Here is a 57671-nt window from a genome sequence, read left to right as displayed (position 1 = left end):
GCATCTGCATACTGCTGGGCCTTTTCTTTACCCAAATGCTTTATGAGCTTACTGTAAATTAAACTGTGCTGAGAGGTTATTTTAGCAGTGGTGTGTCCTGTAGTCCCTTGGACAATCTTATCGGCTTCAATTACTGCAACTGTTAGATTTTCCTGTTTTAGAAGATACGCAGCAGTAATTCCAACAATTCCGCCCCCAACCACTGCAACATCTACCTTAATATCCTTATCTAAAACAGGATAGTCTGTGGTCTTCCACTGGGCCATCCAATATGGCTGTGGTGGATTTTCAAAACTAATACCTTCAAATCCTGTTATTTTGTCCATTAGAGTCTCCTTAATAATATTTTTTTCATTAGATTTATAATCTGCTACTTTTATTATTTTATTCAAGCTTATACCATTGTCATTCGGGGCGTAGTATTGGGACAGATTGATGGAAAAAGTATTTGGACCTTTTTGGGAAAAGAAACACTAATTGGTTTTGCCATAGGAGCCTTATCCGGTTCAGCGGCAGCATTAATTGCTTACTTCTGGCAGCGAGAACCCCTGATTAGCCTTGTAGTTTTTCTGAGCATGACTCTCACCTGCACTTTGGCTTCTACCATTGGTTATCTCATTCCAATGTTGAGCCACAAATACGGCTTTGACCCGGCGGCCTCTTCAAATCCGTTGATAACTACGATAAAAGATATATCCGGCCTACTAATTTATTTTTCTCTGGCCAATTTTTCCTTACAACAATTATTATAATTTATTTACCTTCACGTTCTGCCGCCACCCAAATAGCCTGGCCTGGAAAAAATAAGAAGATTCTTCCTTTCTATGAAATGCACAGCAAAAAGACTCTTCTACGAAACGTAAAAGAGTCTTAAATATTTTAGTAATTTACTTACATTATGATACTGTTATCTGTGGATCAAGATATACATCCTGAATAGCATTTAAGAGTTCCACTCCATGACCCATTGGCCGTTGAAAAGCTTTACGGCCAGAAATCAAACCCATGCCCCCGGCCCTTTTATTAATAACCGCAGTACGGACAACCTCAGACAGATCATTTTGTCCAGAAGCCCCACCGGAGTTAATCAGCCCTGCACGGCCCATGTAACAACCGGCTACCTGGTAACGGGCCAAATCAATAGGATGATCACTGGTCAGTTCTCCGTATACTCTTTTATTGGTTTTACCGAACTCTTTGCCTGCAGCCTGGCTTACGGCCATGTATCCGGAATTTGTTTCCGGCAGCTTCTGCTTAATGATATCCGCTTCAATGGTAACACCCAGGTGATTGGCCTGAGAGGTAAGATCTGCAGAGCTGTGATAGTCTTTACCATCTATCTTAAAAGCAGAATTGCGCAGATAGCACCAAAGTACCGTAAACAGACCCAGCTGATGGGCCATACTAAAAGCTTCCGATACCTCCTGGATTTGCCTCCTTGATTTCTCGGAACCGAAATAAATGGTGGCCCCCACACCTAATGCTCCTAGATTCCATGCCTGCTTCACTTTGGCAAACATCACCTGGTCATATGTATTGGGAAATGACAGAATTTCGTTGTGATTTAACTTTACAATAAAAGGAATTTTGTGCGCATATTTTCTACTTACCGCTCCTAAAACTCCCAGGGTTGACGCTACAGCATTACAGCCGCCTTCCACAGCCAGTTTTACAATATTTTCTGGATCGAAATATATAGGATTAGGGGCAAATGAAGCTCCGGCCGAATGTTCAATCCCCTGGTCCACCGGTAATATAGAAACAAACCCTGTACCTGCCAGCCTGCCATAATTAAATATCTGCTCCATTGCCCTTAACACCGGAATAGGACGATCGGTACCCGCAACCACTCTGTCGACAAAATCCGGCCCAGGCAGATGAAGCATTGAAGCCGGTATGGTCTCACATTTATGCTCTAATAAATACTCCGCGTCAGTGCCCAAAAGATCAGCAATATTTATCATCATTTAACGCCTCCCTCAATTTTAAACATATGCTCTTTTCAATTACTATTATACTAGATTTTAGGAAAATATCAATTTCCCTCCCGGAAAAAAATTTAATGGGCTGTTTTGTAAACCCATTGTCCAGTTTAGTGGATCGAAAGGTAGTAAGCATATTCTATCGGCCTTCGATAGATTAGCTGTTCATACTTAAAGTTATTAATGTCCTTGTATATGCTTTTTTGAGTTTCAATATTCTTTTTCTTTTCTTCCTCTTAGGTACCAAAATACTATTAATGGGCAATCAACCACTATTACTCCATCCTTGTTTTTCAATTTCTTTAATTATATTATGCTAGATTAGAGATATTGTCATCGTAGCTGCTTTTGCTTTTTATCATCACACCTTTCATGTGTTTTGAATATCATAAAAATAAATCTAGTAGTAAGGATGTGATAATATGGGAAAATGTATTTGCCCTCCAGGACCTCCTGGACCAGAAGGACCACAGGGTCCTCAAGGGGAACAGGGTGAGACCGGGCCACAGGGTCCTCAAGGGGAACAGGGTGAGACTGGGCCACAGGGTCCTCAAGGGGAACAAGGGCCAGCAGGAGGATTGTTAAGTTACGCAGATTTTTTTGCGTTGATGCCTCCTGATAATGCTGCAACAGTTGCTCCCGGTACAGATGTAGACTTTCCCCAAGATGGGCCTACCAGCGGGACTACTATTTTCCGTACTGGTCCCAGCACATTTAACTTGTCTGATATTGGCACTTATCAGGTCTTGTTTCAGGTGAGTGTGGACGAAGCAGGTCAACTGATTCTAACTCTTAATGGCGCTGACCTTGCCTATACAGTAGTCGGCCGAGCGACAGGCACAACTCAGATAGTAGGAATAGCTCTTGTGACTACGACGTCCATCAATTCAATACTCACTGTGCGTAATCCAGCCGGCAATCCAGCGGCACTAACCATCACTCCTCTAGCCGGAGGAACAAGGCCTGTTTCAGCACACCTTGTTATTACACAAATCGCATAGAGAGAAGTATCATAAGTGTTGCCGGGGAGGGTTCTCCCGCAGATGATAAAACACTGTAGCCCTGTTGCATCACAATATAAAAAACATGGCTTTCCTACAATCGCTTTGCACCATTATTTTGACGCAAAGCGACAAACGCTGGAAAGCCCTTTATTACTGAACTTCTTTATTGCTTTCAGAAATTCCTAAAAAGGAGAACCCATAATTACCTCAATATAGTGTGTTTTTTTATCATTTAAAAGCTTTATAATACTATCCTCCAGGTTTTCTCCATCTACAGATATACTGGATACCCCTTGATTGAGGTTTTTGGGATTTCTAACAATGATTTCATAGGTTGTCTCTTCGTATCGATACATCACAGAATACTCTGTCCAGTTCTTAGGTATACATGGTTTTATGATTAGTTGGTCACCATTTTTGCTGAATCCGAGGATATCTTCTAATCCAGCCTGATACACCCAACCTGCGGATCCAGTATACCAAGTCCATCCTCCTCGTCCTATGTGGGGATGCTCACCATATACATCAGCAGCCATTACATAGGGCTCTACTTTGTAGGTGGCATACTCTCTATCAGTACGGGTATGGTTAATGGGATTCAACATCCCAAAAAGTTCCCACGCTTTATCTCCATCACCCAGCATGGCAAATGCTGTAACAACCCAGGCAGCCGCATGGGTGTACTGACCACCATTCTCTCTTACCCCGGGAGGATAACCTTTAATATATCCAGGTTCCATCTCACCCTCATCAAAAGGAGGGGTCAGCAGTTTTATCAAACCGTCATCCCTCATTACCAGGTAATCTTCAAGGGAATCCATCGCTCTTGCAGCCCTTTCATCATTCCCCGCACCTGAAATCACCGCCCAGGCTTGAGCTATGGAGTCAATTTTGCACTCCCTATTGTTTATCGAACCCAGAGGTGCCCCATTGTCAAAAAAGGCCCGTTTGTACCAATTGCCATCCCATGCATTTTCTTCAATGGCATTAACGATTCTTCCACTTAACGCAAGATAACGATCTGACCTGTCAACTTCTCCCATTTCTTGGCAGATTGGAATAAACATTTCTAGTGTTGTGTGTAAAAACCATCCCAGCCATACACTCTCACCCTTTCCTTCAATCCCTACCGTGTTCATCCCATCGTTCCAGTCTCCCCCGCCCATCAATGGCAGTCCCCGTTCGCCAAATTTCAAACCGTTTTCTAATGCCCGAATACAATGATCATAAAGGGAAGAAATCTCTTTAGAAATTTTGGGCTGACAGTATCTCTCATCCTCATGATCTTTTAAAATATCCTCTTCCAAAAATGAAATCTTATTATGCAAAATATCAAAATCTCCTGTAATCCTGACATACTCTGCCGTAACATAGGGTAACCACAAATAGTCATCAGAAATCCGGGTTCTGGTACCCTTTCCGGCGGGTTCATGCCACCAATGCAAAACATCGCCTTCCACAAACTGATGCCGGGCATGCTTTAAAATCTGTTTCTTAGCAATTTGCGGCCAGATTGCAGCAATAGCTAAACAATCCTGCAGCTGATCTCGGAATCCCAAGGCACCGCCAGCTTGATAAAAACCAGATCTTGCCCACATTCTGCAGGAAATCGTTTGATATATAAGCCACCCGTTCAGCATAATATTCATGGCTGTATCAGGCGTTTTTACTTGGATAACCTGTAGTTTATCTTGCCAAAACTTCTTAACATCAGTTAAAGATTTCTTTGCCCCATGTACACTATTAAACTTTTCTACTAATTCATGGACTTTTTTCAAATTCCCAGCCATTCCAAATACGAAAACAATTTCCTTTGTTTCATAGGCCTTCATTCCAATATCTACCTGCATAGCAGCGCAGGGGTCATAGCCCGCTCCGACTGTCCCAGACAAATACTTTCGTTTTAAGGATTCTGGCGATTCTATTTTGCCTTTTCCAAAGAACTCTTTTCGGTCTCCCGTTATAGAACGTTCTTCAATAGATGTATCCATAAAGCAGACCCGATCTGCAAATTCTCTATTATAGGGATTCTCAATGATTAAGGTTCCTCGATTAGTTTTGGCGCTTACCAGATGCCTGGCAGTTTCTTGCGTATTTACTCCCAGAACAGGACTAACATAATAGGTTATGTTTAAATCTCTGGCCGTGGGACTGTTATTGCGCAAACTTATAATACTGATCTTAACCGTACCTTCTACGGGCACAAACTGCACCAAACTTTGTGATATCCCATGGCTCACATGTTCAAATTCAGAATACCCAAATCCATGTTTGATGGTGTAAGCCTCCTCTTCCCGTATGGGAAGGGGCGTAATGGACCATGGTTTCCCCGATTTATCGCTTAAATAAAATATTTCTCCGGGATTGTCAATGACTGGATTATTTGACCATGGGGAGAGTTTGTTTTCTCTGCTGTTTTCGCACCAGGTAAATCCCCCGCCAGACTCCGTAACCATAAACCCAAATTCCGGATTGGCAATCACATTGGCCCAAGGCGCTGGAGTTGTTTGACCCTGTTCAAGCCTTATGACATACTCTTTGCCCTCCCTGTCAAAACCCCCTAAACCATTGAAATAGGATAGTTCCTTTTCATCGGCTGTAGGCTCTGGGAAAAGCCGTTGTTCTAGTGGCTCATCCTTAGATTCTGTAAACAGATCATCATTTGAATCCTTTTCAACAGTGTCTCTTAAGGGCGGAAGCTCTATACTAGATACGTTTTTGATCTGTTCTTCCATGGTGCCATCTTGGCCATTAAATGTCATCCTGGCTGTGGCAGAAAAAAGATTAATCTCCTGAGTTAACATATTATTTGTATTCAGAATAAACACGTCCCCGCAAGAACTTAAAACATCATGGGTTTGACTGGAATATACAACCTCTTTGATCAGCGAAAACAACGGATTGGTGTAACTATTCTCCTCCTTGCAAAGAATTACCAAATCCACCCTCAAATCTTTCAACCGCCAGTATTCATGAGCTTTTAGCACCTCATAGAGGATTTCTACTTCCTCTATGTTATTGAGAATCAAAAGAATGATGGGTCTATCTCCAGAGATTGCATATGGCCACAAAGATGACTGCCCTATACGGTTTTCTTTGATGAGCTGTTGGTGCCGCACCCTGAGGGGACTGATAAACAGGATATGAGAGATCATTTCTTGATACAATTCCATCTGTGACTCCTTAATATTTAGATACTTGGTCTCGACCTGACTTCTGGTAATCGCCAGCCAAAATGCAGCATCACATGTCTCTACCTTTGAATATTTTTCTACCAGTTCCATAAGGGACTTTTTATTATCGGCCATTGTGGTTACAAAGGAAATTCGGGCTGCCTTTCCTGGTTCAATCTTGACTCTTGCCCTAAGGCTAAATATTGGATCTAACACTGCCCCCACTGTGTTAGATAGAGGTTTATCCCGCTCAATGATTGTCGGATTATTGAGCGTATGGCCTCTGCCAATAAAATTCATTCTGTCGGTTTCATACTGTATATCCCCTACCATTTCCCCATCAATCACTGGTATTTCTGCAATCCACATTCCTTTTTCTGCTGGGCTCCTTGGCCGCCGATTGGCCAACAGCGCTTTATACTCAGAATTAAATTCTGTTCTCACAAAAAGATTACTAAAGGCAGGATGGGCCAGATCACACTCCTGGGGAGCCAAAACAGGTTCAAAATAGCTGGTCACCTCTATAACACAGGGAGTGGTTCCATTGTTTTTGAGCCGGACTCTTCGAATTTCCGCAATTTCCCCCGAGGCAACTGCAACTTCCGTAAAGGTTTCTATGTCTCCGTCTGTCCGTCTATAGGTGGCTTTATCCGGCGAAAAAACCACCTCATAATTGTCTGGGAGAACCTGCAGGGGAGCATAGGCAGCAGACCACTTTTGATTTTTATCAATATTTTTGATATAGAAGAACATTCCATAGTTATCAAGAATAGGGTCTTGTCTCCACCTTGATATGTCAACGGTTTTGCTCCTGCTGTAACCTGTTCCTTTGTCCGTTAGCATAACAGAGTAAAGGCCATTGGATAAAATATGGGCCTTGGGAAGACCAAGGCTCGGCGCTCTAAATCTTCTATGTGCGGCCTTATCCTCATAGACCATTCCTTGACGGGGAATTACTTTTTCCTTGTTCTCCTTGGTAAAGACCACATTCAAAGGAACTTTTTCCTGTAGAAGAAGCCTTGCTGCCTTCACATAGGGATCCCTGGAGAACCGCTTCTGCATGGTATATTTATTTAAATAGTTATTCAGAGCCAATAAGCTCATACCCTGATGATGTGCCATGAAACTTCTGATTACTACTCTTTCAGACTGGGAACCAAGGCGTTCCGGCGTATAATCTGCTGCTTCGTAATAACCATAGGGCCCATCTAAACCCTCCGCTTTTAAATATTGAATGTTTTTATACGCATCCCCGGGGTTTACCATCAGTGCTAAGAAGGTGGCATAGGGTGCAGTTACCGCATCTTCAATCAAACCTCTTTTTAGTCCCAGCCAGGGAACTCCAATGGCTTTGTACTGATAATCAAGGTTTATATCCATTAAATTAAAAGAAGACTCTGAACTCCCCCAGGGCATTCCTCTTTGCTTACCATACTTTTTCTGACTTTTTATTACAAAGGAGTAAGTTTCATCTAACAGGGTGTTTCTATAGCTCCTCATGATAACCAGCGGCATGAGATACTCAAACATGGTTCCACTCCAGGAAATGAGACCCTTATAATGATCAACCACCGTAAGAGCTCTCCCCAGCATAAACCAATGCTTGGGGGGAACCTCTCCTCTTGCTATGGCTATATAACTGGTCTGTCTGGCTTCTGATGCCAATAAATCATAATATGAATTTGTCAGCTTTTTGTCATTGATACTGTAACCAATGGAAAAAAGCTGCCTTCTCTGGTCATACAAAAACGTGAACTTAGTATCTTGTGACAAAACATCTATTCGCTCAATTAATTGATAATACTTTTCTAAAAATTCTAGAGTATAGTCGTTAGATTCTATTACAGCATTTCTTAATTCATGAAGCCAGGCCAGCCCTTCCTGAAAAGATACCCCCTCCATTTTCTCTGTTTCTTCTAATAACTGGTCAATTCTTGTTAGCACAAGACTGTTAAAATCAGCTAAATCTTTTAAACATACGTTTGTTTTTAGGATGTCCAATAATTTATGTGTCTCCACCAACAAACCCTCTGACAGCATGTCTTCGGGCATAGTTTCTGTCATATAAACCCAGGGGGCAAATATCTCCAGTTCCTTTTTAAAAATTTCAGCCATTCGCTCCACTTTGGTTTTCCATGCTGGCTTCTTAATATGGGTAACCACAGTGCCCTCAATAAACTCATCCAATGCCTGATTCCATGCCATTGGGTTGATATCGCTCTCATTTTTCACAAAATCAAAACAGGAAAAACCGGGAAGCTCTTCTGCCTCCTGGAGGCCATTTCGAAGAGTATCATTAATTCCTTTGACAAAGACAGCATCCACCAGAGGTCTGGAATAATACTCCTTCAAACCTTGAGCCAGGGTAATCAAGTAGCAAACAAAATTCCCGCTATCCACCGTAGATACGTAAAGGGGTTTTAGTGGTTCAAGAGTTCTGGTATCATACCAGTTATATAAATGTCCATTCCACTTCTCCATTTTTTCGATAGTAGTTACCGTTTTCGAAATTGCTTCAAAGGTTTCCAGTATCCCTGTATACCCCATATCTCTTCCCGAAAGAGAGGCCAAAAGCCCTAATCCGATATTGGTTGGAGATGTTCTATAGGCAATTCCTCTTGGAGGATCTTCCTGAAAATTATCTGGAGCAAGGAAATTGTTTTTGGCGTTTGCAAACTCTTCAAAATACCGCCACGTTTTTCTTGTTATTTTACCCAACTCTAACAAAGCTTCCTGACCTAACTTTTCCTGCTCAATATTAATGTCTTTACTGATAACGTAGGCAATAAAGGGAGAAACCCCCCATATAACCAAAAATACTAAACTTAAATGTAAACTTTCCGGCTTAAAAAAGTAGGCCAAAACAGCAAGGGCGAAACCCTGAATAACACTTATTGACATGGCAGATAAATAACTTTTTAAAGAACTGCTTTGATACTTATCAGCATCGGCGGAGGTTACCCATTCCAGCATGTTTTTCTTGGTGATAAGGACACGGACTAGTGTGACCACAATAGCATCTAAGGCCCTTTTTGCCTGATATGGTAGAAAAATGATCGCTAGCAAGAATTGGTAGAATGCAGCCTTTAGTCCAAAGAAGCCTGGAATATGCCTCTTAATTTTGTCTGATTTCAGCCCGCCAGCAAACATCTGCTCCCATAAACTTATGCCAAAAGTGACTAAAAGTGCAGCAATACCAAAGCCTGTCCAAAAACAGCTGCTTCCTGGAAGAACACTAAAGCCTAGAAAAATCAAAACCATTATAGAAGGCGCCAAGAGACTTCTTCTTAAGTTGTCCCCAATCTTCCAGATGGAAATAAATGACAGTGGGTTTTTTATGAGCCTATTATTTCTATCATTAACATTACTCCGTAACCATGGTATTAACTGCCAATCTCCTCTTATCCATCTATAAAGTCTTGTCATATAAGAATTATATTTAGATGGATAAGAATCCACCAGTTCCAGGTCTGTGACCAGTGCAGCTCTTACATAAGAGCCTTCCAATAAATCATGGCTGAGGATGGCATTATCAGGTACTGCCTCTTTTAATATACTTTGAAAAACTCTTAAATCATAAATGCCCTTACCTGTAAAAATCCCTTCTCCAAAAAGATCCTGATACACATCGGATATTGCACTGGCATAGGGGTCTATTCCCTCCTGCCCTGTATAAATCCTTGAGAAGATGGACCTGTTGGAGCTGTCCATATCAAAAGAAATTCTAGGCTGCATGAGTCCATGCCCTTCGGTAACAATACCTTTCCTATGATCAATGACAGGCATATTGAGAGGATGGGCCATGGTGCCAATCATTTTTTTGGCCATCCCCAGAGGCAAAACCGTATCCGCATCTAAGGTTATAATATATTTGATATGGGTGGGAATGGATGTGTTGGAATAAAAGGAGAAACTAGTCTCGTCTGAACCAAGTAGCATGTCATTAAGTTCTATTAATGCACCTCTTTTTCTTTCCCATCCTGTCCAGAGGTCATCACCTGCATTGTATTTCCTGCATCTGTTATAAAAAAAGAAAATGTCCTGTTCTTCTTTTGCATACTTTTTATTCAAAGCCTTTATTCCCTCAAAGGCTTCCAGCAAAACACTCTCATCTTCATCTTTGCTTGATTCAGCTGCATCTTGAAATGCTCCAATTAAGGCGAAGTATAAGTTATCTTCGGTATTTGCCAGGTAATGATTTTCCATATTTCCCAATAGTTCTGTTACCCGTTTCGCATCTGGAAGCAGGGCTGGGATTACAACCATGGTGCTCATGGCATCTAAAACCCCATCCTTTAGTTCAAGCCGTGGGAAAACTACTGGTTTTGTTACTTTACAGACCAACCAATTCACAATAGAAATAACCATCTCTGAAGCAGGGATAAGAACAGCTAACCCTGCAATAACTGCATAAAACAGATAATTTGCATCTAGAAATTTCAGGGCATAGTTTATGGGAAATATTAGGACAAGCATGGTGAGGGCGCTTATGGAACCCATGTAAATTAGAGCGGGGTTATTTTTTACTGAATGTATTATCTTTCTGAAAAATGTTCTCTTTTCAAGTTGTCCGCTTTCAAGTTTTCTGACCCCTTTCCCTACTAGATAATATCCCACGTGGGCTCTTCTGCTATATTTGTTCTCGTCATCTTTTCTATTTATGTTTTCTACGTAAGCTTCCTGAGCAAGGCCTATGGCTTCTCTTGCTATCTGAAGTTCTGAAACGCCATACGCCTTTGCAAGCTTTGCAATTTGCCTCCTGTAATAATTACGGGAGTTGGTATCCATAAGCGTATATGTTCCATCGGGATCCTGCCTGAGGATCTTTTCCAAAAAGCTGGTTGACTCAAACACATCAACCCAATTAAGGTTTGAAACATATTTAAGACTTACGATGCAGTTTCCCATAGAGACAGTGCTAACAGCCTGCTTATTATGTTCTTTTTGAGCAATAATTTCTGCTGTGGTATTAAATTTATCAAGGTTTTCGTCAATATATCTTAGAACATCTGAGTACCGGCGGCCTGATCTTCTTAATCTGTAGAATAAGTGTTCCACGAAGGATGGATTGGCTTCATCAATGGCTGCTTTATTGTTTTCAAATAGCTTTACAATATTTTCTAATTCAACAGAATCTTCGGACAACCATTCTTCAACGATTTTATCCGCTAAATTCCACTGCTTTTGTGTTTCCTCTATTTTTTCACTCAGTATTCTTATCTTCTCTATGAGAGCCAGTCTAATCACTGTGGGAATGATACATATCTCCCTCTCAAAAAGAATATTGTGAGATTGGTAGGCCTTGAGATATTTGAGCAGCGTACTTTCACCAATTTGACCATCAATCTGGGCTACCAGTTCCAGTGCTATGGCAAAGATTCTTGTATAACCCTTATACGGTCCATTTTTTAATACCGGCAAACCAAAGTATTCCTTCTTTGATAGGTCTTGTCGGATGCTTTTTACCTGTTCTTCAATAATATAAAAATTATCAAGGAGCCATTCTGCAGCAGGCGGAACTGTTCGCTTCGCCATCACATCATCGTTTAATCCTTTGTAGACACGAAGAATATAGCTATAATTATCATTCATCCGGGTCAAAGGCCAATTCAGTATGTTTGTTTTGGAAGTAACAGCATGTTCTAACCCCATATTCCTGGCGTGATCCTCAAGTTCTTCCACTGTCAAAGAGGCGACCCGGATATGAATATTCCTGGTTTTTCGAATCTTAAGCAAAACAGCCCATAATAATATAGCCAAAAGAAGTGCGAAACCAATTTCAAAAGTATAATTAAAGTATGGAAAACTCATTTTTTGCATCTCCTCAAATCTTATAATGAAAAACTCAAGTTAAAAAAAAACACCTTTGACAGCTGTTCTGTGTGTAACCAGAAATTAATTGTAGACGAGCCTTTGGGGAATATCCCAAAAAATTACACATCCCCGTCCTGATTTCTATTATACCACACACAGAGCTCAATTCTGTTAAAGGCTGATCTTAAATGTGTATACAATAATAATATTTTTGTTACGAAAAGTTAATAAACAATTTGAATCGGGGCATCAAGATGCCGGCGGCGGAATTCGGATATGCTCCAGTAGTCCATGATGTAATATCTATACAATGTAAAACAAATCCAATCAATGTAACATTATTAATAACTGATTCTTCGTTAGAGAGTTATTTTTAAAAATCGGTATGCCGTCCAGCACAACACCGTAACCATTCTTCTGATCAATCTTCCCCAGTTGTTCTCTATTAAAGCTTATCTCTCCCAGGTGAACAGAACCTTGAAAAAATATTCCCTTTTCATCTCTATCACTATGCGGGATTTTTTCTAACATGCGCTCTATAATTTGGCTGTTATTATTAGACAACACAACATATTCACCATCAATTGTAACAGCAAATGAAAATGACTGACCTTTGTAAATGTGTTAAAATATAATTACATATGGGAAAAGGTCTCTTAGATCGCACGTGCGGAGTAAGAAAGGAGGGCTATTAAATGTTAGAAGAGGCAAAAGATAATTTATTAAAAATAACTGAATCTTTAAAAGAAAATACTGACACTAAACTTGCTGCAAAATTAAAGCTTGATTTACTTGAGAGATTCATAAAGCGTATTATAGAATTTTCTGATGACTGCATTGACTGTGGAAACTTTATTATGCAAACAGAGAGAATCCTCAAAGAACTTGACGCTAACCCAAATTCTATAGACCAGGCGGCGCTGGAAGTTCATCATTTGAATTTAAAAAAAATAATAGCTCATCTTCAAAGTGAGCACAAATTGGTGAAAGATGGGCACTATTTCGAAACTTATTTATCAATGGGGGTTGCCTTTGGATTTATTTTAGGATTATTGATTAACAACTTAGCATTGGGATTCTCGTTTGGGTTAGTTATTGGAACTGCCATTGGTTCAATCCAGGACGCAAATGCAAAAAATAAAGGCCTGCTGATCTAACAACATATTTCCTTATGCATTTTCACTTTTCGAATGTAAAAACTTACTTATTACTTCTGCTAGTTCTTCAATTTTATAGGGCTTGGATACAACACCACTGAAACCATATTCACTATAATAGGACATGACAGGGTCACTGGAATAACCACTGGAAACAATGGCTTTTATTGTAGGGTCGATTTTTAAAAGCCTTTTGATAGTTTCCCTTCCGCCCATTCCACCTGGTATAGTCAGGTCCATAACAACCAAGTCAAAGGGTTTACCTTCCTCCAGGGCTTGAATGTATTTCTCTATGGCTTCTGCCCCATCCCTGGCAAAATCCGATTCATAACCCAGCAGGGAAAGCATTTCACAGGCTACCTCCCGAATTTTCCTTTCATCATCCATGACCAGCACTTTCCCCTGGCCGCTGTAATAAACTTTCCCAGTTCCACTCCTCCAATTTCATCCATTAGAATAATTTTTTTGCCTTGGGCTTCTGCCCTTCTTAATGCATTAGTAACCGTTTTGATAAAGACCTCTCCCCTTACCTTCCACCGGCTTCCGCTGCGGTAAAAAAAGGGTTCCACCTCAGATAGGTTTTGAACATGTTTTTCCAACACATAGGTTTCCATATTCCCAAGACTATTTACAGTAAAACCCTGGTAACTTTCTCCCACATAAATTCGCTGGACAAAAAATCCCCCCGACAGGTCCCCGTAGGGGAGAAGGGATTGCCGAATTATTTGAGATTTCCCCAGCCTGATATCTCCCTCTAACATCAGATGTATTTTCATTTTCTGTCTCCTTTTGAAAGCAGCCTTGTGATGATAATATATAAACTGTAGAGGTTAACCAAATCCTTTACGGAAACAGACCTGTTTATCTCTTTTCTGCAGCCCACTGTTAACTCTTTTCTGCAGCCCACTGGTAATACACAAGACTGCCTCCAGAACTCCCCCGGCAACTGCCCTGGCTTTATCCGATATGGTGAAACAATATTTTCTTCTGGCCCTAGGGTCAATATCTCCTACCTTCATGTTTTTAAACAAAAAAAATAAACTCGCACAGTACGAGCTTATTCTACAAATTTTTCATTTTATCTTCTCGTTTTATTCTTTATCAATGCACCATCAAATAGGACTAAAATAGTTTTACATAAGCCTTTTTTACTGGGGACGACATTGTTCAAAGAGGCCAATTAATACAATACCGTCCAGATTTGGTTCTACCACCGGGAACCCCGTCTCTGCTGTTACAATGATGTCCTGGAAGGGGGCTATTTGTTCACCTTCTCCAAATAAAAAGGCTCCCACCCAAACACCGGGCTCTATTATAACAGGCCCTGTCTGGAGCAATTGAAAGGGAATTGGGGGAAGGCCGGGGCGTCTAATCCAAGCGACATAGATTTCCCCACCAAAAGTTTCTGGGGGTGGCAGTCCAATAGTAGAGACCAATACGTTTCCTCCCTCAGGAGTTTGGAAAACCCGAGCAACACCGCCGGCTTCTGCTTCCGGCAGTACTGGAACGTTTGCGGTCCTAAACAACAGCATACAGCATTCAATAGTTGGAATTCTGGTTGGTACGCAAATTTGCTGTCCTGGAAAAATAATATTAGAATTTGGAATTTGAGGATTAACAGCAATTAAGTTATCTAGGGATACATTAAACCTTTGCGCAATTAAAAAAAGGGTATCTCCTCTCTGCACAGTATATATAAACCCTGTGCAAACTTTTGGGGGAGGAGGGATATTACCACTCATAGTTTTTCCTCCTTGTCTAAATTAATCTACTTTATCCGATGACTAACAGTTTTACCCCCAACTTAGATAAGTGCTGATAATAACTGTACAGTCACTAGGTTTGTTCCACTAACTATCAAAAGGAGATGAAGAAACCCCACTGATAGAAGTTTCACTCTATTATATGTAGAAACGGTAAAGATGTTACGATATTCAACCTGAATCATCCTTCAAAGTCGGCTACTACGTTATCCCGCCGATAGTGTGCCCCTGCAGTAAAGTGATGTATACTCACCGATTCCCCTTTGGATATGATGCAAAAGTGTTCATCGTATGGACCTGTCAGGAGCTTTTTTAAAAACCAAATATCTCCCTTTTCTAAGACCAGCTGCAAGTTGGTTTTTTGAGCAAACTCTTCAGCACCGGGCAAAGCGTCTTCAACTTTATAAGCTCCGGTATCAATTAACATCAGATAATCATAGTGCTTAAGCATCAGGTCAAACACTCTTTTTGCCTTTTTGGGCCCGAACTTTTTTAAAACATGGCTGTATTCATTCAGTATGCTTTTTTTACTTTCCATCCAGCCTTTCGTGAGAAAATAAGTATTTGTTTTTCGTGTAAAGTTTTCAGTTGGAAGACTCATCAACATAGATATACAGTCATCCGTCTTTGGAATAATAAGGTTAGCTGTAGAAGCTTTTAACCCAACCAGGCCATTACCACAGCACCCGAAGGCAAAAAGTACATTATCAACATCTTTTAGCTGGTCTATTTCACTTTGCAGCTTGCCCCTTAGTTTATCGGGATCCATATGGTAATCTGAATCCACCCAGTTTATGGGGTAATTTTTTTTGGTTAGTTTTATAACCATATCCAGTTCATCCTGGAGCACTCTGCAGGCAATAATAATATTGTTCATACGTATCAGCCCCATTTTTTAAATAATTAATTGCAGTGATTCATACAATTTTAAAGTGTAAATTATTATAAGATAATTACCTCAAAATAACCAAAGGCTCAAGCATAGAACTTTCTTAAGATTAGATATTTTCACCGGCTCGTTCTTCAAACAAATAATAGCTATCAGTGGGTTTGAATAACACCCGGTTCATTTCCTGCCATGATTCTCTTGCTGTTTTATAAGCTTCCATTCCCTTCATAGTCAAAGCATATATTTTCCTCTTTCTTCCCGATACTTTTTTTATAGTACAATTCACGTAGCCACCCTTTAAAAATTCATTCAGTACAGGATATAAAGCACCTTCACTGGGGGAGCAGCGTCCACTGGTCATCATATTAATCCGTTTAGCAATTGCGTAACAGTGCATAGGGCTGCTCTTTAATATACTCAGTATAAAAAAACGAGATAAGCCCATTTTTAATAGTCCACTCCAGTAATTCTTGTCTAGATAGTTATTCATTCCTGTCATCCTTTCTATCTCCCTCTCAATAACAGCTGCCGTTATAAAATTACACTGATAATATTCTCTCTTTCAGGCAATCATTATTATCAGTTATTCGTGCCTTGAACTAGAAGCTTGAAATTTTCTAATACCGTTATCTATAATACAGCCTACGGCTTTATTATTTTCCTGTTACCGCTATTTCTACTACGCCTTATAATATACATGTATATACAAATTATATTATGGTTCCATTCTCTTTGTCAACACCGGAAAATATAAATATATAAATTTAGTAACTAGCCCCCGCAGAACAAATATCTTAAGCTGTTCACCAACAAAAAAACAGTGAGCTATCAAGACTTCCCCTGTTACACCTTCCTTATTAATATCCAATTTAGAATATCAGGAATATTACAGGCTTTCTCCCCAAAGCTTAATATAGTCGCCCCTGAAATATGTAATACCAACCCCCAGAGGCTTATTTTCTTGATCGGTAAACTTCTGCTCAACCACCAGCAAAGGGACATCATTATATATATTTAAATAACGTTTTTTTTCTTCATCGGCAGCTTCAACAGAAATTAATATCTCTTTTTTCATTGAAAATAATGGTGTTTTCTTTGAAACCATCTCCGGGAAAGTTGCATACTGAATCTCCTTTTCCACAATAGGCATACCGCGGTAGTAAACCAGGAATTTTATATCGTATGCTACAGGCTCCCCCTCGGTATAAAAAATTCTTCGTATCATAATAACATTTTTATTTTTTGATATCCGAAGCTTATCTGCCAGCTTATCATCGGGTTTTACTATATTTACTTCTAATAATTTGGTACGGTCCACACTGTTTATGCTGTTCTTCATCTCATCATATTGAACAACATACTTAGAAAACTCAGGTTTCTTCACATAGTTTCCTTTTCCTGGTATTGAATAAATATAACCCTCATTAATAAGAATTGCCAGGCTTTTTCTTACGGTCATCCGGCTGACATTAAACTCCCGGCAAATTTCATTTTCTGAGTCGATGGCATCCCCGGTTTCTAACTGCCCTGTATTTATTTTATTTTTAATTTTTTCTGCAATTTGCACATAAACAGGTGTTTTTCTCATTTACTTTCCTTCCCTTTCCCCTCTCCAATCCAGCTGGAACAAATCTTAACCCCATTCAAGGCATCCCTGGCAAATCCGTCAGCCCCGGTATATAGACAGGTATCTTCGGTAAGAAAACTACCGCCAATAATTATCTTCAGCTGATCCCGTAAGCCGGCCTCCTTCATTTTTTCAACCACTTCCCTCATGGCATCAGTGGTATACGTTAAGACCCCGCTTAGCCCCAGGATCTCCGGCTTATATTCTTTAACTTTTTCTAAAAATAACTCACCCGGTACATCTACTCCTAAATCAATCACTTCAAAAGACTTGGTTTCTACCATGCCGCGAAAGATATCTTTGCCGATATCATGCACATCGCCTTTGACTGTGCCCAGAACTATTTTCCCGATCTTTTTACTGCTGTCACTCTGAAAGCTTTTCAGCATCTGATCTATTTTCAGTACCTCTTTAAATATAATACCCGCCATAATTAAATCAGCAATAAAATACGTTTTATTCTCATACAGTTCTCCAACTCTCTGCATCCCTTCGTTGATTGTTTCCAGCAGGGTAAACGGCTCCATGCCATAACGAAGTGCCTGTTCTGAAAATTCCAGAACCTTTTCCTCGTCAAGTTTTTCCACCGCATCTATAATTAAGCTCCTTAAACTTTCCAGGGTTTCCATTTCATCCTCCTTGCTCAACAAATGTTTTTAACTCAAGATCATTATTCACTTAGATAAGCAGGACAATAACCCCTGTCCAAAACCAATCTACAGCTGAACTCTATTTAAATAAATCTACTATTATATACATAAGTATACAAGTCTAGATAATATAATAGTTTAAGAATTGTTTTTTGTCAAAGGCAATGTGACTTCCTTTAAAAACCTCACTGCCCGAATGTCAGAGTACCCGGGCAGTGAGGATAATTCATTTCTGTATATGATGGGAGAACCTTTCGTTAACTTTTTGCTGATTTACATTAACATGAGCAATCTTAACATATGCAAAAAACCTTCTCTGGCAGTATCATCATCGGGTAAGAATTCCAATTCCTCTTTTATCTCCGCAAACAATTCCTCAATGGTCAGCTCCTTTGACATAATACTAAACCCCCTTAATTAATATTTTCCATATTCATGAACAAACTCATTAACCGCTTTTAAATTCTCCGGATTAGCATCCCCACTGGAGAGCAAAACTAGATTCGTGGTAAAAATGTAACCGCCGCCGGGAGCACACTGATCTACTAGTTTTTTAGCGTAGTCTATGCACTCCTGCTTCGTTCCCAGTTTTAGTTTATCAAGGGGCATACCACCTGATAGGGTAATAGTATTTCCAATTGCTTTTTTGGCTTTGAAAATATCATCTCTTTCTAATGTCGCAATCATGAGGCCTTTTGGCAGTTCTTGTAAATATTCATAATAGTTATCCCACAGCCCTTCCAGGGCAGCAAAGACCTTACCCCCTCGCTCATGAACGGCCAAAAGGAACTTTTTATAGGAGGGCCAGTAGAATTTACCGAATTTTTCAGGCCCCAAATATGTTGGAATATGCAGCGGTGTCATTACCCAGGGGAACGGATCCATTTTATCTGCTCCACCTGTAGCAAGCCCGATAGAGTAGTCAACCAATATTTCCGCGGCCTCTTTAATTTTCTCAGGCACTCTTCTGATATCCAGTGTTGTTCCGACAAAACCTCTGTAAAAGTCGAAAATTATATCTAATGGGGCTAATGACAGTTTTCCCGCTATTAGAGGAATGCCCATATCTTGTAAGTATTTAACATTATCAGATATTTTTTTGCCAAGATGTGCTGCTTCATAAGCTGCTTTTTTTAATGCTTCTTTATTTTCCGGGTAGGGTTTGTTTAAGTTGGGATACTTCCTCTTGAAAAATACATTGTCAGTAAATTTTTTGTAGTCAGCAATGAACTCATCGTAATCTTCGGGGAGCATGGGACAGTTTTCCCGGTGTTGAAGAGTAACTCCATCTTCCGAGATAAAATAGGCACTGCTTCCCAGGGCATCATAAACTTTCATGGCACGAGAAAATCCAAATTCCATGGCTCCATCAAAATAAATGTCCTTATAAATTTTTCCGTATATCTCACGCTCTTTTTCGGGATTTTCCAAACATTCTTCTACGGTTGAATTAGCGTAAGCTATGGCATATGTGTCAACTAAGGATAACACCGGGACCCGGTCTGGTTCCTGAAGGTCAGCGGTTGTCATGAATCTGTTTACTCTCTCCTGAAACAGCTTTTCTTTGTCAGTCATCTAACTCACCCACCCCTGGCTTATTTTAACCCCTTCAGCAGCATTGATGGTAAATGCATCGGCTCCAACCATCCTGCACACTTCTTCTGTTACAGGGTTTCCGCCTATAATAATCTTAATATCGTCTCTAATGCCGGCTTCTTTAAAAGCATCCACCGTTTTTTTCATCGAATCAATGGCCAGGGTTAATACCCCGCTCATTCCCACTATTTGAGGTTTTACTTCTTTTATTTTATCAATGAAAACCTCCGGTGAAACATCAATTCCCAGGTCATAAATCTCAAATCCTGCAGCGTCGGCCATGCTTTTAAAAATATTTTTCCCAATGTCGTGCAAATCACCCTCTACAGTGCCCAATACCATGGTGCCGATTTTTGCAGAGGCTCCACTTCCCAGGGCGGGTTTCAGTTTTTCAATGGCCGATGTAAGGAGATCCCCGGCAAAGATCAGGTCTCCTACGAAGTATTCCTCTTTTTCAAACAATTCCCCTACCTCAGCCATTCCCTGCTGACAGGCTGTAACTACCTGCTGCGTCTCTTCCTCTGTGGGGTTTGACGCCACAAAGTTATCCAGCAAACTGAGTACTGTTTCTTCGTCCAACTCTCCTACAGCCTTTTTAATCGCTTGTAAGTCTGCCATACTTCTTCCCCCTTGCATTTATTTTGTAAAGCAAAAACCTTTTTATTAACCTTTCCTTGAACCGATTAAATTTTTCCGATAAGCATTGGCAAATGCTCTGCAGTAAGGGTCTTTCCCTAACAGAGCATTGTTGGCAAAAATTACCGCCAGCATGTCCCTGTCACAGGGGTCCAGGATGGCTGAATCCATGCCGGCAAAGGTTGCCATAGTTAAAAATGTTTTGTTAATTATTTTTCGAAGAGGCATACCGAAGGATATGTTGCTGAGGCCGGAGATAACTTTTATACCTGGATAGAGTTCTTTTACTTTTTTTGTGGTTTCTACAAATTTTAATACCGAGTGGCTGTCTGTGGATATAGCAATTACCAATGGGTCTATATAAATTCGCTCCGGAGCAATTTCATACTTTTGTGCCTTTTCAACCAATGCTTTCGTTAGGTCTATTCGTGTCTGCACATCCGATGGTATTCCATTGTTGTCACAGGTCAGGGCAATTACTTCCCACTCCGTACCCTGCATTACAGGATAGATCACTTCGCATTTATCTCCTTCCAGAGAAACCGAGTTGATTAAACCCGGACGGTCTGCAGACTCCAGCACCTTTTCGATGGTTCTCACGTTAGGGCTGTCAATACATAATGGTTTATCGCTGACCTCCTGCACAATATCTATCAACCATTTTAAAGTTTCTGCCTCCACATCGGGAGCGGTACCGGCACATACATCAATATAATCAGCGCCGGCCTTGTCCTGTTCGACGGCAAGATTCCGTATGTATTCATGATTTTTTTCAACTATGGCTTTTTTGACTGCTGGAATGGTGCCGTTTATTTTCTCGCCTACAATTATCACAAAAATTTCCCCCCTCTCCTGTTGTTTTCCGGTAATAACATGTATATACATGTTATTACATAATCATCTTACCATGCCCGTTTCAAAAAGGCAAGCACTTTTTATTATTTTTTAGTTACCTAATTTTGTAGTTACTGTAGCTATTCTGTGATAATGTCATGTTGAATTTATTCTGATAGCAATACTCTCATTACTTCAGCGGCGGGAATGACAGGTTGGTAATAAATCTTTTCTGGAACGCGGCATCATTGGCCAGCTCAATAAATTCAGCCTTTTCTAATACCTGGAAACAGCGATTTAAATGAGACTCCGACATGAGGGCTTTGGCGGATCCTTCCCCGGCAGCATTTCCAACCGATCTTATCATGTTCTTGTTTGCTGAAGGCAGAAGCCCCAGAATCAGGGCGCTGTCAATATTAATGTAATTCCCAAAAGCCCCGGCAATTAATATTTGTTCAATATCTTCTACTCCTATGCCAAAGTTTTCCGCCAGGATTTGAACCCCTGTATATATTGATGATTTAACCAGCTGGATTTCCCTTATGTCCTTCTGGGAAATTATAATTTCCTCACCGTTTTCCCCTTCTTCCGCAAAGGCAAGGACAAACTCTCTTTTACCGTCAATGTCCCTAAGGCGTTCTTTAATAAGGTGGGGATACTTCACAGACTCCGGGTCGTCAACCAGCCTGCCCCTACTGGAAATCAATCCCACCTGATAGAGCTCTGCCAAAGCCATGACAATTCCTGAACCGCAGATGCCTCTTGGTTTACCACCGTTGATGGTATCAAAAGTAAGTTCACCATTGTTTACTCTTACCATGTCAATAGCACCTTCCACCGCCCGCATTCCATAACTCAACTGAGCCCCTTCAAAGGCCGGGCCGGCAGCGGTAGAGCTGACCAACAGCCTGTCTTTATTGCCCAGGGCAATCTCGCCATTGGTACCTAAATCAATGAGAAGGGTTAATCTATTTGATAAATCTTGATCCACGGCAACAATGCCTGCTACGGTGTCTGCCCCCACAAAACTGGCAATATTGGGAAGCAGCTGAACCCTGCCGCCAGGATTTATTTCCAGGCCTAATTCCTGTCCTTTCAGGGGTGGCAGACGGCGAAATGTTGTAACATAGGGGCTGGCAGCCAGGGAATGAGGGGATACTCCCAACAAAAGATGCTCCATGGTTGAGTTTCCGGCAGCAGTCACCAGGTATATTGACTGTGGGGTAATATTAACTGCTTCACACAGTTCTAGAATAATATTGTTTAAAGTCTGCCTGATGACTGCAGACAACGTATTTAAACCCTCCGGGTCCCTGGCAAAGCTGATACGGGAGATTACATCTGCTCCGAAGGGCGTTTGAGGGTTTGTAGCGGAGGCAGCCGCTATCACTTTTCCTTCGGCCAGATTTACCAGCATGCCGGCTACGGTAGTTGTCCCAACATCAAAGGCAGCTCCATATAAATTGCCGCCGGTATCCCCTGCTTCTATGGAGGTTATCTCGTCATTAACCAGTACCAGGGTAAGCTCCTGCTTTTTTTGTGACGCCATATCTGCAAGTTTCCTGAGAACCTGAGGTTCCACAGGTTCCACCCCGGATAAAGCCCTGCTTATCATTTCCTGCAGAGAACAGCTGTTTTTCAAAGTGGGATATACCGGACTGACGGGCACTTTTTTTACAATCTGCTTCAGTTCATTTTCAGCAACATTGATTGTACTCACTTTCCCCTTTGAACTGATCCCCATCCCCTTAATTTTACCTATAACCAGATCACTGGCGGGATACACCTGGCATGCCAGAAAAGTACCGTCGGCTTTGGGTTTGGCCGGGGTACCCGAATGATCAACCACCTCTCCCTCCAGTATGTTAACCCTGCACTGGCCGCAGGTTCCATTTCCTGCACAGGGAGCATCCAGCATAACTCCCTCAGAAGCCAGGGACATATACAAGTTTTCACTGGTGGAAACCGTCAATTCCCGAATTCCTTCAATTGTTACTTTGACTCTGTTTTCATTTAGTTTTATGTTCATAACATCATCCCCTCCTGCTTATTATCACTTCCGCTGTATATGCTTTTAGTTCTTGATTATATTGAGTCCTTTCAATCACCGGTTCTCCATTAGATAACTAGTTTTTCTGAAAACGCTGAAACACTTTACGTTTGGCCATTTTGTCAAAGCAAAACAGCTGTTACATCAGGAACATTAAGTTCCCATTTCTGCACTGTCTTCATGCTTTATTCTCTTGATCCAATATGTATATACAAGTATATATATTTTATACTATATGGGTTAAAATCTCAATATTTTTTCTGCGGCTTCCATTTATAAAAGGGTTATAAAATGGATAAATACATGTTGAAATTAAAATAAAAACAAGGCCATAAGATTCAGCAGGGCCTTGTGCATTTAAGACAGGTACCTTTACATATTTTTTCAAAAACAGTTTTCAAATGCTCCTCCCAGGAGGCTGCCCGGAAGTTTCTCTTATATATATTTTAACATTATAAGCAAGAAGTCTCCCGCCTCTAAGCCTGATTCAGGCTCTATCAACCTAAAAATAACTTTAGTAATTGGAGAATAGTAAAAAAAGAGTACTGGCCCGAGGAGTATTTATAAAGCAATTTTTCTTCCTGAATTGTTAAGTCGATCGCTCTTTTAATACACCTTTTCTTATTAATTTCTGTCTAATGCTGTACACCAGACTGGCCAGGGCCCTTCTGCTTCTACCTTCGGCTTTTAAAATGTCCACCATTTCCTCTTCTGTCAGTGACCTTCCTTCGGATAAAATTCTTTCTATTTTATCCATTGTTTCCTGACTCCACTCGTTCTTTATACGTACTTTACTCTTTTCAGGTTCCTTTTCTTTCTTTTTCCACCACATTATCATATCATCTCCTTTTTACTGAAAGTTAAAATATTTCGCCCGTTGGTTTCCCAGTAGATCATGGAAGTCAACCACGCAAAAAATTTGGATTGGGCTAATAAAACGCTATCAGGGAGAAGTAAAAGTTTTAGATTTTACACCCGGTAAGAATAATAATTTGCATCAAGTTATGTATATGATTATGATTATATCGTATATGTTAAACAAATCAAGATGAAATAAGTAAATATTTCAAGCCTGACCGATGCTGAAAGCCAACAGCCCCACCGCCAGAATCAGCACTATCTCCTTATGATTCAAGAAAATTGAGAAGCCTGCTGTTCCAACTAGTTATCAAGTTCTGCATTTAATCTAACCCCGCGCGAGGGCATAACGAAATAATATTCATCCCCGTCATAAGCAATATAGACTTGCTTTTCTGCTAGCATATTATCTTTACTATCTAGAATAGTGATTGTAACTTGAGTAGTCTCCTCTTCCGAGACCTCCCCGTTATCCGCCAGTGGAGTCCAGTACACTTGTTTTCCCGGAGACATTTGAACTGAGGGCCCTTTCCGGGTTATATTTCCTGAGGCATCCCAAGTTAGCCATATTCCGTTTGTAGCGTTGTAACGAACAGTAACATCTTTCTCAATATAATCTGCTAAAAATTGAATCCCCGGCGTATAGGACAAAACCAGTGTATATGCCTCCGGTGCTGCATAGACAGTAAATAACAGATCAAAAAGAAAGTCTTGAAATTGCTCCAAGCTCTGGGCATGGGTGCGTAAGTCTTCAAGATATTTGTTTTGTATACTACTGCGGGTAAAATTGTATGTTTGACTTTGCAAACCACTCACTTCAAACGTTAACTGGTCTACATTATCAATGAGAGTAAAGAGGATTACAGCGTTATTGTAAAAGACATCATCCATATTTGAGTTACCAAGGTCTGTGATTTCATACTTAACAGTAATGCCGTATGGTTGTTCATTGGTTTTAAGAGACACTTCCCGGCGAAATTCGGCAAAAGGCAATTGACTGAGCAGGTTTACCACCTTGCTGTTATCACCCACATAAAGCGTTCTATGCTTGTAAATATCTGCTGCCATGTCACTTAATGTTGCTGAAGATGGATCATTATTTGATGTTAAACCGCTTGTTAACAGGATGCTTCCCAGTAAAAACAAGCATAGCAGGCCTATTACAAGGACACGCAAACGTTTGCCATGAAAGTAACTTACCATTTTTATCATTAATATTCTCCTCGTATAATTAGTTTAGAAGCTCCACATTAGTTAATTTCCAGCCAGTTAGCCTGATAATAGTAATTAGACTAAGCCCTCCTCATGAAACATAGCAAATTTTTTATCTTACTTCAAATTCCACAGACAGTTCATCCTGGATATCGGTTCCCTCACCGCTTACCTGTTTAACTATTCGGTAACGGCCTTCTTTAAAATGTTCTTGAAAATCCTTGAGGCCCAGGGTCTGCTCTAAAAATTCCCCGGGTTTCAGCATGATCAATTCCATGGTGAACATCAGCTCCAGGGGTAATTCCACCCATTTTCCATTTTTTTCGGCTTCAACGGCGAAGGGCCTGCCAAAATGCAGCACCGTAGGGCCGTGGTTTATCACCTGAAATTTTACCGTATCTTTTGAGTCATAGACTTTCCTCTCAACCACCAGATCAGCGGAGAGCCCTTGAAGGGGAACATAGATTTTAGACAGCAGGGTATCCAGCACTTCTCCTTTTTCTCCGATTATTTCCGCTGTCAGCAGGTAGTATTCTCCCTGGTTTTCAGGAAGTTTCACTGTAAGAACATCATATGTCTTTACATTTTCCACCAAAACCGTATTTTTCTTCAACTCTTCTAATAAAGCCCAGTTCTCGTCCCTGTGGGTCAGTTTAGCCCTTATTTCCAAGACATCAACATTCATTTTTTTATCAGGAGTCACATAAATACTTACTTCGGATCCTGGCGGCACCGGCCCGGTGCTGATACCATATCCCAGGGGACCGGGATTGAACCATTTTTCGGTAGGTTTATCAAACTCTACGCCGGCCCAAAACTCATCTTCGTTATCAATATCATAAATATTTTCGTTCACGTCGGCCTCCTTAATGGTGAAATTAACGGGATTGCTTCTTCCGTTTTTATTAAGAATTGATATCTGAACTTCGCCTCTGGGCATGGAGATTGCAATGTCAGGCATAGCCTCATGTTGGGATGGGGCACCGGCAGCCAGATATTCCGGCAGTGTAAACGTTATGCTCTTTCCATCCGGTGATGAAACGTTTTGATGATATGCAGTGTTGTCCTGGTTAAAAGTTAAATTTTCATGAACAAATTCTACATCATTTTCCAACATGGTGAATCCAGAACCGTGGATGGTAATCACCGTCCCAACAAAACCCTGCCCTGGTTCAATTGTGTTGATAATTACAGGTTCTGAAGACTGACAGGCGGCAAGCAGTAATAAAGCCAGGCAGACAAAACATAAAACAAATATCTCTTTTATTTTCATTTTGAAACCCCCCGAAGAAAGATTTTTTTAGTTATATATAAAGACGGATTAAGGCCACGCTTAGTTTTAATTACTCCGGGCATTTAATTATTTAATTTACAAAGCTCCTTAAGAGCATTATAAGAAACTGCCTCAAATGCTGCACTGTAATGTCTTCAGCATTCAATGGCAGTTCATTTTGCTCAAGAAAAGATAGAAATAACTCCAGATCAATCGTTACAGCCTCGATGACATATTTGCCTGCTTTGACCGGTCATATTGTACTGACTGTGCTCCGTATCAGACTAAACATGATCAGAACCTCTTTTACACTATACGTAAACAAACCCATCTTTCTTAAAGGCTAGCTATAAGTAATGGCAGTTTATGCTTTATATTCTATTTCAGTAACACATTCCGTTTTGATTTTTCCTACTAGAAACTGAAGAGCATCTACAACATGAGGCCTAATATCGCCACCAATTAGTACATAAATTATATCCGCGCACAAATCTTTGCACCCCTGGTATATTATAACATGTTTTTAGGCATGCATGCAGACATATGTTTTTGCATGTTGTTTCTGTTGACTCTAAATCATTGTTAATGTATTATCATTGTATATACATTTGTGTAAGGAGGTTATTATTAGTGATTTTACAAATTAAAAAATGGGGAAACAGTCTAGCCCTAAGGATTCCAAAATCTTTTGCAAAAGAAATTAATCTGGATACCGGTACAAAAATAAACTTAACAATAGAAAATGGAAAATTAATTATTGAACCATTAAAACAAAATAAATATAAACTAAATGATTTGTTGTCAGAGGTAAATGAAAATAACATTCACAGCGAGTACTCCACCGGGAAACCAAGGGGGAAAGAAATATGGTGAAATTAAAAAAATATTTCCCACAAAGAGGAGATATTGTATGGTTAAATTTTTCACCACAAACAGGACATGAACAGGCGGGCAAAAGGCCCGCTGTGTGTATTTCTCCCAAAGAGTACAATAAAAAAGTAGGGCTTGCAATTTTTTGCCCCATCACTTCTCAGGTTAAAGGCTATCCATTTGAAGTTATCCTACCAAAAGATTGTCCGGTTAAAGGTGTCATACTATCTGACCAGGTGAAAAATCTTGATTGGTCAGATAGAAACGTTGAATTCATATGCACGCTGCCAGAAGATAAGCTGGTAGAGGTTTTATATAAATTAGAGGCACTAATTCGTCGGGGTTGATAATTTCATAACCATTTGAATCTTTTCCAAAGGTACAGTACATTTGCTTAAAAATATTGATCACATGCAGTGGGAAATTGAATTATGCTTTGTATTATAGAATAAGTATTGGGAACTGTTCCTGCCAGGCCTGCCAGAATGTTTCCTTTCAATGCTTCTAAAGCTGCCATCTGTCCCATAACCGGGGCACACATGATTCCTCCTTTTTATTTTAAGCTTATGGTAATTACTTATTTATACGTAGACATGTATCGCTAAGAACCGGAAATCAGATGCTTTGGCGGAAATGATGTTATTTGTGCAAAAATAATTTTCCCTGCCACAACGGCTGCATTTCAGCATCTGCGATGAGTTTACATACAGAGCCGATAAAGAAAACGGTCTCTTTTTCCTGCTCAAGATAATATTTCCATGCTGCATTTAAATTTCCTTCTTACGGGAAAATGTTTGTTATCATCAACATACTGCTTCCGGCTTTGTTTCTCATCAATTATAATGTCCAACAGCACCCATTGGACTAACCCGCCTAAACCGGCTGCGGCAAAGTAATAATTATTAAAGAAAAATACTATTCGACAAAAGATAGCAAATTATCCCAAGGAATATTATGGGTGAACATCGAAGTGTTATAGTAATTACATTTGATGATTTATTCAACATTTTAAAATGATGACTAAAACAATACTTATTAGTATCAGGAGGTAAGTTATGTGTCAAGAAAGTGACAGTGGAAAGATAACTGAAGCAAATTTTATGGCCTTTGATATCGCTAAATGTAGGCAGGCAGAAATGAACCTCTATATCAAAGAACAGGCTATAAATTCTTCTATCATTGCCATTGCATTAGCCGACCTGGATGGAATTCTGACATATGTGAATCCTGCGTTTTTGCGCCTGTGGGGTTATGAGCATGAAAATGAAGTTGTGGGCCGCCCGGTAATGGATTTTTGGAAGGGAAGCGAAAAGGCTGCAGCAATTCTTAAAAATTTAATGGAAAAGGGCAGTTACGAGATCCAGCTGGATGCCAAGATACAAGATAATGAAATTAAATTTCTTCACATTACGGCAGCTATGGTTTACACGCAGGGTGGAAAACCAATTCAAATAATGGCTTCCTTTAAGGACATGACCAAACACAAAAAGGCAGAGCAGCGGATAAAAGAGAGGCACCAGGGGCTGCTGACGGTACTGGACAATACTGCAGCCTTAATTTACGTGGCAGATATGGAGACATATGAAATATTATTTATTAATGAATACGGCAAAAAGAATCTCGGTAATGTTGTCGGAAAGAAATGCTGGAAGGTAATCCAGGCAGGCCAAACAGGGCCCTGCGAATTTTGTACCAATGATAAGCTGCTGGATGCAAACGGCCAGCCCACTGGGACTTACATACATGAACATAAAAACAATAGAAACAACCGGTGGTATGAGTGCCGTGACATAGCTTTACGCTGGGTAGATGGCCGCATGGTGAGAATGGAAATGGCTGCTGACATCACCCAGCGGAAGCAGGCACAGGAAGAAGAGTTAAAGGTTTACGAGCAGATCGTATCTTCTTCCAATGATTTCATGTCCCTGGTGGACAGGGAATACAGATACAGATTCGTAAACAAATCTTATACAAAAAAGGGTGGTTTTAAAAAAGAGGATATTATTGGCAGGCATGTTTCAGAGTTCCTGGGTGAACAGGCCTTTCATGATACCGTAAAACCTGCCATTGACCGCTGTTTTTCCGGAGAAACCGTCAACTATGCCGCATGGTTTGATCTCCCGGGTTTGGGCTGCAGATATGTGGATGTCACCTACTCCCCGTGTTTTTCAAGTGAAGATTCAAAAGTCGTTGGAGCCGCAGTTGTAAGCCGAGATATTACCGAGCGCAAACAGGCAGAGGATGCCCTGAATGAGAGCAGAAAAAAGCTCCAGGCTTCAGAAGCAAAATACCGTCTGCTGGTGGATAATACGCCAGACCATATTTACAGCTATAACCCGGAAATGCGGTATATCGCTGTCAACCAGAGCCTTTGCAAAACTTTCCAGCTTGAATCTCACGAGATTATTGGCAAAAATAATTATGAGCTTAACATTCCCAAAGACCTGGCTCAAGAATTTGAAAAACAGATTTTAAAGGTTCTTGAAACAGAAAAATCTGTAGAAGCTGAGACCACAATCATTATACCTGACGGCACTAAACATACATACAATACCGTCTTGATGCCGGTGTTTGATGAAAAAGGGATGATCACCAGCATAACCGGGACAAACAGAGACATTACAGAACATAAAAAACTGGAGCAGGAAATCTTTAAAATAGACAAGCTTGAGTCAATCAGTACCCTTGCCGGTGGAATTGCCCATGACTTCAATAACTATTTAGCTGCACTGTTAGGCAATACATCTCTGGCCAAGTTTTATATAGAAGATCCACAAAAAGTGTTGGAGAAGCTGGAAAATATAGAGCAGGCAATCCTTCGGGTGAAAGACCTATCCAATCAGTTATTTACCTTTGCTAACGGCGCTGCCCCGGTTAAAAAAACAGTATCCATTAAACAGTCTTTAGTTAGTAACGTGAAGTTTACCTTAAGCGGTTCCAATGTCTGCTGTAAATTTTACATCGACGAAAACCTTTACATGGTAGAAATTGATGAAGGACAATTTAGCCAGGTATTAAACAATATTGTCATCAATTCCCTGCAGGCAATGCCCGACGGGGGAGAGTTGTACATAACTGCAGAAAACACAGAAGTAAAAGCTAACTTTCATGCCTCACTGTTACCTGAGGGGAACTATGTGAAAATTACCATTCGAGATGAAGGGGTCGGCATACCGAAGGAATATATAAATAAAATATTTGACCCATTTTTTACCACGAAACAACAGGGAAGCGGCCTGGGCCTGGCAACGTGTTACTCCATTATTAAGAATCACGGCGGCTATATCTCCGCAGAATCCGAAACCGAAGTAGGAACCAGCTTTTTTATTTATTTGCCTGCCTCCAACAGAGACAGGGCACAAGTTCCTGCAGTAGAGAATATTTCTTACGGAACCGGAAAAATCCTGATCATGGATGACCAGGAGGATTTACTGAAGGTAGCAGAAGAAATATTAACTACCATCGGTTATAATGTTTCTCATGCAAAAAACGGGCAGGAAACCATAGAAAAGTATATGGATGCGCAGAAAAACGGCTGCCCCTTTGACCTGGTAATTTTGGACCTGACTATCCCCGGCGGCATGGGCGGTAAGGACACGTTGAAAGAGCTATTAAAGAAAGACCCTGAAGTAAAAGCAATCGTCTCCAGCGGCTACTCTGAGGATTCATCAATAGCCAATTACAAAGGTTACGGCTTTAAAGGAGCCATAAAAAAACCATTTTCCATAGAGAAATTGTCCAACGTAGTTCACAATACCCTGACTTATTAATATAGTAAGGTAATCTCTTCGACCCCGGCCAAATTCCTCATTATGTACCTGTCAATGCCCAACCTTGATTAACTTGAAAAGCAATTACTTAATCTTCCCTACTCCATGAAAGCTTTTCCTTAACTTGATATTTTTATAAAAACACCTCCACATAAATAGGCATCACATGTTTGCGTGAAAAACAATATCTTTCCTGGTTTAAATAATACATTTCTTGTCAATTATGGGAAAATTATCAAGGATGAAAACAACGTCAAATGAAGGAATTTTTACTCGTATTTAGATAATAACTCATCTAAATTAATAAACTTTATTAGAAATAAAAATACTATTATAACCAATATTGGAATTAAGGTTAGGATTCCAGGATTAGCAAAAAAGGCATCTACCCCTGCACCAAAGCCAGTAAATAAGACACAAGGAACTAGTAATCCTACAGCGGTAAATATAATAAACCTGGAAAGTGATATGCTGCTCATTGCTGCTACGATATTGGGTATAGCTATAGGTATTGCTGGTATATTATGAACGATCACTATAAAACCTATCACAAATTTATCACTTAATTTAGGCAGAACTTTATATCGAGACAATAATTTACTGGTAAACCGGTCTAGCTTAAAAAACCTAAAAACATTTAAAGCAATAAATGAACCTGCTACGACACTTCCCCATGCTAGCAGCATACCTTGTTGAAAATTATAAAGATAACCGCACACACCAGCAACAACAGCAAAAGGAATCATTGGTACATGACACTGCATTATAATTGCAGCACTAATTATTAACATAGCGGCATAGCCAAACTCTCTTATAATCTGACTATAATGAACGATCTGATCTAATAATTCCATTTAGATTCCTTTCTTTTCCTATCATCAATTTCCAATCATGTGATGGCCCTACTGATTTCTACTTGTTGTGTACTAATGGGATTACAATCAATGCCCGGAGATTCCGGAACTTGACTTACAGCAATTAACCCTGTTACCAATATATGGGCCTATCCCTTGCCCAGTTACCGATCATTCAGTGAAGATCTTTATATCTTTTTCTCGCTTCCTCTTATCATAACATGATAAATATTGGTTTCACTCAGTTTCCTGTTTTTCTTGGCATAATAACCTCATTACTTTATCTTGTAAGGTAAATCGTACCATGTAAATCAAAGTGAGTCAAGGAATTGTCCCCTGACTCACCCTGACTCATTAAATTTAAATTAAAACAATGCTATAATGAGAGTGAACCTCCCCACCTATACTTACAGTTTAGAGGTAGGAGCTTCTTATCATCACCGGAGTAACCCTTACGAACTTGAGGTCAAAAATATGAAAGAGCAGAATTGCAATGCATGTCCGTATTGTTTCCAAGGAGTGATAATATGAGCTATTCTATTGGCTTTTTAAGTAAAAAATTCAATCTTTCTAGAAGCACCCTTTTATACTATGATTCCGTCGGCCTTCTAAAAGCATCCGGAAGAACAGATAAAAATTATAGAAAGTATTCAGACGAAGATATCAACAGGTTAGAGCAGATATGTATGTACCGACAGACAGGTCTTTCCATAAAGGAAATCAAGGAAATCCTGGATTGTGATGGTAATGCTACCAGGGAAGTTCTTGATTCCAGGTTGATGGAATTAAACGAATATATACTAAAAATTCGCAGTCAACAGAGGATGATTATTGATATTCTTAAAAATGAGAAGCTGCTGGAGAGTCTCACGTTCATTGATAAAGATTTATTAATAAACCTGCTGAGTAATGCTGGTTTTGATGAACTGGATATGTGTAAATTACACGGGGAATTAGAAAAGTTATCACCACAAAGTCATCAAGAGTTTCTCCGGGCGCTGGGCTTTAACCAGGAAGAAATTAAAGAAATAAGAACTGAAGCTCAAACTATTATTATGAAGCGGTAATTATAACAGGAGATTTTAAAAAGCTGTGGATAAATTTCCACAGCTTTTTAAATTAACCGGTTGACCTGACTATAACTTTATAGTTTAAGATGAATACATTAAAAAATGAAAGGATGATTACTAATTGAAACCCTTTAAGGAAAAAAGAACAATTTGGAGTTATAGTCTTTCCTTTAATGCTGCCCCTGATGTGGTGTTTCCCCTGTTGTGCCCCGTGAGGGAACTTGAATGGATACCGGGTTGGGAATATGAAATGATTTATTCTAATTCCGGGTTAATTGAAGAAGGATGTATTTTTACAACAGATGAGTATGTGGAGGGTACTGTATGGTATGTTGCTGAGTATGATCAGGCAAACCATAAAATTTTATTCATTCAGTACGCCAATGATCTTATGATTGTAAGGTTTGCAGTAGCTTTAAATAAAGATGAAGACGGAAACACAAAGGCCAGGGTGGATTATACCTTTACTGCTTTAACTGAAAAAGGCAGCGAATACATTGATAGTATTTCTGAGGATGAATTTACTTTTGAAGTGGAATCCATGGAGGAGCTGTTAAACCACTATATAAAAACGGGCCGTATGATGAAAGTCTAGGGTTGGCTTAAAAGCAAGAAAAGAGTTAGCGTCAGCTGACTCTTTTTCTAGCTTATGAATATCACTTTTCAATCAATATCTTTTACATTAAAGTATATATCTGAAATTGTACCCTTCCAATATTCATACTCTCCCTCAGGAAGATGCCAGATAGCTTTAACTTTTGTAGGAAATTTTAGGCCTTCTTTTTCTGTGTAGTCGTCGACTAAAGCAGTGAATTTTATTTTTTTATAATCTCCTTTTGGATCGTTATAATATCTATCATCTGTTTCAAAACGGATATATTCTCCTTTATCATTAAAGAAAAAAGTGCCTCCTACATCTAATCCCTTATGAAGAATCCTTGCGTTAGCAGTATTTTTATCAATCTCTTCCCATGTAATATAGTCTGCAAGGGCATAGCCAGGTACCAAAGGAACTTCAGCTAAGATAGTGATTAATGCAGATTGTGATGTTTCTTTATCTTGAGAGTTAAACACAGTGAAGATTCCTGCAATTTTCCCCAGCATATTTCCCCTGCCATCACGATAAATATCTCTTCCTTCAAAAGGGATTACCCCCAGTATAGCGGCTTTCATGTAAGCAATTCTCATTGGTTCTGGAACAGAATTGAATTGCTGTGTTTTTAATTTCATCCATTTTCTTTCAGGGGCTAATTTGATGTAACTATCACTCCAAATTACTTCAGCATTAATTATTTCCTCGTGTTCAATGAACCCACAATACTTAAGGTAATTCTGAACAGGTTCAGGTAAATGTTCAATATCTTTCTCCGATATTATGGATTCTCTTTCCAGGCCCGAATATTGATTAAGCTCTTCATTTTTTTCTTTTCTGTAAAGGTTTTTTAAAGATGCAGCATTCCCTACAACTATAAGTATCATTAAAATTATAGCGAAAATTAAAAGCAAGACATAGTATTTCATATTTCCCCCTACTTCCAGAAATTTAAAATTTCAAAATTAGTTCTGATAAACGCAGTTAATTGAAAATCTCCCTCTTAAGTTTTCGGAGAAACAAAAGCAGCTCTCCTAATTTTTGCAAACTGTTCTTTGCCTACCCGGGGAAGGCTATTCTCGGCTATTGAAAAATCCTCTTGGAAATTATATTTTGAACAAATGCCTTTTCTCATTTATATTTTTTTCTTTAAACTCAAATAAGATTTTTCAGCATCAAACCTCTCCGCCCACATTTCTTCGAGAACCAGTAAATCATCTTTAAACTCTTTCAACGTCTGAGTATCTTTCATTTCAATTTCTTCCAAAATCTCGAAAGTAAACGCCTGGCTTCCATACTGATCCCAATCCTTTTTTAACCTTAACAGGACACATGAATTAGTCTTTTTTGAAAACTCAAAACGGTTTTTTTGTCCCTGTATATTTAAGTCCGCTTTTAACCAATACCAGCCATTGGCAGTATTGGTTATCTTATATACCCCACCTGAGATTTTTCGTGACTTGTATTCAAGGATAAGTTCTTTTTTTCTCTCACTTTTATTGCTCATCTTTAGTAACCCATATCTTTTAATATTTTTGAAAGTGTCCTTAAACGTTCCCCAATTAACTCATCATCATTACTAAGGGCCTGCTGAAACAGCTTAATATCTCCTTCAATCATTGGATTATCTGTACAAACAGATACAGTCATGGCATCTCCCTGCATTCCAACTCTGTCAATAACAGGTTTTTCAGAATCGAACAGCTTTTCATAACGGTATGCCTCTCTAAAATGAAGCATGGACCTGCAGATAAGGATAGACAGATCTATTACCCGGTGCAGGGGCAGTTCTTCCGACTGCCTGGACCATTTTTCCCCAGTATAACGCCATACCTTAGCAGAAATGTCCAGTTTACCCCGTTCATTCCACTGGGCAAGCCCAAGGGATAATCCCTTTGCATCTGAATTATACGCATTCCTTCCATCCACATTTTCATAGTTTTCCGAGACAATAACCGGTTTATGTTTCAGCGTTGTGGGTATTTTCATTTATTCATAACATCCTATCTGACCTTTTAAGGTTTAGTATTTTTGTAATTTAGTAATTTTTTTATTTAGTAATTTACTAAGTTACGTGTTTAGTATACTTCAGCAGTTCACTTTTTGTCAAGGGAAATGATCTCTTTTGTGCTGCGAACCTTTGAATACCCATCATGTTTAGGTCAATACCTGCTGCTGCCAGCTTATAGGTAAGTTACATTAGTAGAATACCAAAGGGCTTTTGACTCAACTTTTGATTGACTACTGTTTATAATAAAAGATAATTGTAATATAGATGAATTTAAGCAAAATCCCATGGTATATGGCAGTTCAGAGAGTTTTTGACTTGAGTATTATAAGAACTTTTTCCAGCAGATATCCGGTTGTATTCTAACTCTGTAGAAAGACTTCTTCGGTATGCCCGAAAAGCTTATTACCGTTTGGAATACTTCTCCGGGTTATGTTTTAAAAGAAGCAGGTCTTTCACATTCTCCAGTGCCCTGCTGTTTTTTACGGGAACCATCAGCCAGAAGGTCCCGTTAAACGGCTGAGCAGATGTAATCACATCAACCACTTCTTTTTCAAAGTCAGGGTACATGGCTTCCACCACCGGGAGAGAATCCTGTAAAATGACAATCAACGCTACAAAGCCGTCCTTTTCCGGGTAAAGGGTACAGAGGGACTTCCCGGATTTTTTATATTTCCTGTTCCAACCGGGCTTACCGGAGCATTTACTGTACGCCATCTTGGGAGAAGTCTTATATTTCTCCTGGATAAAGTCATTAATGCCCTCCCAGAGTTTTCTGCCCGGATTATCCATATAATCCAGTAACTCCTCCTCCAAAGGCTCACGGCTCCCGTCAAAAATTAAATCAATCTTTTCCATAAAATATTCACCTCTTACAATTTTTATTAATTTTAATTATTCCTCATTAATTGGGTACAATCCTCCTTTTAAAATACTATGAAAAGCGTTTCCAGTTTCATTATGATAGATACAAAATCAGAAGAAGTTGAGCAGAGATGAAAAACATGAAATATCTAATTTTTGGCGCAGGCGTTTTGGGCAGCCTATATGCCGCCGGGGTAACTGGAGGGAACAATAAGCCAGCGCCTGCAGTAAATCGCCGGGCCTTCAAAGCAGCTGGGCTTGAGGTGGAGCTGCCACTACTCCCTCTTCAAACCTCACACAGGTTAAGTGGAAGTAATTCAGTGTTGACAGCTAAACGAATTTGTTGTAAACTTAACCTAACTAATATTAGTTAGGGAGTGAAGTAATCCCAAAATGAACAGTTCAACTAAAGATATAATTAAAGAAAAAGCTCTCTCATTATTTGCCCAACGGGGCTATGACGGCACAACAATGAAAGATATTGCTGAATTGGTGGGTATCAAAACACCATCACTTTATGCGCATTTTACCAGTAAGGAAGAGTTGTTTTTTTCAGTTTATGAAGACCTGGCCAACGAGTATGTTTACTTAATGGAAAAAATTATGGGCACTGCTGAAAATATGGACATGGAAGATAAACTTTTCTTTATTTTCCAGCAATATATGATTTACTACATGAAAAATCCTGAGATACAAGCTTTCTGGAATCAGATTACCCTTTTTACACCTCCTGTAATAAAGGAAAAGTTCTTTGCCCACGTTGCAAACTGTGACGGACGCATACAAAAAAAGATGGAAAAGATCTTTGAAGAAGGAATCGAAAAAGGGTTTTTCAGGAAAGATTGCCCTATTAGAATGTCCTTGTCTTTTCGGTTCTTTAGGGAAGGGATTATAAATTGGATGATGGTTATGCCGGAATTGAAGAAAGAAAAATATATTAAAAACTTTTGGAGAGACCTGTGGTTAGGACTAAAAAAACAATAATTCTTAAACTGTGTTACGATGTCAAAAAGTTAGCTGGAATTTATAAATAATTTTAAAGAGGTGGTTGTTATGAAACAGGAAAAAAGTTTTAAAGTCATCGAGTGCAGCGGCACTCCCTATGAAATTGGTCAGCAGTACGGAGAGGCATGTAGAGACAACATAAAAAAATCCCTGGAAATGAATCTATACGGTTTATCAGCCTTTTACAATGCTTCCAGGCAGGATGTAACCGCAAATACATCAAAATTTCTTCCCCGGGTGCGGGATTTTGACCCGTATTTAATTGAGATGCTGAAGGGCCAGGCAAAAGGAGCTGGGTTAAATTTTGAAGAGGTTTTTTCCCTGCGGTGTATGTCGGAACTGTTGATTTACTACAACCAGATATCAGCTTTATGCACATCTTTTGCTGCTTCCGGAAAAGCTGTGGAAGACGGGAAAACAATGCTTGGACAGACTATAGACTGGACCCCGGATACTCCCCTGGACCTTTTAAGAATACGCCATGCAGATGGGCTTGTGCAGTTATCCCTGGTTATAGGGAGTTTTGTAGAGTACACCATCAGCTCAACCGGTTTTGGAATGTGTGCCAATGCCACCTTTGGGATGGATTATTCCTTTAACATACCCCTGGGATGCTACCTGCCTAAAGCAATGAGACAGAAAAATATAAATGAGGCTTTAGAAGTTTTAAAGGAGGCTGCCAGAGGTCTTGGTTATTACCACCTGGCCAGTGCTGAAGGTGAAATGGTGGGGATAGAAAGTGTCCACAACGATTTTGAAATATTAACACCTGAACAGGATATGATGGTTCACTCAAACCATTATCTAACTGAAAGATTCAAAGAAAGGGACATGGCCAGCCAGGCAATCCCGGACAGTTTTTTTAGAATTGAAAGGATTGAAAAATTAATGAATGAAAGCCTTTGTAAATTAACTCCTCAGGTAATGATGGAGATTATGAGGGACCATGAAAACCACCCCAACTCTATCTGCAAACATGTTGATATATCCCGGGCACCTGTAGTATCGGAAACCCTGGCTGCCTTTGTAATGGTCCCGGTAGATCAAAAGATGTATATAGCTTACGGAAACCCATGCAATTATGAGTTCGTTGAATACAAGCTGTAAGTTATTAGCGGAAATCTTATCATATCTTGAAGCAGGCCCGGATGGCATCATGGCATACACTGCGACGAATCATTACAGGATGAAAGAAACACTACAGTATTATGAGAGCATATGGGCAGAAAAGGGGTTCATACGTGTCAACAAATCTCAAATGGTAAATCTGCTGCACGTAAAATAAATCATCCCCTGGTTCAACTCGCGATACGTACTGAGAATGTATAACAACGTGGAACTGGAAGTGTTTGGATCTTTAAGAAAATCCTCTTCAACTACTTTGCTAACCGCTGAGATGTCGGCAAAGTGCTTAAGAAAGGTTACGATGGCCACAGGCGCTATAAACATGCTGAAACGGGTATCCCCGTAAGGACTGGGACAAGAATAGTAGCCCCATAATCAGATCTTTTCAGTCAAAACGAAAAAAAGAAAGTAGCTACTTGTTCAGGATAAAGTTCGTGTGCTCTCTGCAAGACAGCGACAGAAACTTTATAACCGGGCCGGAGGCTTAAATGGTTGTGAGCGGCCAGCTTAAGGTTATTATAATCATTATATTTATGGACTTTTATATAAGAAAGCACCGATTCATTATCGAAAAGGTGCTTTCTCATTATGATAATCTTGATTAACAATTTTATTTGTCTATCTAATTTATCTTTTGGATTTGTATAGAAGCATTGGAATTGGTTTGAATACCACCTGCCAGAGTTTGCAAAGTAATTGCAGCTGAACTGGTATGGTTTCTTAAAGTTAACACATCACCAACAGCAGCTGTAATAGTCACAAAACCAGGATTCGCCTGAGTACCTGCACCAGAGCCATAAGTGGCTCCTGGAACAGGCGTACCATTTTGGAAAAGTGTAAACTGATTTGTTTCCACACCTGTAACGTTAAATATAATTGAATAATCGCCTGCAGTACCAAGGGTAATTGTAGCTGTTCCTGGTGTATGCGTGATGGCACCAACAATGACACCATTATGGCTAAAGGTTATATCCGCCTCTAATGCCACTACTTGAGGATCCAAATTGTAGATATAAGCATAATCTGATAGCCCTTCGATTCCAGTTGCGCCCGTGGCTCCCGTGGCTCCGGTTACTCCCATTGCTCCGGTTACTCCCGTGGCTCCGGTGGCGCCAGTAGCTCCAGTAGCTCCGGTTACTCCCATGGCTCCGGTTACTCCCATGGCTCCGGTTACTCCCATGGCTCCGGTTACTCCCATGGCTCCGGTGGCGCCAGTAGCTCCAGTAGCTCCGGTTACTCCTGTGGCTCCGGTTACTCCCGTGGCTCCGGTTACTCCCATGGCTCCGGTGGCGCCAGTAGCTCCACCCGTGGCTCCGGTTACTCCTGTGGCTCCGGTTACTCCCGTGGCTCCGGTTACTCCCATGGCTCCGGTGGCGCCAGTAGCTCCAGTGGCTCCCGTTGCATCCGTTGACTCGACTTCTAGCAAAGATACATCGTCAACAACTATATCTGCACTACCTGCATGCGTTAACTTATTGATTAGCACAAGTGCATGCGTTGCTCCAAGAGGAGCTGGGTCTGTAGTTTTATAGACTACGAGCCAATCTTGCTCAGAAACACTTGTAATACGATTAACTGGAATGTTGGTAATAAGCCCATACCCAAGAAAATTAAAACCTGCATCATAATACGAAATTGATAATGATACTGGCGGACTCACGGCTGTTCCAACTTTAGCTAATGACACCATAAACTCATAACTTTCCCCTGGGACTATTGGAACGATTTGATAAACATATATATTGACAGCTCCGCCTGCTAAACGAGCAGCAAAAAAACCGGAATGACTAAATTGACTTGTAATAGTTGCATTAAATGATACCCATGGAGGAAATGCTCCGGTCTCAAATCCACCATTAACAATTCTCTCACTAAACGACAATTTCTGCCCCCCCTTCCTCATACAATATTGGCTATATTATAATGTATGAAAAAATATATAAATTGTTACACTTTACATGCAACAGTGAACAATTGTTCCTGCAATTCTGTATCAGGGTACGGGGTAATAATAAAAAAAGCTTCCCTGATCAAGGAAGCCATGAACCATATTTTTACTTAGCAGTGTTGCATAAAAACATATGAAAAGAATGTTTCTCACAAAACAATATTTTGATAAATAGCAAGGGCTTCCTTCCTCTGACCAATATTCCACAAACAGTCAGCCATTCCCATTAAGGCACGCATATAGGGCCTTGTTCCAATTAAACCCCAAAAATCACCGGTGTTTTCTTTAATGAATGCATCTCCTAAAGAAAGCTTCCCGGCCTCCAGGGTCACAGCTACATAAAGGAGTTTGTATCTAATTCATTTTTGTGATACTTAACTTCCAGGTTGACTATCAGCACCCCGTCAAATTCCAGGCCTTTAGCTGCATAAGAGGGCACAATTATTACACCGACCTGGTAGCTTTCATCATCGCCGGTAAGGAGGGTAAACCCCGCGAAACTATAATATTTCCAGGATACTTAACCGCCCTGAATTTTCACCATATTTCTTTCAATCTTTGCTTCATATAAAGCATTGTCCGCCCGTAACAGTATATCTTCAAAACATCTGTCATCCGGCACTTTTACAGCAACACCAATACTTACGGTAAAACTAATCATTTCTCCTCTGCCGATATCCAGTTTAACATCAGCAACTTTTTGCCGGATACGTTTTGCCGCATAAAAAGCCTCTGTTAAGCCTGTTTCAGGAAGAGTTATTGCAAACTCTTCGCCGCCAATCCGTCCAAACACATCTGAACTGCGTATTATATCATGGCAAACCACCACAAATTTTTTAAGCAACAGATCTCCTGTTCTATGTCCGTAAGTATCGTTTATTTTTTTGAAGTTGTCTAAATCTAACATTAGTAAAGATAGTTTATGATTGTACCGCCTGGCGGCAGAAAATATCTTATCAGATAATTCCAGATAATACCTTCTGTTAGCTATTCCCGTCAAACTATCGCTAGTTGCCAGGTGGGTCAATTCTTGTTCTTTTAATTTTTGATCAGAAATATCATCGATAATTGATAAATACCCGACTAAAACCTCCCGGGAATCTAAGAGGGGATTGGTCCTCACCCGATAATACTGTTCTCCACCCTTTTGAGACATCTTGATTTCAAAACTTGATTCCTCAGGGCAGTCATAAGCAGCCGCCCATTTCGGCCATTTTTTTAGTACTTCTGAAACTACATACCAGGACATAGAACCGCCCTGTTCATCCTGTTCATTATCAATAATTTGAGCAGCTCTAATATTATAATCAACAATCTGCTTGTCGGTATTAACCACCAGTATACCGCTCTCCATCATATCAATAACTTTGTCCCGGGCAATTGGCTGAATATCAAATAATTTATAGCGATATAATCCCCAGGCAATTAAAAGACCCGAAGGAATAAATAATAAAGGAGTTATGTTGAAAGGATATAAAAACCCCATCATATTTGCAGCATCGGATCCTAAAGGCAATAATAGACTGATTAATAGAATTACAAACTGCTGCCAGTAGTAACCCTTGCTGAATAATCCATCCAATAATATTATCAGGCATAAAAATATATTCATATAGCCATAAGAGAAAAACAACCACGATAGTGAGGTGCGGGTAATTTCAATATATGTAATTGCATTAAATTCAATTAATCTCGCGTCCAGCCTAATCAGGTGGTGAAATTCATTGGTCCAAATTAATAAAATTGCCAATAACGGTATTACGCACCAGTAAAACAGGCGCTTTCCCTGAACCCAGGACTTGCGACCCGAATATTCCAAAACCAGGGCTAACCAAAAAACAGGAGCTAATATAGCACCGGTTACCTTAACATTCAACCAAAACAATTTACTCTCAAAAGTTAAACTGTACAGTTCCATTGCATAACCTAAAGACCATATGGAAGCACATACCATCAACAAAATAAAAGGAAAAACACCTGGGACCTTGCGGTGCTTAAATACATAAACAGCCAGGGCAGACGTAAATGCTCCAGCTATTACTAACATAATGAAAAATGGTAATATTGTTTGCATCGATAACAGCCCCACTTTAAAGATATGATAATACTGACTTAGTCTATATCTTACTTCATTTTTTCTGAGCAGCAACCTCATCCAGTATAGAATGAAGCAGTTTGGATTTCTCTTTCATCTTCAATCCCTCAGACTCTTTTTTTGCCCTGTCCAATGCTTCTTTTAATTCGTCAATTTCTAAAACTTTCGCAGCGATGCAGTAATAATTTTTTGAGCGCCCTTCATTATACTCCTGCAGCATCTCTCTTAGTAATTGAACTCAACCCCTTTTTTCTTTACCGCACAGGTGATAAAGGGACAGCCGACAGCCATCCTGTCTTCGCTTTTGCAGCCCAAACACCGGCTTTTCGCCTCCGTATTGTACCTGGGGCACAGCCTGCAGGAAAGCCCGCATATTCCAATTGCAGGATATTTTATTTTCATGGCTGCACCTCACATTTTAATCAATATATCATAGGTCTAAGACCTTACCTTCTCCCACTGTACAGATATCTTTTTTAAATCTTTGGGATGGCTAATGTAGCTTTCCACGTATCCGCATTCACAGCAGACGTAATTGTCCAGGGCCGCCTGAGAACCCAGTACTCCTCCCATGTGAATTGTATTGATCGAATAAGGCCCCTTTTTGAAACTGATATTTTCTCCGGAATACACCTCTTGGGAATTACATTTTGGACAAATACCTTTTCTCATTTATATATTTCTCCTTAAACTCAATGGATCATTGAGGTCTATTTAGAACTTTCCTCTTCCACTTTTTACAATTCACGCTTTATTCTCTATTTCCGTAACACATTCCGTTTTGATTTTTCCCACCAGAAACTGAAGAGCATCAACAACATGAGGCCTAATATCGCCGCCAATTAATACATACATGATGTCCTCGCCGATCTCAAGCCGGCCTTCATTAAGCCACACCTTAATATAAAAAATTCCATTCATCTTGTAGGTTTCCGCAATCGCTGCATTAACCTTTGCTTCATCATAGGAGAATTCCATGCTCTCAACCAGCGAACCATCATCAACCCCCCGGCGAACCTTTGCTTTCGGGGTTTGGCGGACAACACCATTATGAACTAGAAACATTCCGACCTTCGCAGCCGCAGGATCCTTTTTGGCCTCCTTTAACCATTCGTCAATGGATGGTGATTCTTTTTTAATTCTTTCGTTAGTCATTACTTATCTCCCCCTATAGCTTGAGAATACGGCTTCAATACTTATTTATGTTTAGTTTTTGGTATAGTCCTTCTGATATGCAAAATCTTATCATTAGAATTTCAACAATTTACATTTTATTCCTTTTCCTTACCATACTGCTTTCCCTCTCTTCTTTTATATTCTATGCAGGAGCAATATTTTCCCCCTGTTCATATTTCTTTCCATCGATTCTGGAATTTCTTTTGCAACTTTGTCCAACTCTATCAGGAATTGATTATTGGCCCAACCAGTGAATGCCTATGGTCTTCTTAACAACTCCAAAAGACGTCTTAACCTTAAATTCTGACCACTTGACGGAAACTCGTTTATTCCTTTTACAACATGAAGTATTATATATCCATGATATATTTGAAAGGGAAGGTGGTCAATAATGAATTTAAAGTGGAAGATATTGGTGGGTGTCGTTGTTATCGGTATCATAGGATTAGGAATGCTGGCAAATATGAATAGGCCGATTTCTGAAGAGGCGGTTCGTGAAGGGATTCAGAAGCACTTAGAAAAACTGGTAGACGAGAACGATTCGTTATCCAGTGCTCTGCTTACCATCTACTCCAACAAAACAGGCTCCCTTCAGCAATTTGCCATAGGTACTAAAAGCCTGTCTTCGAATCAGCCGGTTAAAATAGACAGCCAGTATCATTCGGCCAGTGTGGGGAAAACCATGTGTGCGACGGTTTTTGGCATACTGGTGGATGAAGGCAGGATCAGCTTTGACGATACAATCAGGGCCTGGCTGGATGACGATATTCTTGAAGGATTATTTGTGTTAAATGGTACGGACTATAGCCATCAGGTTACCATAAGGCACTTGCTAAAGCACACATCAGGCGTCGGTTGTTATTTTGGAGATCCTGTGAAAAGTGGAAAGACAATGGAGGAGCTGATTACTGATAACCCTGATCTTTTGTTTACTTCGGAAGAACTGATTGCTTTTACCAGGGAGCATCAAAAGCCTGTGGGTAAACCGGAGCAGCAATTTCATTATTCGGATACAGGTTACATTCTTCTGGGATTAATCATGGAGGCTATAGAAGGAAAATCTTATTCCGACATATTACAAGAAAGAATCTTTGAACCTCTGGATATGAAGGACAGTTATCTGCTGTTTTATCAGGAAGAGCCGGCGGAGATTCTGGGAATATATTTAAATGGCATTGACTTCAGCGGGAGAAACGCATTATCCATCGACTGGTCCAGCGGCGGCATTGTTACGACGATGGATGATTTGTTGACTTTCATGATGGCTCTGGAAAATGGCAATCTGGTATCAGATGAAGTCCATCAGCAGATGACCGACTTCAGTGAAAGGTTCGAAAAAGGTATATATTATGGGATGGGCATGATGTATTTCGATTTCAGTGAGCTGTCGTTCCTGTTAAGGTCAATGACGAATGTTTATGGCGGTATGGGAATTACCGGGACATACATGTTCTACGATAAGGATAAGGATACCTACTTCATTGCCAATTTCGGCTCACTTGATTTCATGGAAAAAAGTATACAGGAATTGATTAGAATAAGGATGATATATGATAAAATGATAATAGAATAAATATTCGGTGACGATTAGGAGAGACGATGGTTCAAATACTGGGTTCCGGCAAAGTCTATGAAAAACTTAAACAGGAATTATCCAAGTACCAGATTGAGATAATAGAGGATAGTAATCTGGTACTGGTGGAAAGAGGGTATGTCATACCGGCCGGAAAACTTGCTGTTGTTTTTGATGCCATCGATTATATGGATGTTATTCAACTTTTGGTATCCAGCGTCCAAAAAGGCTTGCATTATCCAAATACTGTTACAGGGTTCAACGATAATAAGTTCGCCGTTATCGAATACAAGGATATATCATATCTCGAAGCAGGCCCGGATGGCATCATGGCATACACTGCGACGAATCATTACAGGATGAAAGAAACACTACAGTATTATGAGAGCATATGGGCAGAAAAGGGGTTCATACGTGTCAACAAGTCGCAATTGGTGAATCTGCTGCACGTAAAAGAAATCATCCCCTGGTTCAACTCGCGATACGTACTGAGAATGTATAACAATGTGGAACTGGAAGTGTCTAAAATGTACTCAAAAAAACTCAGAAGTACGTTGAAAATATAGGAGGACGATGATGGAAAAGGTTCATTTGGAAAACATCATAAAGTCATTTTTTCTGGGTATCTTTATCGGCGTTATCCTGCAGTTCAATGCCAATGTCACCGTATCGACTTCCTACAGATTAATGCTGATCTTGGCCACCGGAGGGATTGGATTTGTTATCGGTTTCATCACAGAATGGCTGACATCGATAATCTCCATCAAACTGGCAAATCCCCGGAATTATTTCTTCATAAACAATGTCATCGCTTTATCCGTCACAGCACTAATTGTGTTCTTATACATGGTGGTGACAGGCAGTGAAACGGAGAGCAAAGTAGAATTCATACCTGCATTGTTCATCATACTGGGCATTGTCTGTGCAGCGAACATCGTGGACTATATCATGTATCGTCGGGCACAGAACAGGCTGGGGTTAATCAAGGGACTGCTAAAGGAAAAAGAACAAATTGATTGAACCTCCCCCACCTACACTTTCAGTTTAGAGGTAGGGGCTTTTAGAAGAATGACAATTTTTGTATAATTTCTTCTTTAAACTCCACTTTATATGGATTAGGTGAAGCTCAGCCATTACTGCCTTGTGACGTACCATATATAAAGAATGTGAAAGTTCATACGATTATTCTCTGATTCGCTGCTCCACCATATTCCCAAATAAATAGAAATTCACATGAGTTACACCTGGAAATTCATCTTCTGGCATAAAATTTCCATTTATCAAAAAGGAGTAACCCAGACCTTTATATAACCCAGAACCACCATCATCTTGAGTCTGTGTACCTATTGCAAAAATAGGTTTTTCAAAGTGAAGACAAACCTGTCTATAATCAATTACAGCAATTGTACTCCATATTAGAAGCGAAAACACAAATATAATAATTCCCATTTGTTTCTTTGATTTAATACTATCCCTCCTAACCTTTATCGTCCGGTGAGGGAAGATATTGTTCAGTTAAAAAATTGATAATACAAATAATTATCACGAATCATTGTTTGAAAGAATTTCTTCTCGGACACTGCTAATTCCAAAATGTCTAACACCTAACGCCTAGCACCTTGGGTTAGATCCTCGTCCACCTGGACTCCATAAAGGGCGGGGCGCCTTCACTAAACTTGATCTTTGCCGTCCACAGGTAAGTTTTTGGCCACTGGCGGAAGAGCTTGCCGGCGTTAAACAAGAACTTCAAGAAAAGGGTCCTGGGGCGTGGCTCCCACCCGCCGCTGGGGTTAAGGGTTACCTCCACCTCTTCACCACTGCGGCTAACCTCATAAGTACCTCTCACCACCCCTGCAGACTCATCCCCGCTAAGGACGAATTCGCCGCTAAGGGAAGTATTATCTGTGATGTGGGTAATTTCTGGAAAGGGTGGGTGAAACTCGGCTGCAAAGCTATGGCTTTTACGGCTTGAACTAATGCGGGCAAAGGATGGACAGTTTTGTTGCTCTAAAAGCTCATAAAGAGTGTCATTGGGCCCGTAAAGCTTGTTTCCTTCCCCTCTAAGTGGCTCAAGCGCCTGTGACTGTGCCGGGCACCAGTCCACCAGAAACGTATCGGCACTATAACGCATGAAATACACGCGAGAACCATTAAGTGGGAATGGGAAGGTATCTGCTTTATGAGTGCGGCCGTTAATGCTGATAGTTACATCAGTATTGGCCCGGCGGACAAAATCAAACTTAAACATCAGATAGAACGGTAGAGACGAAGGATTAGCCGAGGAGCTTCCCACAGGCGCCAATAGCGAAAAGGGTTTGGTTGGCTTCTGGCTTTTTTCCACAATTTCAACTTCCACCTTGCGGCCAGCTTTGTCCTCAAAGGCGAAGACCACATCAACGCCGCCTGTAGTTACGCTAAACCAGGCATTGGTCATGGGACTTATAGTGGTATCAGCCAACCCCTTTGCTGCTACGTCTATTTTATCCTCTTTGGTTAGGCCAGGTTGCTGATACACATCGATATAGCCGTCCTTGCGCCAGGCTATAATTCTTAAGCCTGTGCCGTAGGAAGCATCATCAAACCACTGCGGCTCAAAGCCAATGTAGATTTCGTCCGGATCTTTCTCAAAGTTGATGAGGAACAATCGTTCCATGGGACTTATGTCTAATGTAAAAGGAGAATACATGTGAAACCCTCCAGTCGTGGTAGAATAGTCATCCCCCTAGCAGCCTGTGGGAGTACTTTAGTGCTTTTAAAGTTGTGAGAACTGACAGCAAAAAGGAGCTGTTATACTTCCAACAGCTCAAACCCTGTTTCCGGGTCCACTTTTCTGCAGGCAGAACTGCCCGTCAATTCCAGTATTACAGCCTCTCCTATTTGCCATACTTCCACTCCCTGTCGGGTACAGCCCGTTACGGTATCCCTCTCCCTACCAAAAGCGGAATGCAGGTGCAGTTTAAGTTTACCCTCTTGATTCGCAAACAATGTACCGGTTCCCAGTGCCTCGCTGACATCTTTCAGCATTGTAAGCATGGGTACAGGTTTTGCTTCTTTTCCATCTTTCGGCCCCACCACTACTCTGCTGCCCTTTTCAGCTCCTCCCAAAAAGAATACCAGCGCCCCTTTTATTCCCTGATTTTCGGCAAACTCCTCAATAATATCAGGTATTTTGTCACCATGTTCCAACCGCAGTATAAATATCCTTCCCAATTCAGCTTCAGTATAATTCATAATTTCTCCTCTAAATTTATATTCTAATTGTTCATAATTATCCAACCGCTCATCCTAGAGCCTGTGACTATTAATCAGCCAGTTACCAGCAAAAGCATCTCATACTGCTTTTTGGTAAAGTTCATTAAAATATACCGTTTCCACCCTCCGTTGGCATTTATATTGTGTTTCTGCTATGTTGAGCTCAAACCCTCTAATTTCGTGAAAGCTATGGTATTTTCCATTGCATAAACAACAAGGCTGTGCATAGCCCGGGTCACAGCCACATAGAGGAGCTTTGCATCCAATTCATTTTTGTGATACTTAGCTTCTATGGTGACTATCAGCACCCCGTCAAACTCCAGGCCTTTAGCTGCATAGGAGGGCACAATCATTACACCGGCCTGGTAGCTGTCTTCATCGCCGGTAAGGAGGGTAAGCCCAGCAAGGCCTTGTTTTTCCAAAAGCTTTTTTATCTTTTTACACTCCTGTAATGTTTTCCCGATTATGGCAACGGAAGAACATCCTTCCCGGCGCAATGCATTTATCTTATCAATGGCCGCCGTTGCCAGTTCATTTGTTTTCATATAAGTCTTAACTTCCGGTTCACTACCATGCCTCACCACCGGCTCCGCCAAAACCATGTCGGTTCCCATACCTTGCTGTAATATCTGATTGGTCAGTTCCATAATCTCAATGGTTGTCCGATAACTCTGCCGCAGGGTCAGGCATGTCGCCTGGCCAAAAAAATTTGCTCTTCTACATCCTGCCAGCTATAAACCCCACGATAAGCATAAATCCCCTGGGATAAATCACCCAAGATAGTAAAGTTCTCTGTGTCCAACACGTGCTTTAATACATAAAATTGAAACAGGCTGAAATCCTGTGCTTCGTCAATTACTACATACCTGCATGTCACCTTATCCCTAAACCCCTCCAGCTTAGACTTCAAGTAAAGAAGTGCCGCCAGGTCTTCCGGCTCCAGCTTCTTTTCCTTAAGATATGTTTCCGACGCCTTACACAAGTAACGCACTTTCTCACTGTCAAGAACCTCCGGCGAATATGATTGAAGCATATCTGGATCAGTGATTAGTTTTTTATAACACGACAGGGTATCACTCTTTTTAAACTTTTTGATATAGCTGGCCGCCAGATTTCTGGCAGCTTTTTCGATGCGTACTAAAATTTCATCCCGCTTAGACATTAAGGATACAGCCTTTTGCCGGGCCTCATCCTCGTCCTCCGCTGAAAATCTGGCTGTTTTAATTTTTTGCTCATAGTCATCAGATACAGATTTAATGAATTCCTTTTTCTTATGCCTTATTCGGAAAGATAATTTCTTTTTTATCTGCTCCAACCTTTTATAAATGGGAAGGTAAGCATACTCATAAATGAAATTATCTTCTACTTCTTGTGCTGTCATTAGAGGGAATACATCCAACAGGACATCCTCCTGCGGCAGCATTTCCCGCTGAATTTGAACCAGGTAATTGTCAATAAGCTTTCGAAAAGTCATTGAACCTTTAAAGAACGAAGCCCATTCAATCAATTCCCTTTGCTTTTCCGACTGTTTTTGGTCATCCATCAAAATGGTTAACTTTTCTTCCTGTCTAGTCAATTTGCTTTTTATATTAAGCAAATCAAAACAAAACTCCGCAAAAGTAGTCTGTCTTGCCTCTTCCACGCTAAGCTCCGGCAGTACATCTGAAATATAATTTAAAAAAACTTTGTTGGGCGCGATAATCATAAAATTTTCAGGTTTAAAGGTTTTTTCATAGGTATAGATTAAATACGCTATTCTATGTAAGGCTATGGTGGTTTTACCACTACCGGCCACCCCCTGTACAATCAGAGGTTTTTCCAGGTTCGCCCGGATTATCTTATTTTGCTCCGACTGAATAGTGGCCACAATATCTTTGAGACGGTGATCTGCGCTGCCCCGAAGAGTCTCCTGCAGCATTTCATCACTGGTGGTTATTTCCACATCAAAAAAGTCACTCAACTAGAAAAGTGCCGCGCCAAGAACTATAAACAGCCAGGGCCAGTTTAAATAAAGCACAAAAAAGGAGACCAGAAAAGGGGAAATAATCCCTGCCACCATTCCAAAGGATTCAAAAGCGGCGGTGGCTAAGGATGCACGGTGTTTTGTCCCGATAAGCACGGCTAACGTATATCCGGCGGTAACATAAAGGCCACTGCTTACTCCCAGTAAAAATGTAAACAAGGCAATAATGAAAAAGCTGCGGGAAAAAGCTACCGCCAGAAATGAGACAGCCATAGCCAGGCTCCCAATAATTATTGTCTTGGTGCAGCCCCATTTATCCGCCATTACTCCGGAAGGATAGCGGGCTAATGCGTATCCAAAAAACACAAGGGTTACCAAAAAACCTACGGCTGCGTTATCAATGCCAAGTGCTTCCCTTAACGTAAGCGCCCAATAAGTCGGTGTATGGTAACTTCCCTAGTAATATGAGACAATTCTCTAAATTAGAATTTGTAGAGTTTTTCGACCAGGTCGAAAAACTCCAAAAGGAGGTTTAGAGTTGAACACCAGGGAAGTTACTAGAAAGTACCGGCTGAATCAATGGACTCAAATTATCCGCGAATGTCGCAGCAGTGGACAAACCGTCAAGGTATGGTGCGCTGACCATGACATCAACCCAAAAACTTACTACTATTGGTTGCGGAAAGTACGTGAGGCGGCATGCGAAGCCATCCCATCTCTTGAAGAAAATAGTTCAATCGTACCAGTAAACATTCCAGCAAATGCAGACGGTCCAGTTTCAGAGTCGACTTCACAAATTATTCTGCGGTTTGGTTCTGTTACATTGGAGCTTCGCAACAATGCATCCACGACGTTAATCGAAAATACCTTAAGGGCACTACAAAATGTTCGGTGATATCTCCAAAGCCGAGAAAATATATATTGCTTGTGGTTATACTGACATGAGAAAGGCAATTGATGGACTTGCTGCTATCGTCCAACAAAACTTTCAGTTAAATCCCTTTCAGAACAGTTTGTTTCTCTTCTGTGGCCGGCGCCGCGATCGAATCAAAGCACTCTACTGGGAAGAAGATGGATTCGTGCTCCTGTACAAGCGATTAGAAAACGGAAAGTTCCAGTGGCCAATGAACGCCGAAGCAGTTCGTTCTATTACAAATCAGGAGCTTCGGTGGCTCTTGGAGGGACTTTCCATTGACCAACCAAAGGCCGTAAAAAAAGTTAAGATAGAGGGTGGTTTTTAACTAAAAAAAGTGCTAAGAATGCCCATAAACACTGGCTTTCTGGACGTTTTTATGCTATACTAAATATAGTAAAAATACCAAAGGAAACCATCATTTATGAGCGCATCCGAGCAGTTGTTAGAAAAATTAGAAAACCGTATATCCCAACTGGAGCAGGAAAACAAAAAGCTCCACGATACAGTCGAGTATCTGACACGTAAACTTTTCGGGAAAAGCTCTGAGAAGACATCGTCCCTACCCACGGGACAGATGTCTCTTTTTGATGAGGCAGAAATAGAAGCGAATCCGAAGGCCCCAGAACCTGACCTTAAGGAAGTGCAGGGTTATCGAAGAAAGAAATTTAAGGGACAGCGAATGGAGCTATTGAAAGATATCCCTCGCGATAAACGCCTCTGCACTCTTGCTGAAGAAGATCGCTTCTGTGAAGAATGTGACACCACTCTTTTATCAGTTGGTGAAGAATTTATCCGCACCGAAGTTGAGTATATTCCTGCCAAAGTCAGGGTCATTGATTATTACCGTGAAACCTTCGAGTGCCGAACCTGTCGTAAAGATGGAAAACCATACATGGAGAAGTCGCCGATGCCTTATCCGGTAATTCAGCATTCCATGGCGTCTCCATCTACAGTGGCTTGGGTTATGCATCAGAAATTCGTCAATGCCCTTCCCCTTTATCGGCAGGAAAAGGAATGGAAGACACTTGGTGTGAACCTAAGCCGCGCTACCATGTCCAATTGGATTCTGGCTGCATCCCGTGACTGGTTGCGTCCTTTGGTGGAGCTGATGCACCAAAAGCTGATGCAGGAGCATTATATACATGCAGATGAAACGCCCGTGCAAGTAATGAACGAAGTGGGGCGCAAGAACACAACAGATTCCTACATGTGGTTATACAGTTCTGGCCAGCATGCCAAACACCCCATCCGGATCTTCGAGTATCAACCGGGAAGGAGCGGCAAGTACCCGCAGGAGTTCCTGAAAGACTATGAAGGGTATCTCCACTCGGATGCATACTCTGGGTACAAAAAGATTCCAGGAATCATAAGATGCCTGTGCTGGGCACATGTCAGAAGGAAGTTTGTCGATGCACTTCCCAAAGATGCCCATCGACCTGAAGCTACCTTTTCAAGCCAAGGCATTGCCTACTGCAACAAACTTTTTGAGATTGAAAAAAATCTCGAGAAGCTACCAAGTGAACAGCGCAAAGTAGAGCGTCTGAAGCAGGAAAAGCCTGTTTTGGAGGCCTTTTGGGCGTGGATTTATTCCACAAAGAAAAAGGTGCTTCCCAAATCCAAATTGAGCGAAGCCTTGAACTATGCCCTAAACCATAAGAAGGAGCTAACGAATTATCTTAAGGATGGTAGCTGCTCTATTTCCAACAACCTGGCAGAAAACAGTATCCGTCCCTTCACTATTGGACGAAAGAACTGGCTTTTCAGCGGAAGCCCTAAAGGAGCTGCAGCAAGTGCAGCCGTTTACAGTATCATTGAAAGTGCCAAGGCTAATGGCCTAAATCCATACAAATACCTATATTTCATCTTTAGCGAGCTTCCAGGCGTACAGTTTGGGCAACATCCAGAGTTCCTTGAAGATTATCTTCCATGGAGTCAGGATGTCCAGGAAAACTGCAAGTAAAGAAAAAGAGGCAAAAACTTAGTTTACACTAGTTTTTGCTTTTTTTATATCCACTGACTTATTAGACGCTTACCCCTTAACGGCAAAATAAGAGGCGGGTATATAGATTTGGTTAAGGCCTGAAAGAAAAAAATCAGCGCATTTATAGTAAAGGCAAAGCCCGCTGTTTTTTGATACATTTTCTATCCTCTTTTCTCAAAAATGCCTTTTCACTATAACATAAAAGTAAACTCTCCTCAAGTAACTTGACCGGTGATACGCACTCTTTTGGGCTCGCCCCTTCCAAAAATAACCGATCTCAGCCCTGGCCTACTCCCATCTAATTCTTCCCATAGTTCATCCCATACTGGTTATAATTTCTTTAATATTCTCTTTTTCTGATAGGAGGCATTGAACATTTAAACATAGAATTGATATTCACTAATTTTTGTGATACACTTATTTACGTGGAGGTGATTTTAGGTGAATAATCAAAATATAACTCTATCTATCCCAAAAAACGTGCTGAAAAAAATAAAACATATCGCTGTAGAGAAAAACACATCTGTTTCTAAGCTGTTAACTGAACAACTGATACTGATTGCTGCCAAAGAAGATGATTATCAAAAAGCTAAAGCTGCACAACTACATCTATTAAAAGAAGGTTTTGACATGGGAATAGAAAATAAAACTGACTGGAAAAGAGATGAATTATATGACCGCTGAAGGTAAGGAATTTGTAGATACTAATATATTTGTCTATGCATACAATAATGCCAATAAAATAAAACAAGCCGCCGCAACAAACCTGTTAATTCATCTTTGGGAGTCCCGTAACGGATGCTTAAGTATCCAGGTTATGCAGGAGTTTTACGTAACTGTTGTTCAAAAAATTGCAAATCCATTGTCATTTGAAACAGCATCTCAAATAATCGCTGATTTAAGTAACTGGAATCATCATATACCAGAAACTAACGACGTTTTAGAAGCTATTAAAATACAAAAAAGAAACCAGATATCCTTTTGGGACGCGATGATAGTAAATAGTGCTAAAAAAATGAACTGCAAAATTATTTGGACAGAAGATTTGAATCATAACCAGATATATGAAGAGATAAAAGTAATAAGTCCGTTTAGTGAGTAAACATCCTCCGAACAATACCGGAGGCTTCTCTTTTTATCATTTAAGCGAGAAAACCCCTTCCTCTAAGCAATAGCGGAGGTAGGAGTCTTCTCGCTTAAATGATAATATTTAAAAAAACCAGCAGGCATTATAATTTTAATTCCTTGATATTCATTTAAATTTAACAGATCATTATCACCCTTTATAACATATGTTGAGACGTAATGCAAACTTTTGTTTGCTTTAATAATGTTACATCTTAAAAATATTTACCAGCCATTCATTTCTTAATTTAACTTAAGTAACATTAAATAATCATTTTCTTTCTCTGCAATAACCTCAAAGCCAAGATTCTTGTACATTTTTACAGCATAGTTATCCTTTGCTACACTCAAAGATGTCTGCTTATACCCATGTTCTTTTAGCTTGTTTATCATCTTTGTCATTAAATCAGTTCCAATACCTTTTTTTCTATACTCCTTAAGTAAAGATATGGCAAATTCTGGTGTTTGATCATCTATATTCCCATAGCCTTTTGTCTTTCCGGCTAATATTCTAGTCCACACAGCACCAATAATTTTACCGTCTACATCTACAACGAGGCACAAATCATCAAGTTTTCCCCAATGTTCTATGTAAACACTGATTTCAGGTTGTTTGATTACATCTTTTGGTAAAATATTATTCTCATCCGGTTGAAAAATAGCCTCATACAGCATCTCTTCAAGTATGGATAACTCATGAGGCTCTATTTCTCTTATTAGATATTTGCTCATCCTATCCTCCGTAAGCAAGAAGAATATAAAGCAAACAAACTATCAACTCATCCGAAGTAATACCACTAAGGGGAATTTCTTTCAAAAAAATCCCAACGGACAGTATGGAAAAAGAGATACCGATGATTGTGTAAGCCCAGAACGGAAAAGACTCGTGACCAATTCCGACAAACCATAAGGGAATATGCCAGAAGGACCAAATCAGTCCCAAAACTATACTGGAAAACAGAGCACTCATTTTAGTTTGAAGCCAGGGCAGTGCAAAACCCCTCCAACCCAGTTGCTCTCCGGTAGCCCCGGTTAGAATAAGCATTAATAACAGCGGTAACACTAACGTCGGATTTGCAAATACTTCTGTAGTCGGAAAGACACCGTATAATACTCTATAGATGCCAAGGGTAATAACGCTTAATAAAACGGGTGATAAAGTAACCAGATACCATAGGGGGCTTACTTTCCATTTATCCCAGCCCAGAATCAGGTGTTTTATACCCTCTCTCCTTCTAACGATTAAGCCCATTACTAAAAATGCTGCAATATTCGGCGTCCAGGATCCAAGAATAATGAATGGTTCTAAGGGTATGTAAAAACGTATTAATCCGTAGTTCTGCACCACCCCAATCGACATAAGCAACCAGGCGAGAATAAAGCTAAGAATGAAGAAATACACCAAGGGTTTATCCCCATCAATTTTAGTTTTCAATTTGCGGGCCAGACCCTTTTGGGTATTCTTTTCCTCATAATATTTTTGCCATTTCTTTTAGTATTTTTTCCAAATCAGTCAAGTTATTTTGCAGCACTTTATACACTATATCTAAATCTATTTCCAGATAATCATGAACAAGAATATTGCGAAAACCAATTATTCTAATATATATGTCTGTTAGCTCTTTATTCAAGTACCCATGCTGATTTAACAATTTTGGCACATCACTGTAAAATTCAACTTTACCGAGATTTTCATATGAAATAATATGGGTACCTATGTCCAGAATTGCTTCTATACTTAGATGTAAAAATCTCTCTGAACTGCCATATACCATTGGATTTTGCTTGAATTCATCTATATTACAATTATCTTTTATTTTGAATAGGAAATCCAAATATTCTTTAGCTTTTTCAATTCGTCTTAACAGTACCTCCCGGTTAACCATTTAATAATCTCTCCTTCATGTAATATCTTTGAATATTAAGCAAATGACGAAAATCCTGAAATTCTCTAAAGACTTTGGAATAATATAACGATGAGTTAAAATTATCTTTTTTGTATATTATTTTATTATGCTTTACTACCTCGAAGCGGGTTAAGACACATGCCTTATTTAGAATAATTAAATCAACATTACAAAACTTGTGATTGGCCAAATCAGTTAAAATATCCAGTTTAATATCTATAATATAGTTATCCTCTAACAATATCCCTAAATCCAGATCACTAAATCTATTTTCTAAACTTTCTGCAAAGGAACCAAAGAGATATGCTGCTTTTATTTGGTGATATTCTTTTAAAATCTTCTTCAATAAATTTAGCTCTTCTTTAGATAACATAATATTCCACCTTTAGGATAAATGGAGCTTCAAAGTTCACCAATTATTAGGGCTTTACCTTTTTGGTATAATTATTACTATACTATGAAAAAAACAATCATTAGTTATGATAATTATACTTGTCAATGGTAATAATTACAAGAGTGCTCTACCCAACTTTCTTTTAATGCTCTGCTTCGCCGCTGCGAGGGGTCTTTCCCATAGACCCTCCCTTTAGCGTAAGCTCATCAATTGGGATTTCAGGGTTAGGCCCCTTTTGATTCACAGCACCTTATATTGTCATAGGATGTTATTTTTTTGCTCTATTGTGAATTTAAATAGTTTTCGATATCTTTATCTACTTCTGCCATCAAATCACTGTAAATTTTTCCATCATCATTACTGAGTATATCACTTACTTTCTGAGGTACATAAGGAAACTCAGGAACTTTTATATAATAATGATTTTCATATATGTATAAATTATCTTCTTTTTTAAATCCAATTTCACATATACTACTTCCCTCGGATACAGTATTACCATTTGTGTCTACCCATGTAGAGATAACCCAAGCGAATACAGTTACGCTTGAAGAAGTTTCTAACGTATCAATAATTCTATATCTTCCAGTAAAAAAGTTTCCCCTAAGACCCATTGAAGGTTTAATCTCCCATAAATAATAATCCATAGCTTCTTCTAAAGTTTT

Annotated in this window: 59 protein-coding genes and 3 pseudogenes (2 of these 62 cut by a window edge); 19 read left to right on the top strand and 43 right to left on the bottom strand. The window is 40.0% G+C overall.

Annotation, left to right across the window (positions count from 1 at the left end; translation table 11 throughout):
* A protein-coding gene (locus HUE98_RS04180) for an FAD-dependent oxidoreductase (RefSeq protein WP_241422613.1) crosses the window boundary here: on the bottom strand, nucleotides 1–326 show its start. It extends 1228 nt beyond the left edge of the window; the window shows 326 of its 1554 coding nt (coding positions 1–326); its start codon is at nucleotides 324–326; its stop codon lies off the left edge, out of view.
* 18 nt (nucleotides 327–344) lie between these two features.
* Between HUE98_RS04180 and HUE98_RS04175 the strand changes: the two genes are divergently transcribed.
* Nucleotides 345–752 (top strand): magnesium transporter, encoded by a 408-nt coding sequence (locus HUE98_RS04175; RefSeq protein ID WP_407080299.1) that lies wholly within the window; start codon nucleotides 345–347, stop codon nucleotides 750–752.
* A gap of 144 nt (nucleotides 753–896) precedes the next feature.
* Here HUE98_RS04175 and HUE98_RS04170 read toward each other — a convergent pair whose 3' ends face one another.
* Nucleotides 897–1967, bottom strand: coding sequence for a class I fructose-bisphosphate aldolase (locus HUE98_RS04170; protein WP_241422611.1), 1071 nt, complete (start codon nucleotides 1965–1967; stop codon nucleotides 897–899).
* A 437-nt stretch (nucleotides 1968–2404) separates the two neighbouring features.
* Here HUE98_RS04170 and HUE98_RS04165 point away from each other — a divergent pair, with 437 nt between their 5' ends.
* Nucleotides 2405–2983 (top strand): collagen-like protein, encoded by a 579-nt coding sequence (locus tag HUE98_RS04165; RefSeq protein ID WP_241422610.1) that lies wholly within the window; start codon nucleotides 2405–2407, stop codon nucleotides 2981–2983.
* A gap of 185 nt (nucleotides 2984–3168) precedes the next feature.
* Here HUE98_RS04165 and HUE98_RS04160 read toward each other — a convergent pair whose 3' ends face one another.
* Nucleotides 3169–11970, bottom strand: coding sequence for a GH36-type glycosyl hydrolase domain-containing protein (locus HUE98_RS04160; protein WP_241422609.1), 8802 nt, complete (start codon nucleotides 11968–11970; stop codon nucleotides 3169–3171).
* 330 nt (nucleotides 11971–12300) lie between these two features.
* The gene (locus tag HUE98_RS04155) at nucleotides 12301–12540 is read right to left on the bottom strand and encodes a hypothetical protein (RefSeq protein ID WP_241422608.1); all 240 of its coding nucleotides are present in this window, start codon (nucleotides 12538–12540) and stop codon (nucleotides 12301–12303) included.
* 128 nt (nucleotides 12541–12668) lie between these two features.
* Here HUE98_RS04155 and HUE98_RS04150 point away from each other — a divergent pair, with 128 nt between their 5' ends.
* Complete coding sequence (locus HUE98_RS04150) at nucleotides 12669–13130, top strand: hypothetical protein (protein ID WP_241422607.1); 462 nt, start codon at nucleotides 12669–12671, stop codon at nucleotides 13128–13130.
* 12 nt (nucleotides 13131–13142) lie between these two features.
* On the opposite strand, the gene HUE98_RS04145 is transcribed toward HUE98_RS04150, so the two are convergent.
* The 17 genes and pseudogenes from HUE98_RS04145 to HUE98_RS04070 all read right to left on the bottom strand — a co-directional run.
* Nucleotides 13143–13517 carry a response regulator gene (locus tag HUE98_RS04145; protein ID WP_241422606.1) on the bottom strand — a complete coding sequence of 125 codons (375 nt, stop codon included), beginning with the start codon at nucleotides 13515–13517 and terminating at the stop codon, nucleotides 13143–13145.
* Entirely contained in the window at nucleotides 13487–13906 is a 420-nt protein-coding gene (locus tag HUE98_RS04140; RefSeq protein WP_241422605.1) for a nucleoside-triphosphatase, read from the bottom strand. Before HUE98_RS04140 ends, HUE98_RS04145 begins: the two co-directional genes overlap by 31 nt.
* A 54-nt stretch (nucleotides 13907–13960) precedes the next feature.
* A pseudogene (locus HUE98_RS17850) lies at nucleotides 13961–14155 on the bottom strand (hypothetical protein); the annotation flags it as partial.
* 123 nt (nucleotides 14156–14278) lie between these two features.
* Nucleotides 14279–14872 carry a LysM peptidoglycan-binding domain-containing protein gene (locus tag HUE98_RS04130; RefSeq protein ID WP_241422604.1) on the bottom strand — a complete coding sequence of 198 codons (594 nt, stop codon included), beginning with the start codon at nucleotides 14870–14872 and terminating at the stop codon, nucleotides 14279–14281.
* Between the two features lie 202 nt (nucleotides 14873–15074).
* Complete coding sequence (locus tag HUE98_RS04125; protein WP_241422603.1) at nucleotides 15075–15770, bottom strand: DUF1638 domain-containing protein; 696 nt, start codon at nucleotides 15768–15770, stop codon at nucleotides 15075–15077.
* Between the two features lie 121 nt (nucleotides 15771–15891).
* Nucleotides 15892–16281, bottom strand: coding sequence for a PadR family transcriptional regulator (locus HUE98_RS04120; RefSeq protein WP_241422602.1), 390 nt, complete (start codon nucleotides 16279–16281; stop codon nucleotides 15892–15894).
* A gap of 387 nt (nucleotides 16282–16668) precedes the next feature.
* A complete protein-coding gene (locus HUE98_RS04115) occupies nucleotides 16669–17370 on the bottom strand; it encodes a GntR family transcriptional regulator (RefSeq protein ID WP_241422601.1) in 702 nt (233 codons plus the stop codon).
* A complete protein-coding gene (locus HUE98_RS04110) occupies nucleotides 17367–18038 on the bottom strand; it encodes a cobalamin B12-binding domain-containing protein (RefSeq protein WP_241422600.1) in 672 nt (223 codons plus the stop codon). Before HUE98_RS04110 ends, HUE98_RS04115 begins: the two co-directional genes overlap by 4 nt.
* Nucleotides 18039–18332: 294 nt before the next feature.
* Nucleotides 18333–18458, bottom strand: coding sequence for a hypothetical protein (locus HUE98_RS17565; RefSeq protein WP_277623704.1), 126 nt, complete (start codon nucleotides 18456–18458; stop codon nucleotides 18333–18335).
* Nucleotides 18459–18476: 18 nt separating this feature from the next.
* Nucleotides 18477–19634, bottom strand: a complete 1158-nt coding sequence (locus tag HUE98_RS04105) for a uroporphyrinogen decarboxylase family protein (RefSeq protein ID WP_241422599.1) — start codon at nucleotides 19632–19634, stop codon at nucleotides 18477–18479.
* A complete protein-coding gene (locus HUE98_RS04100; protein ID WP_241422598.1) occupies nucleotides 19635–20273 on the bottom strand; it encodes a cobalamin B12-binding domain-containing protein in 639 nt (212 codons plus the stop codon).
* Nucleotides 20274–20318: 45 nt separating this feature from the next.
* Nucleotides 20319–21125, bottom strand: a complete 807-nt coding sequence (locus HUE98_RS04095) for a methyltetrahydrofolate cobalamin methyltransferase (RefSeq protein ID WP_241422597.1) — start codon at nucleotides 21123–21125, stop codon at nucleotides 20319–20321.
* A gap of 190 nt (nucleotides 21126–21315) precedes the next feature.
* A complete protein-coding gene (locus HUE98_RS04090; protein WP_241422596.1) occupies nucleotides 21316–23154 on the bottom strand; it encodes an ASKHA domain-containing protein in 1839 nt (612 codons plus the stop codon).
* A 610-nt stretch (nucleotides 23155–23764) separates the two neighbouring features.
* Nucleotides 23765–24007, bottom strand: a complete 243-nt coding sequence (locus tag HUE98_RS04085; RefSeq protein WP_241422595.1) for a hypothetical protein — start codon at nucleotides 24005–24007, stop codon at nucleotides 23765–23767.
* Nucleotides 24008–24336: 329 nt separating this feature from the next.
* A complete protein-coding gene (locus tag HUE98_RS04080) occupies nucleotides 24337–25245 on the bottom strand; it encodes a DUF4825 domain-containing protein (protein WP_241422594.1) in 909 nt (302 codons plus the stop codon).
* A 112-nt stretch (nucleotides 25246–25357) separates the two neighbouring features.
* Complete coding sequence (locus HUE98_RS04075; protein ID WP_241422593.1) at nucleotides 25358–26518, bottom strand: IPT/TIG domain-containing protein; 1161 nt, start codon at nucleotides 26516–26518, stop codon at nucleotides 25358–25360.
* 364 nt (nucleotides 26519–26882) lie between these two features.
* Nucleotides 26883–27008, bottom strand: a pseudogene (locus tag HUE98_RS04070) (molybdenum cofactor biosynthesis protein MoaE); the annotation flags it as partial.
* A 140-nt stretch (nucleotides 27009–27148) separates the two neighbouring features.
* On the opposite strand from HUE98_RS04070, the gene HUE98_RS04065 reads away from it, so the two are divergent.
* Together HUE98_RS04065 and mazF are read left to right on the top strand one after the other, a co-directional pair.
* Nucleotides 27149–27391 (top strand): AbrB/MazE/SpoVT family DNA-binding domain-containing protein, encoded by a 243-nt coding sequence (locus tag HUE98_RS04065; RefSeq protein WP_241422592.1) that lies wholly within the window; start codon nucleotides 27149–27151, stop codon nucleotides 27389–27391.
* Nucleotides 27385–27735 (top strand): endoribonuclease MazF, encoded by a 351-nt coding sequence (gene mazF, locus HUE98_RS04060; protein ID WP_241422591.1) that lies wholly within the window; start codon nucleotides 27385–27387, stop codon nucleotides 27733–27735. Before HUE98_RS04065 ends, mazF begins: the two co-directional genes overlap by 7 nt.
* A gap of 47 nt (nucleotides 27736–27782) precedes the next feature.
* On the opposite strand, the gene HUE98_RS04055 is transcribed toward mazF, so the two are convergent.
* Nucleotides 27783–27929, bottom strand: coding sequence for a hypothetical protein (locus HUE98_RS04055; RefSeq protein ID WP_241422590.1), 147 nt, complete (start codon nucleotides 27927–27929; stop codon nucleotides 27783–27785).
* A gap of 514 nt (nucleotides 27930–28443) precedes the next feature.
* Between HUE98_RS04055 and HUE98_RS04050 the strand changes: the two genes are divergently transcribed.
* Entirely contained in the window at nucleotides 28444–31158 is a 2715-nt protein-coding gene (locus HUE98_RS04050) for a PAS domain S-box protein (RefSeq protein WP_241422589.1), read from the top strand.
* A gap of 269 nt (nucleotides 31159–31427) precedes the next feature.
* On the opposite strand, the gene HUE98_RS04045 is transcribed toward HUE98_RS04050, so the two are convergent.
* Nucleotides 31428–32012: a TVP38/TMEM64 family protein gene (locus HUE98_RS04045; RefSeq protein ID WP_241422588.1), complete on the bottom strand. Its 585-nt coding sequence runs from the start codon at nucleotides 32010–32012 to the stop codon at nucleotides 31428–31430.
* A 527-nt stretch (nucleotides 32013–32539) separates the two neighbouring features.
* On the opposite strand from HUE98_RS04045, the gene HUE98_RS04040 reads away from it, so the two are divergent.
* Together HUE98_RS04040 and HUE98_RS04035 are read left to right on the top strand one after the other, a co-directional pair.
* Nucleotides 32540–33079, top strand: coding sequence for a MerR family transcriptional regulator (locus HUE98_RS04040; protein ID WP_241422587.1), 540 nt, complete (start codon nucleotides 32540–32542; stop codon nucleotides 33077–33079).
* 124 nt (nucleotides 33080–33203) lie between these two features.
* Entirely contained in the window at nucleotides 33204–33677 is a 474-nt protein-coding gene (locus HUE98_RS04035; RefSeq protein ID WP_241422586.1) for a hypothetical protein, read from the top strand.
* 68 nt (nucleotides 33678–33745) lie between these two features.
* On the opposite strand, the gene HUE98_RS04030 is transcribed toward HUE98_RS04035, so the two are convergent.
* The 4 genes from HUE98_RS04030 to HUE98_RS04015 all read right to left on the bottom strand — a co-directional run bounded on the left by HUE98_RS04030 (nucleotide 33746) and on the right by HUE98_RS04015 (nucleotide 36540).
* Nucleotides 33746–34603: a DUF6544 family protein gene (locus HUE98_RS04030; protein WP_241422585.1), complete on the bottom strand. Its 858-nt coding sequence runs from the start codon at nucleotides 34601–34603 to the stop codon at nucleotides 33746–33748.
* A 206-nt stretch (nucleotides 34604–34809) separates the two neighbouring features.
* A complete protein-coding gene (locus HUE98_RS04025) occupies nucleotides 34810–35181 on the bottom strand; it encodes a GIY-YIG nuclease family protein (RefSeq protein ID WP_241422584.1) in 372 nt (123 codons plus the stop codon).
* 2 nt (nucleotides 35182–35183) lie between these two features.
* Complete coding sequence (locus HUE98_RS04020) at nucleotides 35184–35663, bottom strand: DUF6530 family protein (RefSeq protein WP_241422583.1); 480 nt, start codon at nucleotides 35661–35663, stop codon at nucleotides 35184–35186.
* A gap of 424 nt (nucleotides 35664–36087) precedes the next feature.
* Nucleotides 36088–36540: a DUF3788 domain-containing protein gene (locus tag HUE98_RS04015; RefSeq protein ID WP_241422582.1), complete on the bottom strand. Its 453-nt coding sequence runs from the start codon at nucleotides 36538–36540 to the stop codon at nucleotides 36088–36090.
* Between the two features lie 399 nt (nucleotides 36541–36939).
* On the opposite strand from HUE98_RS04015, the gene HUE98_RS04010 reads away from it, so the two are divergent.
* From HUE98_RS04010 to HUE98_RS17950, 3 genes are all read left to right on the top strand, one after another.
* Nucleotides 36940–37530: a TetR/AcrR family transcriptional regulator gene (locus HUE98_RS04010; RefSeq protein ID WP_241422581.1), complete on the top strand. Its 591-nt coding sequence runs from the start codon at nucleotides 36940–36942 to the stop codon at nucleotides 37528–37530.
* 69 nt (nucleotides 37531–37599) lie between these two features.
* Nucleotides 37600–38658 carry a C45 family autoproteolytic acyltransferase/hydolase gene (locus HUE98_RS04005; protein WP_241422580.1) on the top strand — a complete coding sequence of 353 codons (1059 nt, stop codon included), beginning with the start codon at nucleotides 37600–37602 and terminating at the stop codon, nucleotides 38656–38658.
* Entirely contained in the window at nucleotides 38633–38836 is a 204-nt protein-coding gene (locus tag HUE98_RS17950) for a LytTR family DNA-binding domain-containing protein (protein ID WP_318036518.1), read from the top strand. The genes HUE98_RS04005 and HUE98_RS17950 overlap by 26 nt, the downstream gene beginning before the upstream one ends.
* Before the next feature lie 462 nt (nucleotides 38837–39298).
* Here HUE98_RS17950 and HUE98_RS04000 read toward each other — a convergent pair whose 3' ends face one another.
* The 6 genes from HUE98_RS04000 to HUE98_RS03975 form a co-directional block, all read right to left on the bottom strand.
* Nucleotides 39299–40558 carry an NTTRR-F1 domain gene (locus HUE98_RS04000; protein WP_241422579.1) on the bottom strand — a complete coding sequence of 420 codons (1260 nt, stop codon included), beginning with the start codon at nucleotides 40556–40558 and terminating at the stop codon, nucleotides 39299–39301.
* Nucleotides 40559–41144: 586 nt separating this feature from the next.
* Entirely contained in the window at nucleotides 41145–42698 is a 1554-nt protein-coding gene (locus HUE98_RS03995; RefSeq protein ID WP_241422578.1) for a histidine kinase N-terminal 7TM domain-containing diguanylate cyclase, read from the bottom strand.
* A gap of 55 nt (nucleotides 42699–42753) precedes the next feature.
* Nucleotides 42754–42939, bottom strand: a complete 186-nt coding sequence (locus tag HUE98_RS03990) for a hypothetical protein (protein ID WP_241422577.1) — start codon at nucleotides 42937–42939, stop codon at nucleotides 42754–42756.
* A gap of 5 nt (nucleotides 42940–42944) precedes the next feature.
* Entirely contained in the window at nucleotides 42945–43121 is a 177-nt protein-coding gene (locus HUE98_RS03985) for a hypothetical protein (RefSeq protein ID WP_241422576.1), read from the bottom strand.
* 36 nt (nucleotides 43122–43157) lie between these two features.
* The gene (locus HUE98_RS03980; protein WP_241422575.1) at nucleotides 43158–43391 is read right to left on the bottom strand and encodes a hypothetical protein; all 234 of its coding nucleotides are present in this window, start codon (nucleotides 43389–43391) and stop codon (nucleotides 43158–43160) included.
* Nucleotides 43392–43463: 72 nt separating this feature from the next.
* Nucleotides 43464–43874, bottom strand: coding sequence for a molybdenum cofactor biosynthesis protein MoaE (locus HUE98_RS03975; protein WP_241422574.1), 411 nt, complete (start codon nucleotides 43872–43874; stop codon nucleotides 43464–43466).
* Between the two features lie 412 nt (nucleotides 43875–44286).
* On the opposite strand from HUE98_RS03975, the gene HUE98_RS03970 reads away from it, so the two are divergent.
* From HUE98_RS03970 to HUE98_RS03960, 3 genes are read left to right on the top strand one after another with little or no spacing between them, the layout of a single operon-like run.
* A complete protein-coding gene (locus HUE98_RS03970; RefSeq protein WP_241422573.1) occupies nucleotides 44287–45468 on the top strand; it encodes a serine hydrolase domain-containing protein in 1182 nt (393 codons plus the stop codon).
* Between the two features lie 26 nt (nucleotides 45469–45494).
* Nucleotides 45495–46034 carry a LytTR family DNA-binding domain-containing protein gene (locus tag HUE98_RS03965; protein ID WP_241422572.1) on the top strand — a complete coding sequence of 180 codons (540 nt, stop codon included), beginning with the start codon at nucleotides 45495–45497 and terminating at the stop codon, nucleotides 46032–46034.
* Nucleotides 46035–46044: 10 nt separating this feature from the next.
* On the top strand, nucleotides 46045–46488 hold the full coding sequence (locus HUE98_RS03960; RefSeq protein WP_241422571.1) for a hypothetical protein: 444 nt from the start codon (nucleotides 46045–46047) through the stop codon (nucleotides 46486–46488).
* 604 nt (nucleotides 46489–47092) lie between these two features.
* Here HUE98_RS03960 and HUE98_RS03955 read toward each other — a convergent pair.
* The 5 genes and pseudogenes from HUE98_RS03955 to HUE98_RS03935 form a co-directional block, all read right to left on the bottom strand.
* Nucleotides 47093–48154 (bottom strand): hypothetical protein, encoded by a 1062-nt coding sequence (locus HUE98_RS03955; RefSeq protein ID WP_241422570.1) that lies wholly within the window; start codon nucleotides 48152–48154, stop codon nucleotides 47093–47095.
* A 101-nt stretch (nucleotides 48155–48255) separates the two neighbouring features.
* On the bottom strand, nucleotides 48256–48699 hold the full coding sequence (locus HUE98_RS03950; protein ID WP_241422569.1) for a PPC domain-containing DNA-binding protein: 444 nt from the start codon (nucleotides 48697–48699) through the stop codon (nucleotides 48256–48258).
* 173 nt (nucleotides 48700–48872) lie between these two features.
* A complete protein-coding gene (locus HUE98_RS03945; protein WP_241422568.1) occupies nucleotides 48873–49367 on the bottom strand; it encodes an ATP-binding domain-containing protein in 495 nt (164 codons plus the stop codon).
* A 35-nt stretch (nucleotides 49368–49402) separates the two neighbouring features.
* Entirely contained in the window at nucleotides 49403–50680 is a 1278-nt protein-coding gene (locus tag HUE98_RS03940) for a HelD family protein (RefSeq protein ID WP_241422567.1), read from the bottom strand.
* A pseudogene (locus tag HUE98_RS03935) lies at nucleotides 50681–51112 on the bottom strand (MFS transporter); the annotation flags it as partial. It abuts the gene before it with no gap.
* 109 nt (nucleotides 51113–51221) lie between these two features.
* Here HUE98_RS03935 and tnpA point away from each other — a divergent pair.
* The 5 genes from tnpA to HUE98_RS03910 all read left to right on the top strand — a co-directional run bounded on the left by tnpA (nucleotide 51222) and on the right by HUE98_RS03910 (nucleotide 54682).
* Nucleotides 51222–51578, top strand: a complete 357-nt coding sequence (tnpA, locus tag HUE98_RS03930) for an IS66 family insertion sequence element accessory protein TnpA (protein ID WP_241420423.1) — start codon at nucleotides 51222–51224, stop codon at nucleotides 51576–51578.
* Complete coding sequence (gene tnpB / locus HUE98_RS03925) at nucleotides 51568–51924, top strand: IS66 family insertion sequence element accessory protein TnpB (protein WP_241420424.1); 357 nt, start codon at nucleotides 51568–51570, stop codon at nucleotides 51922–51924. Before tnpA ends, tnpB begins: the two co-directional genes overlap by 11 nt.
* Nucleotides 51925–52020: 96 nt before the next feature.
* The gene (gene tnpC, locus HUE98_RS03920; RefSeq protein ID WP_241420425.1) at nucleotides 52021–53559 is read left to right on the top strand and encodes an IS66 family transposase; all 1539 of its coding nucleotides are present in this window, start codon (nucleotides 52021–52023) and stop codon (nucleotides 53557–53559) included.
* Between the two features lie 462 nt (nucleotides 53560–54021).
* The gene (locus HUE98_RS03915; RefSeq protein ID WP_241422566.1) at nucleotides 54022–54264 is read left to right on the top strand and encodes a CopG family transcriptional regulator; all 243 of its coding nucleotides are present in this window, start codon (nucleotides 54022–54024) and stop codon (nucleotides 54262–54264) included.
* A complete protein-coding gene (locus tag HUE98_RS03910; RefSeq protein ID WP_241422565.1) occupies nucleotides 54254–54682 on the top strand; it encodes a PIN domain-containing protein in 429 nt (142 codons plus the stop codon). The genes HUE98_RS03915 and HUE98_RS03910 overlap by 11 nt, the downstream gene beginning before the upstream one ends.
* 266 nt (nucleotides 54683–54948) lie before the next feature.
* On the opposite strand, the gene HUE98_RS03905 is transcribed toward HUE98_RS03910, so the two are convergent.
* From HUE98_RS03905 to HUE98_RS03885, 5 genes are all read right to left on the bottom strand, one after another.
* Complete coding sequence (locus tag HUE98_RS03905) at nucleotides 54949–55437, bottom strand: GNAT family N-acetyltransferase (protein WP_241422564.1); 489 nt, start codon at nucleotides 55435–55437, stop codon at nucleotides 54949–54951.
* Between the two features lies 1 nt (nucleotide 55438).
* Nucleotides 55439–56140: a CPBP family glutamic-type intramembrane protease gene (locus HUE98_RS03900; protein WP_241422563.1), complete on the bottom strand. Its 702-nt coding sequence runs from the start codon at nucleotides 56138–56140 to the stop codon at nucleotides 55439–55441.
* 34 nt (nucleotides 56141–56174) lie between these two features.
* On the bottom strand, nucleotides 56175–56591 hold the full coding sequence (hepT, locus tag HUE98_RS03895; protein ID WP_241422562.1) for a type VII toxin-antitoxin system HepT family RNase toxin: 417 nt from the start codon (nucleotides 56589–56591) through the stop codon (nucleotides 56175–56177).
* Complete coding sequence (mntA, locus tag HUE98_RS03890; protein WP_241422561.1) at nucleotides 56584–56985, bottom strand: type VII toxin-antitoxin system MntA family adenylyltransferase antitoxin; 402 nt, start codon at nucleotides 56983–56985, stop codon at nucleotides 56584–56586. Before mntA ends, hepT begins: the two co-directional genes overlap by 8 nt.
* Nucleotides 56986–57287: 302 nt before the next feature.
* Nucleotides 57288–57671, bottom strand: partial view of a hypothetical protein gene (locus tag HUE98_RS03885; RefSeq protein ID WP_241422560.1) — the 3' portion only. It continues 81 nt past the right edge of the window; only the last 384 of its 465 coding nucleotides appear in the window; its start codon lies beyond the right edge, outside the window — the gene reads right to left on this strand; its stop codon occupies nucleotides 57288–57290.

Origin of the sequence: Candidatus Contubernalis alkalaceticus (assembly GCF_022558445.1) — a bacterium.
GTDB lineage: Bacteria > Bacillota > Dethiobacteria > SKNC01 > SKNC01 > Contubernalis > Contubernalis alkaliaceticus.
This window is presented reverse-complemented; position numbering and strand designations above follow the sequence as displayed.

Bases quoted from the DNA above. Each gene is read 5' to 3' on its own strand.
- HUE98_RS04170 (WP_241422611.1), bottom strand. From the start codon at position 1,967: ATGATGATAAATATTGCTGATCTTTTGGGCACTGACGCGGAGTATTTA.
- HUE98_RS04165 (WP_241422610.1), top strand. From the start codon at position 2,405: ATGGGAAAATGTATTTGCCCTCCAGGACCTCCTGGACCAGAAGGACCA.
- HUE98_RS04160 (WP_241422609.1), bottom strand. From the start codon at position 11,970: ATGAGTTTTCCATACTTTAATTATACTTTTGAAATTGGTTTCGCACTT.
- HUE98_RS04150 (WP_241422607.1), top strand. From the start codon at position 12,669: ATGTTAGAAGAGGCAAAAGATAATTTATTAAAAATAACTGAATCTTTA.
- HUE98_RS04145 (WP_241422606.1), bottom strand. From the start codon at position 13,517: ATGGATGATGAAAGGAAAATTCGGGAGGTAGCCTGTGAAATGCTTTCC.
- HUE98_RS04140 (WP_241422605.1), bottom strand. From the start codon at position 13,906: ATGAAAATACATCTGATGTTAGAGGGAGATATCAGGCTGGGGAAATCT.
- HUE98_RS04130 (WP_241422604.1), bottom strand. From the start codon at position 14,872: ATGAGTGGTAATATCCCTCCTCCCCCAAAAGTTTGCACAGGGTTTATA.
- HUE98_RS04125 (WP_241422603.1), bottom strand. From the start codon at position 15,770: ATGAACAATATTATTATTGCCTGCAGAGTGCTCCAGGATGAACTGGAT.
- HUE98_RS04120 (WP_241422602.1), bottom strand. From the start codon at position 16,281: ATGACAGGAATGAATAACTATCTAGACAAGAATTACTGGAGTGGACTA.
- HUE98_RS04115 (WP_241422601.1), bottom strand. From the start codon at position 17,370: ATGAGAAAAACACCTGTTTATGTGCAAATTGCAGAAAAAATTAAAAAT.
- HUE98_RS04110 (WP_241422600.1), bottom strand. From the start codon at position 18,038: ATGGAAACCCTGGAAAGTTTAAGGAGCTTAATTATAGATGCGGTGGAA.
- HUE98_RS17565 (WP_277623704.1), bottom strand. From the start codon at position 18,458: ATGTCAAAGGAGCTGACCATTGAGGAATTGTTTGCGGAGATAAAAGAG.
- HUE98_RS04105 (WP_241422599.1), bottom strand. From the start codon at position 19,634: ATGACTGACAAAGAAAAGCTGTTTCAGGAGAGAGTAAACAGATTCATG.
- HUE98_RS04100 (WP_241422598.1), bottom strand. From the start codon at position 20,273: ATGGCAGACTTACAAGCGATTAAAAAGGCTGTAGGAGAGTTGGACGAA.
- HUE98_RS04090 (WP_241422596.1), bottom strand. From the start codon at position 23,154: ATGAACATAAAACTAAATGAAAACAGAGTCAAAGTAACAATTGAAGGA.
- HUE98_RS04085 (WP_241422595.1), bottom strand. From the start codon at position 24,007: ATGTGGTGGAAAAAGAAAGAAAAGGAACCTGAAAAGAGTAAAGTACGT.
- HUE98_RS04080 (WP_241422594.1), bottom strand. From the start codon at position 25,245: ATGATAAAAATGGTAAGTTACTTTCATGGCAAACGTTTGCGTGTCCTT.
- HUE98_RS04075 (WP_241422593.1), bottom strand. From the start codon at position 26,518: ATGAAAATAAAAGAGATATTTGTTTTATGTTTTGTCTGCCTGGCTTTA.
- mazF (WP_241422591.1), top strand. From the start codon at position 27,385: ATGGTGAAATTAAAAAAATATTTCCCACAAAGAGGAGATATTGTATGG.
- HUE98_RS04055 (WP_241422590.1), bottom strand. From the start codon at position 27,929: ATGTGTGCCCCGGTTATGGGACAGATGGCAGCTTTAGAAGCATTGAAA.
- HUE98_RS04050 (WP_241422589.1), top strand. From the start codon at position 28,444: ATGTGTCAAGAAAGTGACAGTGGAAAGATAACTGAAGCAAATTTTATG.
- HUE98_RS04045 (WP_241422588.1), bottom strand. From the start codon at position 32,012: ATGGAATTATTAGATCAGATCGTTCATTATAGTCAGATTATAAGAGAG.
- HUE98_RS04040 (WP_241422587.1), top strand. From the start codon at position 32,540: ATGAGCTATTCTATTGGCTTTTTAAGTAAAAAATTCAATCTTTCTAGA.
- HUE98_RS04030 (WP_241422585.1), bottom strand. From the start codon at position 34,603: ATGAAATACTATGTCTTGCTTTTAATTTTCGCTATAATTTTAATGATA.
- HUE98_RS04025 (WP_241422584.1), bottom strand. From the start codon at position 35,181: ATGAGCAATAAAAGTGAGAGAAAAAAAGAACTTATCCTTGAATACAAG.
- HUE98_RS04020 (WP_241422583.1), bottom strand. From the start codon at position 35,663: ATGAAAATACCCACAACGCTGAAACATAAACCGGTTATTGTCTCGGAA.
- HUE98_RS04015 (WP_241422582.1), bottom strand. From the start codon at position 36,540: ATGGAAAAGATTGATTTAATTTTTGACGGGAGCCGTGAGCCTTTGGAG.
- HUE98_RS04010 (WP_241422581.1), top strand. From the start codon at position 36,940: ATGAACAGTTCAACTAAAGATATAATTAAAGAAAAAGCTCTCTCATTA.
- HUE98_RS04005 (WP_241422580.1), top strand. From the start codon at position 37,600: ATGAAACAGGAAAAAAGTTTTAAAGTCATCGAGTGCAGCGGCACTCCC.
- HUE98_RS17950 (WP_318036518.1), top strand. From the start codon at position 38,633: ATGAGTTCGTTGAATACAAGCTGTAAGTTATTAGCGGAAATCTTATCA.
- HUE98_RS03995 (WP_241422578.1), bottom strand. From the start codon at position 42,698: ATGCAAACAATATTACCATTTTTCATTATGTTAGTAATAGCTGGAGCA.
- HUE98_RS03990 (WP_241422577.1), bottom strand. From the start codon at position 42,939: ATGCTGCAGGAGTATAATGAAGGGCGCTCAAAAAATTATTACTGCATC.
- HUE98_RS03985 (WP_241422576.1), bottom strand. From the start codon at position 43,121: ATGAAAATAAAATATCCTGCAATTGGAATATGCGGGCTTTCCTGCAGG.
- HUE98_RS03980 (WP_241422575.1), bottom strand. From the start codon at position 43,391: ATGAGAAAAGGTATTTGTCCAAAATGTAATTCCCAAGAGGTGTATTCC.
- HUE98_RS03975 (WP_241422574.1), bottom strand. From the start codon at position 43,874: ATGACTAACGAAAGAATTAAAAAAGAATCACCATCCATTGACGAATGG.
- HUE98_RS03970 (WP_241422573.1), top strand. From the start codon at position 44,287: ATGAATTTAAAGTGGAAGATATTGGTGGGTGTCGTTGTTATCGGTATC.
- HUE98_RS03965 (WP_241422572.1), top strand. From the start codon at position 45,495: ATGGTTCAAATACTGGGTTCCGGCAAAGTCTATGAAAAACTTAAACAG.
- HUE98_RS03960 (WP_241422571.1), top strand. From the start codon at position 46,045: ATGGAAAAGGTTCATTTGGAAAACATCATAAAGTCATTTTTTCTGGGT.
- HUE98_RS03955 (WP_241422570.1), bottom strand. From the start codon at position 48,154: ATGTATTCTCCTTTTACATTAGACATAAGTCCCATGGAACGATTGTTC.
- HUE98_RS03950 (WP_241422569.1), bottom strand. From the start codon at position 48,699: ATGAATTATACTGAAGCTGAATTGGGAAGGATATTTATACTGCGGTTG.
- HUE98_RS03945 (WP_241422568.1), bottom strand. From the start codon at position 49,367: ATGGAACTGACCAATCAGATATTACAGCAAGGTATGGGAACCGACATG.
- tnpB (WP_241420424.1), top strand. From the start codon at position 51,568: ATGTTCGGTGATATCTCCAAAGCCGAGAAAATATATATTGCTTGTGGT.
- tnpC (WP_241420425.1), top strand. From the start codon at position 52,021: ATGAGCGCATCCGAGCAGTTGTTAGAAAAATTAGAAAACCGTATATCC.
- HUE98_RS03910 (WP_241422565.1), top strand. From the start codon at position 54,254: ATGACCGCTGAAGGTAAGGAATTTGTAGATACTAATATATTTGTCTAT.
- HUE98_RS03905 (WP_241422564.1), bottom strand. From the start codon at position 55,437: ATGAGCAAATATCTAATAAGAGAAATAGAGCCTCATGAGTTATCCATA.
- hepT (WP_241422562.1), bottom strand. From the start codon at position 56,591: ATGGTTAACCGGGAGGTACTGTTAAGACGAATTGAAAAAGCTAAAGAA.
- mntA (WP_241422561.1), bottom strand. From the start codon at position 56,985: ATGTTATCTAAAGAAGAGCTAAATTTATTGAAGAAGATTTTAAAAGAA.